At 73.5% G+C, this 57,671-nt stretch carries 38 protein-coding genes, 1 pseudogene and 1 riboswitch (1 of these 40 running past the window's edge); of the genes and pseudogenes, 32 read left to right on the top strand and 7 right to left on the bottom strand.

What is annotated here, in order from left to right:
- The 18 genes from ACH4ZX_RS17645 to ACH4ZX_RS17560 all read left to right on the top strand — a co-directional run.
- Positions 1–950 carry the 3' portion of an iron-containing alcohol dehydrogenase family protein gene (locus tag ACH4ZX_RS17645; RefSeq protein ID WP_398273044.1) on the top strand. 112 nt of this gene lie to the left of the window's left edge, so only the last 950 of its 1,062 coding nucleotides appear in the window; its start codon lies off the left edge, out of view; its stop codon occupies positions 948–950.
- Positions 928–1,707: a CDP-alcohol phosphatidyltransferase family protein gene (locus ACH4ZX_RS17640; RefSeq protein WP_398273042.1), complete on the top strand. Its 780-nt coding sequence runs from the start codon at positions 928–930 to the stop codon at positions 1,705–1,707. Before ACH4ZX_RS17645 ends, ACH4ZX_RS17640 begins: the two co-directional genes overlap by 23 nt.
- A gap of 5 nt (positions 1,708–1,712) precedes the next feature.
- Complete coding sequence (locus ACH4ZX_RS17635) at positions 1,713–2,585, top strand: glycosyltransferase family 2 protein (RefSeq protein ID WP_398273041.1); 873 nt, start codon at positions 1,713–1,715, stop codon at positions 2,583–2,585.
- A 100-nt stretch (positions 2,586–2,685) separates the two neighbouring features.
- A complete protein-coding gene (locus ACH4ZX_RS17630; RefSeq protein ID WP_351891935.1) occupies positions 2,686–3,615 on the top strand; it encodes an ABC transporter permease in 930 nt (309 codons plus the stop codon).
- Positions 3,608–4,423: an ABC transporter ATP-binding protein gene (locus ACH4ZX_RS17625; RefSeq protein WP_398273040.1), complete on the top strand. Its 816-nt coding sequence runs from the start codon at positions 3,608–3,610 to the stop codon at positions 4,421–4,423. The genes ACH4ZX_RS17630 and ACH4ZX_RS17625 overlap by 8 nt, the downstream gene beginning before the upstream one ends.
- A 387-nt stretch (positions 4,424–4,810) precedes the next feature.
- A complete protein-coding gene (gene hpnC, locus ACH4ZX_RS17620) occupies positions 4,811–5,713 on the top strand; it encodes a squalene synthase HpnC (protein ID WP_398273039.1) in 903 nt (300 codons plus the stop codon).
- Entirely contained in the window at positions 5,710–6,660 is a 951-nt protein-coding gene (gene hpnD / locus ACH4ZX_RS17615; RefSeq protein ID WP_398273038.1) for a presqualene diphosphate synthase HpnD, read from the top strand. The genes hpnC and hpnD overlap by 4 nt, the downstream gene beginning before the upstream one ends.
- A complete protein-coding gene (locus ACH4ZX_RS17610; RefSeq protein WP_398273037.1) occupies positions 6,660–6,800 on the top strand; it encodes a DUF6380 family protein in 141 nt (46 codons plus the stop codon). The genes hpnD and ACH4ZX_RS17610 overlap by 1 nt, the downstream gene beginning before the upstream one ends.
- Positions 6,797–8,224: a hydroxysqualene dehydroxylase HpnE gene (hpnE, locus tag ACH4ZX_RS17605; protein ID WP_398273035.1), complete on the top strand. Its 1,428-nt coding sequence runs from the start codon at positions 6,797–6,799 to the stop codon at positions 8,222–8,224. Before ACH4ZX_RS17610 ends, hpnE begins: the two co-directional genes overlap by 4 nt.
- Positions 8,225–8,292: 68 nt before the next feature.
- Complete coding sequence (locus ACH4ZX_RS17600) at positions 8,293–9,357, top strand: polyprenyl synthetase family protein (RefSeq protein WP_398273239.1); 1,065 nt, start codon at positions 8,293–8,295, stop codon at positions 9,355–9,357.
- Between the two features lie 113 nt (positions 9,358–9,470).
- On the top strand, positions 9,471–11,642 hold the full coding sequence (gene shc / locus ACH4ZX_RS17595; protein ID WP_398273033.1) for a squalene--hopene cyclase: 2,172 nt from the start codon (positions 9,471–9,473) through the stop codon (positions 11,640–11,642).
- Positions 11,642–12,334 (top strand): 1-hydroxy-2-methyl-2-butenyl 4-diphosphate reductase, encoded by a 693-nt coding sequence (locus tag ACH4ZX_RS17590; protein WP_398273032.1) that lies wholly within the window; start codon positions 11,642–11,644, stop codon positions 12,332–12,334. The genes shc and ACH4ZX_RS17590 overlap by 1 nt, the downstream gene beginning before the upstream one ends.
- 5 nt (positions 12,335–12,339) lie before the next feature.
- The gene (gene hpnH / locus ACH4ZX_RS17585) at positions 12,340–13,362 is read left to right on the top strand and encodes an adenosyl-hopene transferase HpnH (protein ID WP_351892045.1); all 1,023 of its coding nucleotides are present in this window, start codon (positions 12,340–12,342) and stop codon (positions 13,360–13,362) included.
- Positions 13,363–13,366: 4 nt separating this feature from the next.
- Positions 13,367–14,521, top strand: coding sequence for a flavodoxin-dependent (E)-4-hydroxy-3-methylbut-2-enyl-diphosphate synthase (gene ispG / locus ACH4ZX_RS17580; RefSeq protein ID WP_398273029.1), 1,155 nt, complete (start codon positions 13,367–13,369; stop codon positions 14,519–14,521).
- 26 nt (positions 14,522–14,547) lie between these two features.
- The gene (dxs, locus tag ACH4ZX_RS17575; protein WP_398273028.1) at positions 14,548–16,467 is read left to right on the top strand and encodes a 1-deoxy-D-xylulose-5-phosphate synthase; all 1,920 of its coding nucleotides are present in this window, start codon (positions 14,548–14,550) and stop codon (positions 16,465–16,467) included.
- Positions 16,464–17,849 carry an aspartate aminotransferase family protein gene (locus tag ACH4ZX_RS17570; protein WP_398273026.1) on the top strand — a complete coding sequence of 462 codons (1,386 nt, stop codon included), beginning with the start codon at positions 16,464–16,466 and terminating at the stop codon, positions 17,847–17,849. The genes dxs and ACH4ZX_RS17570 overlap by 4 nt, the downstream gene beginning before the upstream one ends.
- A 78-nt stretch (positions 17,850–17,927) precedes the next feature.
- Positions 17,928–18,557, top strand: a complete 630-nt coding sequence (locus ACH4ZX_RS17565) for a helix-turn-helix domain-containing protein (protein WP_398273024.1) — start codon at positions 17,928–17,930, stop codon at positions 18,555–18,557.
- Positions 18,554–18,673, top strand: coding sequence for a DUF6126 family protein (locus tag ACH4ZX_RS17560; RefSeq protein WP_360747454.1), 120 nt, complete (start codon positions 18,554–18,556; stop codon positions 18,671–18,673). The genes ACH4ZX_RS17565 and ACH4ZX_RS17560 overlap by 4 nt, the downstream gene beginning before the upstream one ends.
- A 43-nt stretch (positions 18,674–18,716) precedes the next feature.
- Here ACH4ZX_RS17560 and ACH4ZX_RS17555 read toward each other — a convergent pair whose 3' ends face one another.
- Positions 18,717–19,514 carry a tyrosine-protein phosphatase gene (locus ACH4ZX_RS17555; RefSeq protein WP_398273022.1) on the bottom strand — a complete coding sequence of 266 codons (798 nt, stop codon included), beginning with the start codon at positions 19,512–19,514 and terminating at the stop codon, positions 18,717–18,719.
- Positions 19,515–20,079: 565 nt separating this feature from the next.
- Positions 20,080–20,238: riboswitch (cyclic di-AMP (ydaO/yuaA leader) on the top strand.
- A gap of 4 nt (positions 20,239–20,242) precedes the next feature.
- On the opposite strand from ACH4ZX_RS17555, the gene ACH4ZX_RS17550 reads away from it, so the two are divergent.
- From ACH4ZX_RS17550 to ACH4ZX_RS17520, 7 genes and pseudogenes are all read left to right on the top strand, one after another.
- Positions 20,243–21,265 (top strand): peptidoglycan DD-metalloendopeptidase family protein, encoded by a 1,023-nt coding sequence (locus ACH4ZX_RS17550; protein ID WP_398273020.1) that lies wholly within the window; start codon positions 20,243–20,245, stop codon positions 21,263–21,265.
- Positions 21,266–21,487: 222 nt separating this feature from the next.
- Positions 21,488–22,273, top strand: coding sequence for an SGNH/GDSL hydrolase family protein (locus ACH4ZX_RS17545; protein ID WP_398273237.1), 786 nt, complete (start codon positions 21,488–21,490; stop codon positions 22,271–22,273).
- A 150-nt stretch (positions 22,274–22,423) separates the two neighbouring features.
- Complete coding sequence (locus ACH4ZX_RS17540; protein ID WP_398273018.1) at positions 22,424–23,317, top strand: PhzF family phenazine biosynthesis protein; 894 nt, start codon at positions 22,424–22,426, stop codon at positions 23,315–23,317.
- Between the two features lie 148 nt (positions 23,318–23,465).
- Positions 23,466–24,659 (top strand): MBL fold metallo-hydrolase, encoded by a 1,194-nt coding sequence (locus ACH4ZX_RS17535; protein WP_398273016.1) that lies wholly within the window; start codon positions 23,466–23,468, stop codon positions 24,657–24,659.
- 995 nt (positions 24,660–25,654) lie between these two features.
- Positions 25,655–25,903: pseudogene (locus ACH4ZX_RS17530) on the top strand (LysR family transcriptional regulator); the annotation flags it as partial.
- Positions 25,904–26,049: 146 nt separating this feature from the next.
- A complete protein-coding gene (locus tag ACH4ZX_RS17525; RefSeq protein ID WP_398273235.1) occupies positions 26,050–27,606 on the top strand; it encodes an ABC transporter substrate-binding protein in 1,557 nt (518 codons plus the stop codon).
- A 65-nt stretch (positions 27,607–27,671) separates the two neighbouring features.
- Complete coding sequence (locus tag ACH4ZX_RS17520; protein ID WP_398273015.1) at positions 27,672–27,806, top strand: hypothetical protein; 135 nt, start codon at positions 27,672–27,674, stop codon at positions 27,804–27,806.
- Here ACH4ZX_RS17520 and ACH4ZX_RS17515 read toward each other — a convergent pair.
- Positions 27,794–29,344, bottom strand: coding sequence for a N,N-dimethylformamidase beta subunit family domain-containing protein (locus ACH4ZX_RS17515; RefSeq protein WP_398273013.1), 1,551 nt, complete (start codon positions 29,342–29,344; stop codon positions 27,794–27,796). The two genes, ACH4ZX_RS17520 and ACH4ZX_RS17515, sit on opposite strands and share 13 nt — an antisense overlap.
- Positions 29,345–29,769: 425 nt before the next feature.
- Between ACH4ZX_RS17515 and ACH4ZX_RS17510 the strand changes: the two genes are divergently transcribed.
- The 4 genes from ACH4ZX_RS17510 (at position 29,770) to ACH4ZX_RS17495 (ending at position 46,286) form a co-directional block, all read left to right on the top strand.
- Entirely contained in the window at positions 29,770–36,024 is a 6,255-nt protein-coding gene (locus ACH4ZX_RS17510; RefSeq protein WP_398273011.1) for an amino acid adenylation domain-containing protein, read from the top strand.
- A 51-nt stretch (positions 36,025–36,075) separates the two neighbouring features.
- Positions 36,076–43,431 carry an amino acid adenylation domain-containing protein gene (locus ACH4ZX_RS17505; RefSeq protein WP_398273010.1) on the top strand — a complete coding sequence of 2,452 codons (7,356 nt, stop codon included), beginning with the start codon at positions 36,076–36,078 and terminating at the stop codon, positions 43,429–43,431.
- A 371-nt stretch (positions 43,432–43,802) separates the two neighbouring features.
- Positions 43,803–44,981, top strand: a complete 1,179-nt coding sequence (locus tag ACH4ZX_RS17500; protein WP_398273008.1) for a cytochrome P450 — start codon at positions 43,803–43,805, stop codon at positions 44,979–44,981.
- A gap of 54 nt (positions 44,982–45,035) precedes the next feature.
- On the top strand, positions 45,036–46,286 hold the full coding sequence (locus ACH4ZX_RS17495; protein ID WP_398273006.1) for an MFS transporter: 1,251 nt from the start codon (positions 45,036–45,038) through the stop codon (positions 46,284–46,286).
- A gap of 144 nt (positions 46,287–46,430) precedes the next feature.
- On the opposite strand, the gene ACH4ZX_RS17490 is transcribed toward ACH4ZX_RS17495, so the two are convergent.
- The 4 genes from ACH4ZX_RS17490 to ACH4ZX_RS17475 form a co-directional block, all read right to left on the bottom strand.
- Positions 46,431–47,264 carry an oxidoreductase gene (locus ACH4ZX_RS17490; protein WP_398273005.1) on the bottom strand — a complete coding sequence of 278 codons (834 nt, stop codon included), beginning with the start codon at positions 47,262–47,264 and terminating at the stop codon, positions 46,431–46,433.
- 303 nt (positions 47,265–47,567) lie between these two features.
- The gene (locus ACH4ZX_RS17485; protein ID WP_398273003.1) at positions 47,568–50,483 is read right to left on the bottom strand and encodes an AAA family ATPase; all 2,916 of its coding nucleotides are present in this window, start codon (positions 50,481–50,483) and stop codon (positions 47,568–47,570) included.
- Between the two features lie 204 nt (positions 50,484–50,687).
- Entirely contained in the window at positions 50,688–50,885 is a 198-nt protein-coding gene (locus ACH4ZX_RS17480; RefSeq protein ID WP_398273001.1) for a hypothetical protein, read from the bottom strand.
- Between the two features lie 117 nt (positions 50,886–51,002).
- The gene (locus ACH4ZX_RS17475) at positions 51,003–54,182 is read right to left on the bottom strand and encodes a type 2 lanthipeptide synthetase LanM family protein (protein ID WP_398272999.1); all 3,180 of its coding nucleotides are present in this window, start codon (positions 54,180–54,182) and stop codon (positions 51,003–51,005) included.
- 554 nt (positions 54,183–54,736) lie between these two features.
- On the opposite strand from ACH4ZX_RS17475, the gene ACH4ZX_RS17470 reads away from it, so the two are divergent.
- Positions 54,737–55,348: a LuxR C-terminal-related transcriptional regulator gene (locus ACH4ZX_RS17470; protein WP_398272997.1), complete on the top strand. Its 612-nt coding sequence runs from the start codon at positions 54,737–54,739 to the stop codon at positions 55,346–55,348.
- Complete coding sequence (locus ACH4ZX_RS17465; RefSeq protein ID WP_398272995.1) at positions 55,345–56,067, top strand: response regulator transcription factor; 723 nt, start codon at positions 55,345–55,347, stop codon at positions 56,065–56,067. The genes ACH4ZX_RS17470 and ACH4ZX_RS17465 overlap by 4 nt, the downstream gene beginning before the upstream one ends.
- A 164-nt stretch (positions 56,068–56,231) precedes the next feature.
- Here ACH4ZX_RS17465 and ACH4ZX_RS17460 read toward each other — a convergent pair whose 3' ends face one another.
- The gene (locus tag ACH4ZX_RS17460; protein ID WP_398272993.1) at positions 56,232–56,972 is read right to left on the bottom strand and encodes a Type 1 glutamine amidotransferase-like domain-containing protein; all 741 of its coding nucleotides are present in this window, start codon (positions 56,970–56,972) and stop codon (positions 56,232–56,234) included.
- 213 nt (positions 56,973–57,185) lie between these two features.
- Here ACH4ZX_RS17460 and ACH4ZX_RS17455 point away from each other — a divergent pair.
- Positions 57,186–57,671, top strand: a 486-nt coding sequence (locus ACH4ZX_RS17455; RefSeq protein ID WP_398273233.1) for a helix-turn-helix domain-containing protein, incomplete at its 3' end; no start/stop codon positions are given.

Here is a 57,671-nt window from a genome sequence, read left to right as displayed (position 1 = left end):
GGCTCGCCATCGCCGTCAGCGGCGGTTCGGGCGCCCGCCTGCGCGAGCGGGTCGCCCCCTCGCTGCCCGGCGCCACCTGGTACGAGGTCGGCGGCGGCACCCTCGACGACGCGGTCCGGCTGGCCGGCGACATAAAGGCCGGCCACTACGACGCGGTCGTCGGACTCGGCGGCGGCAAGATCATCGACTGCGCCAAGTTCGCCGCGGCGCGGGTCGGCCTGCCGCTGGTCGCCGTACCCACCAACCTCGCCCACGACGGCCTGTGCTCGCCGGTCGCCACGCTCGACAACGACGCCGGCCGCGGCTCCTACGGCGTGCCGAACCCGATCGGCGTGCTCATCGACCTGGACGTGATCCGCGAGGCCCCGGCCCGCTTCGTCCGGGCCGGCATCGGGGACGCGATCAGCAACATCAACGCCATCGCGGACTGGGAGCTCGCGGCCCGGGTCAAGGGCGAGCGCATCGACGGCCTCGCCGCCGCCATGGCCCGCCAGGCCGGGGAGGCGGTGCTCCGGCACCCGGGCGGCATCGGGGACGGCGACTTCCTCCAGGTGCTGGCCGAGGCGCTGGTCCTCACCGGCGTCTCGATGTCCGTCTCCGGCGACTCCCGCCCCGCCTCGGGCTCCTGCCACGAGATCAACCACGCCTTCGACCTGCTGTTCCCCAAGCGTGCGGCCAGCCACGGCGAGCAGTGCGGCCTCGGCGCCGCCTTCGCGATGTATCTGCGCGGCGCCCACGAGGAGGCGGCCTACATGGCGGAGGTGCTGCGCCGGCACGGGCTGCCGGTGCTGCCGGAGGAGATCGGCTTCACGGTGGAGGAGTTCGTCCGCGCCGTGGAGTTCGCCCCCGAGACCCGGCCCGGCCGCTACACGATCCTCGAACACCTCGACCTGAAAACCGACCAGATCAAGGACACCTACGCCGACTATGTCAAGGCCATCGGTAGCTGAACTCAGACCGGTCGTCCACCCCGCGGGGGTGAAGGACCGGCGCAGCGGTGAGCACTGGATGGGGCGCCTCTACATGCGCGAGGTGTCCCTACGGGTCGACCGCTACCTGGTCAACACCAGGGTCACGCCCAACCAGCTCACGTATCTGATGACCGTCTGCGGCGTCCTCGCGGCCCCGGCCCTGCTGGTGCCCGGGATACCCGGCGCCGTGCTCGGCGTCGTCATGGTGCAGCTGTACCTGCTGCTCGACTGCGTGGACGGCGAGGTCGCCCGCTGGAAGCAGCAGTTCTCCCTCGGCGGCGTCTACCTGGACCGGGTCGGCGCCTACCTCACCGACGCCGCGGTGCTCGTCGGGTTCGGGCTGCGCGCCGCCGACCTGTGGGGCGGCGGCCGGATCGACTGGCTGTGGGCCTTCCTCGGCACCCTGGCAGCGCTCGGCGCGATCCTGATCAAGGCCGAGACCGACCTGGTCGGCGTCGCCCGCCACCAGGGCGGGCTGCCGCCGGTGAAGGAGGCCGCCGCCGAGATGCGCTCCTCCGGCATGGCCCTGGCCCGCAGGGCCGCCGCCGCGCTGAAGTTCCACCGGCTGATCCTCGGCATCGAGGCGTCCCTGCTGATCCTGGTCCTGGCCGTCGCCGACCAGATGCGCGGCGACCTGTTCTGGTCCCGTCTCGGCGTCGCGGTGCTGGCCGGCATCGCGCTGCTGCAGACCCTGCTGCACCTGGTGTCCATCCTCGCCTCCAGCAGGCTCAGGTGAGCGGCATGAAGGTCGGCGCGGTCATCATCACCATGGGCAACCGCCCCGACGAACTGCGCTCCCTGCTCGACTCGATCGCCAAGCAGGAGGGCGACCCCGTCGAGGTCGTCGTGGTCGGCAACGGCTCGCCCGTGCCCGACGTCCCCGAGGGCGTCCGCACCATCGAGCTGCCCGAGAACCTCGGCATCCCCGGCGGCCGCAACGTCGGCATCGAGGCCTTCGGGCCCGGCGGCCGCGACGTCGACATCCTGCTCTTCCTCGACGACGACGGCCTGCTCGCCCACCACGACACGGCCGAGTTGTGCCGCCGGGCCTTCGCCGCCGACCCGAAGCTCGGCATCGTCAGCTTCCGCATCGCCGACCCCGACACCGGCGTCACCCAGCGCCGGCACGTCCCGCGCCTGCGCGCCTCCGACCCGATGCGCTCCTCCCGGGTCACCACCTTCCTCGGCGGCGCCAACGCCGTCCGCACGAAGGTCTTCGCCGATGTCGGCGGCCTGCCGGACGAATTCTTCTACGCCCACGAGGAAACCGATCTGGCATGGCGGGCCCTCGACGCGGGCTGGATGATCGACTACCGGTCCGACATGGTGCTGTACCACCCGACGACCGCGCCCTCGCGGCACGCGGTCTACCACCGCATGGTCGCCCGCAACCGCGTGTGGCTGGCCCGCCGCAACCTGCCCGCGCTCCTCGTCCCGGTCTACCTCGGGGTGTGGCTGCTGCTCACCCTCCTGCGCCGTCCCTCGCGGCCCGCGCTGAAGGCGTGGTTCGGCGGTTTCCGGGAGGGCTGGACCACCCCGTGCGGTCCCCGCCGGCCCATGAGGTGGCGTACGGTGTGGCGGCTGACCCGACTGGGCCGGCCTCCCGTGATCTGACAAGCTCGTTCCCGCGAGCGACCGGACCCCGACCGGGTCCACGGCTCGACCCCCTGCCCGCACAGGGCTGCGCAATCCCGGAGACGAAAGTTATTCACCAGTGAGTGAGACAACACACGACGCCCTGGTCGCGGTGAGCGCGCCCCCGTCGCCCGACGAGGGCCTCACGGCGGCCCAGCTCGCCGCCAAGTACGGGCTCACCGTGAGCGGCGCCCGGCCCTCCCTGGTCGAGTACGTCCGCCGGCTGTGGGACCGGCGCCACTTCATCCTCGCCTTCTCCCGGGCGAAGCTGACCGCCCAGTACAGCCAGGCGAAGCTCGGCCAGCTGTGGCAGGTGGCGACCCCGCTGCTGAACGCGGCCGTGTACTTCTTCATCTTCGGCATGATCCTCAAGGCCAACCGGGGCCTGCCGCGCGAGGTGTACATCCCCTTCCTGGTCACGGGCGTGTTCGTGTTCACCTTCACGCAGAGTTCCGTGATGGCGGGCGTGCGGGCGATCTCCGGCAACCTCGGGCTGGTCCGCGCGCTGCACTTCCCGCGCGCCTCCCTGCCGATCTCCTTCGCGCTGCAGCAGCTCCAGCAGCTGCTGTTCTCGATGATCGTGCTGTTCGCCGTCGCCGCCGCCTTCGGCAGCTACCCGGACCTGTCCTGGCTGCTGATCGTCCCGGCGCTCACCCTGCAGTTCCTGTTCAACACCGGCCTCGCGCTGATCTTCGCCCGGGCCGGCGCCAAGACCCCCGACCTGGCGCAGCTCATGCCGTTCGTGATGCGCACCTGGATGTACGCGTCCGGCGTCATGTTCTCCATCCCGATCATGCTGGCCGACAAGCCGCAGTGGGTGGCGAACGTCCTGCAGTGGAACCCGGCCGCGATCTACATGGACCTGATGCGTTTCGCCCTCATCGAGGGCTACGGCGCCGAGAACCTCCCCGACCACGTCTGGGCGGTCGCCGGCGGATGGGCCGCGCTGATCGCCGTCGGCGGCTTCGTGTACTTCTGGAAGGCGGAGGAGAGGTACGGCCGTGGCTGAGCCGAGGACCGAGCCGGAGCCGGAGCAGTCCGGCCGGGGCGAGCGGATTCCCACCGTCATCGCCGACGAGCTGCACATCGTCTACCGCGTCAACGGCGCCAAGTCCGGCAAGGGCAGCGCCACCGCCGCCCTCAGCCGGATCCTCAGGCGGGGCTCCGACGACGCGGCGCGCGGCGTGCGCAAGGTGCACGCGGTCAAGGGCGTCTCCTTCGTCGCCTACAAGGGTGAGGCGATCGGCCTGATCGGCTCCAACGGCTCCGGCAAGTCGACCCTGCTGCGCGCCATCGCCGGCCTGCTCCCGGCGGAGCAGGGCCGCGTCTACACCAACGGCCAGCCCTCCCTGCTCGGCGTCAACGCGGCGCTGATGAACGACCTGACCGGTGAGCGCAACGTCATCCTGGGCGGCCTCGCGATGGGCATGTCCCGCGAGGAGATCAAGGAGCGCTACCAGCAGATCGTCGACTTCTCCGGCATCAACGAGAAGGGCGACTTCATCACCCTGCCGATGCGCACCTACTCCTCCGGCATGGCGGCCCGGCTGCGCTTCTCCATCGCCGCCGCCAAGGACCACGACGTCCTGATGATCGACGAGGCCCTGGCCACCGGCGACCGCAAGTTCCAGAAGCGCTCCGAGCAGCGCATCCGCGAACTGCGCAAGGAAGCCGGCACGGTGTTCCTGGTCAGTCACAACAACAAGTCGATCCGCGACACCTGCGACCGCGTCCTGTGGCTGGAGCGCGGCGAGCTGCGCATGGACGGACCCACGGACGAGGTCCTCAAGGAGTACGAGAAGTTCACCGGCAAATAGGGCATCCGGGCCTCGCCCTGATGGCCCGGAACGCTTCCCCGGGCCCTGTCGCAACCTTGGCGGCGGGGCCCCGCGTCTGCAAAGGAAGCGTCAACTCGGCCCAGTCTTAGGAATCTTGACGCCAATCGGTGTGTTGTTGTGATGTGCAGGACACCCCAGGGATCACCGCTGCGCTGTACAACGTAAGCTGTAGCGGTCTTGAAAGGCGGCAAGTAGGGCGATAACGCGCCACACCCTCCACCGGGACGGCCGTACGGAGGGCCAGGCGGCGTGTCCGAAATAGTGCGTATCGGGTCGGCAGTGTAGAACGGGAGATGTGACGGCAATGGCTACGGAGACTCCCCCGCTGAACGCAGCGTGTGCCGTCCCCGTCCCGGGCAGCCGGCGGTGACGGGAACCGACACGTCGCACACCGGTGATCCGGAGCGCGGCACGCTCGACAAGGCCGCGGCCGAGAACTTCCCCGTGGCGCCGTTCTTCCTGCCCAGGGCCTGGCGCACCGACCTCATGGCCGTGTACGGCTTCGCCCGCCTCGTCGACGACATCGGCGACGGCGACCTCGCCCCCGGTGGCGCCGACGCCCGGCTGCTCGGCGTGGAGCCCGCGGACGCCGAGGACCGGCTGCTGCTCCTGGACGCCTTCGAGGCCGACCTGCGCCGCGTCTTCGACGGCACGCCCCGCCACCCCCTGCTGCGCCGCCTGCGGCCCACGGTGCGCCGCCACGCGCTGACCCCCGAGCCCTTCCTCGGCCTGATCGCCGCCAACCGCCAGGACCAGCTCGTCACCCGCTACGAGACCTACGCCGACCTCCTCGCCTACTGCGAACTGTCGGCCAACCCGGTCGGCCGCCTGGTCCTGTCCGTCACCGGCACTTCGACGCCCGAGCGCATCCGGCTGTCGGACGCGATCTGCACCGCACTGCAGATCGTCGAACACCTGCAGGACGTCGCCGAGGACCTCGGACGGGACCGCGTGTACCTGCCCGCCGAGGACATGAGACGTTTCCACGTCCAGGAGGCCGACCTCGCCACCCCCGTCGCGAGCGCATCGGTGCGCGCGCTGGTCGCATACGAAACGGAACGCGCCCTCTTTCTCCTGAATGAAGGCGCCCCTCTGGTGGGTAGCGTCCACGGCAGGTTGAAGTTGCTGCTCGCAGGGTTCGTGGCGGGAGGAAGGGCGGCGGTCCACGCGATCGCCGCCGCCGGATACGACGTACTTCCCGGCCCGCCCAAGCCCGGCAAGATCCGGTTGCTTCGTGAGGTGGGCGTGACTCTGCGAGGAGAGGGGTGATCCGGACCGTGGAGTTCGAACCACACGTGTCCGCACCGGTACTCGCCGCCTACCGCTACTGCGAGGCCGTCACCGGACAGCAGGCCCGCAACTTCGCCTACGGCATCAGACTGCTGCCGGCGCCCAAGCGCCGTGCCATGTCCGCGCTGTACGCGTTCTCGCGGCGCGTCGACGACATCGGCGACGGCGAACTGGCGGACGAGGTCAAGGTGGCGCGGCTGGAGGACACCCGGGCGACGCTGGCCCGGGTGCGCGGGGGCGGGGTCGCCGAGGACGACACCGACCCGGTCGCGGTCGCCCTCGCCCACGCCGCCGACGCCTTCCCGATCCCGCTCGGCGGCCTGGACGAACTGATCGACGGCGTCCTGATGGACGTACGCGGCGAGACCTACGAGACCTGGGACGACCTGAAGGTGTACTGCCGCTGCGTCGCGGGCGCCATCGGGCGCCTCTCGCTCGGCGTGTTCGGCACGGAACCCGAGGCGCGCGGCGCCGAGCGCGCGCCCGAGTACGCCGACACGCTCGGCCTCGCGCTCCAGCTCACCAACATCCTCAGGGACGTGCGCGAGGACGCCGAGGGCGGACGGACCTATCTGCCCGCCGACGACCTCGCGAAATTCGGGTGCGTGGCCGGCTTCGGCGGGCCGAAACCACCGGACGGCTCCGACTTCGCGGGCCTCGTGCACTTCGAAGTGCGACGGGCCCGCACGCTTTTCGCCGAGGGCTACCGTCTGCTGCCCATGCTCGACCGGCGCAGCGGCGCCTGCGTCGCCGCCATGGCCGGCATCTACCGCCGCCTGCTCGACCGGATCGAACGCGATCCCGGGGCCGTGCTGCGCGGCCGGGTCTCGCTGCCGGGGCGGGAGAAGGCGTACGTCGCCGTCCGGGGTCTGTCCGGCCTGGACACCCGGCAGGTGAGCCGGAGGACCGTCAGGAGGCGCGCCTGATGGAGAACCCGGTCCCAGGCGATTGCGCCGGCGAAAAACGGCAGGCAACCCTCCGGGAGGCGACCGCGTCCCTGACGGCGACGGTGTGCCGTGATCCGTTCGACCACCGCGGTGGCCGCCCAGGGGAGGACGCACGATGACCGACGGCACGCGGTCCGGTGAGCCGCTCGCGAACCCCGCCCGGCGCACCGGCGGGGACGCCGTCGTGGTCGGCGGCGGACTCGCCGGCGTCACCGCCGCCCTCGCGCTCGCCGACGCCGGAGTGCGCGTCACCCTGCTCGAGGGCCGGCCCCGGCTGGGCGGGCTCGCCTTCTCCTTCCAGCGCGGCGACCTCACCGTCGACAACGGACAGCACGTGTACCTGCGCTGCTGCACCGCCTACCGGTGGTTCCTCGACCGCATCGAGGCCACCGCGCTGGCGCCGCTGCAGAGCCGCCTCGACGTGCCGGTGGTCGACGTGGCCCGGCCCGAGGGGCGGCGGCTGGGCAGGCTGCGGCGCGACCCGCTGCCGGTCCCGCTGCACCTGGGGCGCAGCCTGGCGGCGTACCCGCACCTCTCGCTCGCCGAGCGGGCCGCGGTGGGCCGCGCCGCGCTCGCGCTCAAGCGGCTCGACCTCGCCGATCCGGCGCTGGACGACCAGGACTTCGGCAGCTGGCTGGCCGCACACGGCCAGTCCGCGCGCGCCGTCGAGGCGCTGTGGGACCTGGTCGGGGTCGCCACCCTCAACGCGGTCGCGGGCGACGCCTCGCTGGGGCTCGCCGCGATGGTCTTCAAGACCGGTCTGCTGTCCGACCCGGGCGCGGCCGACATCGGATGGGCGCGCGTCCCGCTGGGCGAACTGCACGACCGGCTGGCCCGCAAGGCGCTCGAGTCCGCGGGCGTGCGTACCGAGGTCCGTACCCGCGTCACCTCCGTCTCCCGCGACGACACCGGACGCTGGAGCGTCGAGGTGCCGGGCGAGACGCTCACGGCCGACGCCGTCGTGCTCGCCGTGGCCCAGCGCGAGGCCCACGACCTGCTGCCCGCCGGCGCCCTCGACGCCCCGGAACGGCTGCTGCGGATCGGCACGGCGCCCATCCTCAACGTCCACGTCGTCTACGACCGCAAGGTGCTCGCCCGGCCCTTCTTCGCGGCCCTCGGCACCCCGGTGCAGTGGGTCTTCGACCGCACCGACGCCGGCGGGCTGCGCACGGGGCAGTACCTCGCGCTGTCCCAGTCGGCCGCGCACGACGACATCGACGCGCCGGTCGCCGCGCTGCGCGAGCGCTACCTCCCCGAACTGCAACGGCTGCTGCCCGGCGCGCGCGGCGCCGAGGTGAGGGACTTCTTCGTGACCAGGGAGCGCACGGCGACGTTCGCCCCGACCCCCGGCGTCGGACGGCTCAGGCCCGGCGCCCGTACCAAGGCCCCCGGCCTCTACCTGGCCGGAGCGTGGACCGCCACAGGGTGGCCCGCGACCATGGAGAGTGCGGTCCGCAGCGGCGTGAACGCGGCGGACGCCGCGCTGAGCGCCCTGGGCCGGCCCCGCCCCCGTCACCTCTTCGACGTCGAGGAGGCGGCGTGACGCTCGATCAGCAGGCGGCAGGCCCCCGCACTCCCGGCACCGCAACAAGAGGAGAGACTGTGCCCACTGTGCCCCCGGCCTCGACGGCCGCTCGAGAGACCGCGGTGGACGTGACCGCGCTCCTGGAGCGCGGCCGGACCCTGGCCACACCGGTACTGCGGACGGCCGTCAACCGCCTGGCCCCTCCCATGGACACCGTTTCCGCCTACCACTTCGGCTGGATCGACGCCGAGGGCAATCCCGCGGACGGCGACGGCGGCAAGGCCGTCCGCCCCGCCCTCGCGGTGCTCTCGGCCGAGGTCACCGGGGCCGCCCCCGAGACCGGCGTCCCCGGCGCGGTCGCGGTCGAACTGGTCCACAACTTCTCGCTGCTGCACGACGACCTGATGGACGGCGACGAACAGCGCCGCCACCGCGACACCGTCTGGAAGGTGCACGGCCCCGCCCAGGCGATCCTCGTCGGCGACGCCCTGTTCGCCCTGGCCAACGAGATACTGCTGGAACTCGGCACGGTCGAGGCCGGCCGCGCCACCCGCCGCCTGACCTCCGCCACCCGCGCCCTGATCGACGGTCAGGCGCAGGACATCTCCTACGAGCACCGCGACCGCGTCAGCGTCGAGGAGTGCCTGGAGATGGAGGGCAACAAGACCGGCGCCCTGCTCGCCTGCGCCTCCTCGATCGGCGCCGTCCTCGGCGGCGCGGACGACCGCACCGCCGACACCCTGGAGAAGTACGGCTACCACCTGGGCCTGGCCTTCCAGGCCGTCGACGACCTGCTCGGCATCTGGGGCGACCCGGTCTCCACCGGCAAGCAGACCTGGAGCGACCTGCGCCAGCGCAAGAAGTCCCTGCCCGTCGTGGCCGCGCTCGCGGCCGGCGGCCCCGCCTCCGAGCGGCTCGGCGAGATCCTCGCCGCGGACGCCAAGAGCAGCGACTTCGCGAACTTCTCGGAGCAGGAGTTCGCGGCCCGCGCCGCCCTCATCGAGGAGGCCGGCGGCCGTGAGTGGACCGCCGAGGAGGCGCGCCGGCAGCACACCGTGGCGGTCGAGGCCCTCGACGCCATCGACATGCCCGACCGGGTACGGGCCGCCTTCACGGCGCTCGCCGACTTCGTCGTCGTACGGAAGAGATGATCATTATCGGTCGAATAACCCTCGCGTAGTCGCCGGCCGGTGCCGAGGTCGAGGCACCGTCCGACGGCGGACCCACAGCAGCACGACTCGCACGACTGCACGAAGGGGAAGCCATGACAGCGACGACCGACGGAAGCACCGGGGCGCTGCCGCCCCGCGCTGCCGCGGCCAGCGAAACCGACAGTACCGACCCCGTGGCGGCGGGGGTCCGAGACGCCGCCGTGCGCGCCGTGGGGCGCGCCACCGGCTTCCTGCTGTCGCGGCAGGACGCCCAGGGCTGGTGGAAGGGCGACCTCGAGACGAACGTCACGATGGACGCCGAGGACCTGCTCCTGCGCCAGTTCCTGGGCATCCGCGACGAGGCCACGACCCACGCCGCCGCGCTGTTCATCCGCGGCGAGCAGCGCGCGGACGGCACCTGGGCCACCTTCTACGGCGGACCCGGCGAACTCTCCGCCACCATCGAGGCGTACGTCGCCCTGCGGCTGGCCGGCGACGCGCCCGACGCGCCGCACATGGCGAAGGCCTCGGCGTGGATCCGCGAACAGGGCGGGATCGCCGCCGCGCGGGTCTTCACCCGGATCTGGCTCGCGCTGTTCGGCTGGTGGAAGTGGGAGGACCTGCCCGAACTCCCGCCCGAACTCCTCTACTTCCCGAAGTGGTTCCCGCTCAACATCTACAACTTCGGGTGCTGGGCGCGGCAGACCATCGTGCCGCTCACCGTCGTCTCCGCGAAGCGTCCGGTGCGTCCGGCGCCGTTCCCGCTGGACGAACTGCACACCGACCCCGACCACCCCAACCCGCCCAAGCCCCTTGCCCCGGTGACGAGTTGGGACGGTCTGTTCCAGCGGCTCGACAAGGTGGTGCGCGGCTACCGGCCGGTCGCGGTGCGCCGGCTGCGCAGGGCCGCCATGAACAGCGCCGCCCGCTGGATCATCGAGCGCCAGGAGAACGACGGCTGCTGGGGCGGCATCCAGCCGCCGGCCGTGTACTCGGTCATCGCCCTGTACCTGCTCGGCTACGACCTCGAGCACCCGGTGATGCGGGCCGGCCTGGAGTCCCTCGACCGGTACGCCGTCTGGCGTGAGGACGGCGCCCGGATGATCGAGGCCTGCCAGTCGCCGGTGTGGGACACCTGCCTGGCCACCATCGCGCTCGCCGACGCCGGAGTGCCCGCCGACCACCCGCAACTGGTCAAGGCCGCCGACTGGATGCTGGGCGAGCAGATCGTGCGGCCCGGCGACTGGTCCGTACGCAGGCCCCAACTGCCGCCCGGCGGATGGGCGTTCGAGTTCCACAACGACAACTACCCGGACATCGACGACACCGCCGAGGTGGTCCTCGCGCTGCGCCGGGTCCGGCACCACGACCCGGAGCGGGTCGAGAAGGCGATCGGGCGCGGGGTGCGCTGGAACCTCGGCATGCAGTCGAGGAACGGGGCGTGGGGCGCCTTCGACGTCGACAACACCAGCCGGTTCCCCAACCGGCTGCCGTTCTGCGACTTCGGCGAGGTCATCGACCCGCCGTCCGCCGACGTCACCGCGCACGTCGTCGAGATGCTCGCGGCCGAGGGTATGGCCCACGACCCGCGCACCCGGCGCGGCATCGAGTGGCTGCTCGCCGAACAGGAGCCGGAAGGCTCGTGGTTCGGACGCTGGGGCGTCAACTACCTCTACGGCACCGGGTCCGTGGTCCCCGCGCTCACGGCCGCCGGCCTGCCCGGCTCGCACCCGGCGATCCGGCGGGCGGTGGCCTGGCTGGAGTCGGTGCAGAACGACGACGGGGGCTGGGGCGAGGACCTGCGCTCCTACCGGGACGCCGGGGAGTGGAGCGGCCGCGGGGCCTCCACCGCCTCGCAGACGGCGTGGGCGCTGATGGCCCTGCTGGCGGCGGGGGAGCGGGACTCCCGGGCCGTCGAGCGCGGCGTGCGGTGGCTCGCGGCCACACAGCGCGAGGACGGTTCGTGGGACGAGCCGTACTTCACCGGCACCGGCTTCCCGTGGGACTTCTCCATCAACTACCACCTCTACCGGCAGGTCTTCCCGCTGACCGCGCTCGGCCGGTACGTCCACGGAGAGCCGTTCGCCGAGAAGGCCCTGGCCGGACAGTCGCCGACCGCGGAGCCCCTGGCCGCGGAGCCCCTGGCAGAGCGGCCACTGGCCGGGCAGCCACTGGCCGGGCAGCCACTGGCCGGGCAGCCACTGGCCGGGCAGCCACTGGCAGAGCGGCCCCTGGCCGAGAAGCTGCTCGCCGAGAAACCCCTCGCCGAGGCCGAGGGGGGCTGATGAGCGCCCGTCCCGCCCCGGCACCGCTGCTGATCGCGTGCGCGCTCGGCATCGAGCACCTCGCCCTGCGCACCGGCGACCGCGGAGCGCGGCGGGAGGGCCCGAGGCGTCCCGGAACCGAACCGGACGGGTACGGCGGCGCCGGCGGGCCGGTCACCGTGCTGCGTACCGGCATGGGCCCCAAGGCGGCCGAACGGTCGGTCGTCCGCGTGCTCGCCGACCCGGTGCTCGCCGACGCCGCCGTCCTGGCCACCGGCTTCTGCGCGGGTCTCGCCCCCGGCATGCACCCCGGCGACCTGGTCGTCGCCGAGGAGACCAGGGACCCGCGCGGCAACGTGCCGTGCGTCGGCACCGAGCTGCTGGTGAAGGAGCTGGTGCGGGCCGTGCCCGGCCGTACCGTCCACACCGGACCGCTCACCGGCTCCGACCACGTGGTCCGCGGCCCGGAGCGGTCGCAGCTGCTGGCGACCGGCGCGATCGCGGTCGACATGGAGTCGGCGGCCACGCTGCTGAGCGCGGTGCGCGTGGACGAGCGCCCGGTTGCGGCCGTGCGGGTGGTGGTGGACGCTCCAGAACATGAACTCGTCCGGATCGGCACGCTGCGCGGTGGAATATCGGCTTTCCGTGTGCTCCGTTCCGTTCTTCCGGCTTTCTTCGAATGGCACCGTTCCTTGCTGCTCCCCAGGAGGTGAGCCAGATGGCCATGCCGCTGCGTCAGTCCATCAAGGTCGCTACTTACTTGGCAGAACAAAAGCTCCGCAAGCGCGACAAGTTCCCGCTGATCGTCGAGCTGGAGCCGCTCTTCGCGTGCAACCTGAAGTGCGAGGGATGCGGCAAGATCCAGCATCCGGCCGGGGTGCTGAAGCAGCGCATGCCGGTCGCGCAGGCCGTGGGAGCGGTGCTGGAGTCCGGGGCGCCGATGGTGTCCATCGCGGGCGGTGAGCCCCTGATGCACCCTCACATCGACGAGATCGTGCGCCAGTTGGTGGCCAAGCGGAAGTACGTCTTCCTGTGCACCAACGCGATGCTGCTGCGCAAGAAGATGGACAAGTTCAAGCCCTCGCCCTACTTCGCGTTCGCGGTGCACATCGACGGGCTGCGCGAGCGGCACGACGAGTCCGTCGCCAAGGAGGGCGTGTTCGACGAGGCGGTGGAGGCCATCAAGGAGGCCAAGCGGCGCGGCTTCCGGGTGACCACCAACTCGACCTTCTTCAACACCGACACCCCGCAGACCATCATCGAGGTGCTCAACTTCCTCAACGACGACCTGAAGGTCGACGAGATGATGATCTCGCCCGCCTACGCCTACGAGAAGGCCCCGGACCAGGAGCACTTCCTGGGCGTGGAGCAGACCCGCGAGCTGTTCAGGAAGGCCTTCGCGGGCGGCAACCGGCTGCGCTGGCGGCTCAACCACTCGCCGCTGTTCCTGGACTTCCTCGAGGGCAAGGTCGACTTCCCGTGCACGGCCTGGGCGATCCCGAACTACTCGCTGTTCGGCTGGCAGCGCCCCTGCTACCTGATGAGCGACGGGTACGTGCCGACGTACCGCGAGCTCATCGAGGACACCGACTGGGACAAGTACGGCCGCGGCAAGGACCCGCGCTGCGCCAACTGCATGGCGCACTGCGGCTACGAGCCCACCGCCGTCCTCGCCACCATGGGGTCCCTGAAGGAGTCCTTGCGCGCGATGCGCGAGACCGTCTCCGGAAACCGGGAGTGACCCGATGACCGCCGTCTCCCTGGGCGTGCCCGAGGTGCCGGCCCGGCCGGTCGCCGAGCGGCGCGCCTCGCGGCGGATCCAGGTCGGGCCGGTGGCGGTCGGGGGCGGGGCCCCGGTGTCGGTGCAGTCGATGACGACGACGCGTACCTCCGACATCGGTGCCACGCTGCAGCAGATCGCGGAGCTGACGGCGTCGGGGTGCCAGATCGTGCGGGTGGCGTGTCCGACGCAGGACGACGCGGACGCGCTGGCGACGATCGCGCGGAAGTCGCAGATCCCGGTGATCGCGGACATCCACTTCCAGCCGAAGTACGTGTTCGCGGCGATCGAGGCGGGCTGTGCGGCGGTGCGGGTGAACCCGGGCAACATCAAGCAGTTCGACGACAAGGTCAGGGAGATCGCGAAGGCGGCGAAGGACCACGGCACGCCGATCCGGATCGGGGTGAACGCGGGTTCGCTGGACCGGCGGCTGCTGCGGAAGTACGGGAAGGCGACGCCGGAGGCGCTGGTGGAGAGCGCGCTGTGGGAGGCGTCGCTGTTCGAGGAGCACGACTTCCGGGACATCAAGATCTCCGTGAAGCACAACGACCCGGTGGTGATGATCGAGGCCTACCGGCAGCTCGCCGCGCGGTGCGACTACCCGCTGCACCTCGGCGTGACGGAGGCGGGCCCGGCGTTCCAGGGCACGATCAAGTCGGCGGTGGCGTTCGGGGCGCTGCTGTCGCAGGGGATCGGGGACACGATCCGGGTGTCGCTGAGCGCGCCGCCGGTGGAGGAGATCAAGGTCGGCATCCAGATCCTGGAGTCGCTGAACCTGCGGCAGCGTGGTCTGGAGATCGTCTCCTGCCCGTCCTGCGGGCGGGCGCAGGTGGATGTGTACAAGCTGGCCGAGGAGGTCACGGCGGGGCTGACCGGTATGGAGGTCCCGCTGCGGGTGGCGGTCATGGGCTGTGTGGTCAACGGTCCCGGTGAGGCGCGGGAGGCCGATCTGGGTGTCGCCTCCGGCAACGGCAAGGGGCAGATCTTCGTCAAGGGCGAGGTCATCAAGACGGTCCCCGAGTCGAAGATCGTCGAGACCCTGATCGAAGAGGCCATGAAGCTGGCGGAGCAGATGGAGCAGGACGGCGCGTCGGGGGAGCCGGCCGTCACCGTGAGTTGAACAGCAGGACCGAAGGGGGCCCGAGCGTGACGATTCTGGAGACCATCCGGGGACCACGCGACCTGAAAGCGCTGGCCGAGGCGGAGCTTCGCGAACTGTCCGAAGAAATCAGGGAGTTCCTGGTGCACGCGGTGGCCAGGACCGGCGGTCACCTCGGGCCCAACCTGGGGGTGGTGGAACTGTCCATCGCGCTCCACCGGGTCTTCGAGTCGCCGGTCGACCGCATCCTGTGGGACACCGGCCACCAGAGCTACGTGCACAAGCTGGTGACGGGGCGTCAGGACTTCTCCAAGCTGCGCGGCAAGGGCGGCCTGTCCGGCTACCCCTCGCGCGAGGAGTCCGAGCACGACGTCATCGAGAACAGCCACGCCTCCACCGCGCTCGGCTGGGCCGACGGGCTCGCCAAGGCACGCCAGGTGCAGGGGGAGAAGGGGCACGTCGTCGCGGTCATCGGCGACGGCGCGCTGACCGGCGGCATGGCCTGGGAGGCGCTGAACAACATCGCGGCCGCCAAGGACCGGCCGCTGATCATCGTCGTCAACGACAACGAGCGCTCCTACGCGCCGACCATCGGCGGGCTCGCCAACCACCTGGCCACCCTGCGCACCACCGACGGCTACGAGAAGGTCCTCGCCTGGGGCAAGGAGGTCCTGCTGCGCACCCCGCTCGTCGGCAACACCGTCTACGAGTCGCTGCACGGCGCGAAGAAGGGCTTCAAGGACGCCTTCGCCCCACAGGGCATGTTCGAGGACCTGGGCCTGAAGTACGTCGGCCCGATCGACGGACACGACATCGGGGCGGTGGAGTCGGCGCTGCGGCGCGCGAAGCGCTTCCACGGGCCGGTCCTCGTCCACTGCCTCACGGAGAAGGGCCGCGGCTACGAGCCCGCCCTCGCGCACGAGGAGGACCGCTTCCACACCGTCGGCGTGATGGACCCGCTCACCTGCGAACCGCTCACGCCCGCCGACGGCCCGTCCTGGACCTCGGTGTTCGGCGACGAGATCGTCCGGATCGGCGAGGAGCGCGAGGACGTCGTCGCGATCACGGCGGCCATGCTGCACCCGGTGGGTCTCGGCAAGTTCGCTGCCCGCTTCCCCGGCCGGGTGTGGGACGTCGGCATCGCCGAGCAGCACGCGGCCGTCTCCGCGGCCGGACTGGCGACCGGCGGGCTGCACCCGGTGGTCGCCGTCTACGCCACCTTCCTCAACCGCGCCTTCGACCAGCTCCTGATGGACGTGGCGCTGCACCGCTGCGGGGTCACCTTCGTGCTGGACAGGGCCGGTGTCACGGGCGTCGACGGCGCCTCCCACAACGGCATGTGGGACATGTCCGTCCTCCAGGTGGTGCCGGGCCTGCGGATCGCCGCCCCGCGCGACGCCGACCAGCTGCGCGCCCAGCTGCGCGAGGCGGTCGCCGTCGACGACGCGCCGACCCTGGTCCGCTTCCCCAAGGAGTCGGTGGGACCGCGGATCCCCGCGGTCGACCGGGTGGGCGGCATGGACGTGCTGCACCGCGCGGACCGGCCCGAGGTGCTGCTGGTCGCCGTCGGCGTCATGGCGCCGGTCTGCCTGCAGGCCGCCGAGCTGCTCCAGGCGCGCGGCATCGGGTGCACGGTGGTGGACCCCCGGTGGGTCAAGCCGGTCGATCCGGCGCTGCCGGGGCTCGCCGCCGCACACCGCCTGGTGGCCGTGGTGGAGGACAACAGCCGCGCGGCCGGCGTCGGGTCCGCGGTGGCGCTGGCGCTCGGCGACGCCGAAGTCGACGTACCGGTGCGGCGGTTCGGGATTCCGGAGCAGTTCCTCGCGCATGCCAAGCGCGCCGAGGTGCTCGCCGACATCGGGCTCACGCCGGTGGAGGTGGCCGGGCGGATCAGCGCGAGCCTGGCCGTCAAGGAGGCCGCCGCCGACCCGGCGGGGGCCGCCCCAGTCAAGGAGAGGGCTGAATGAGCAAGGAGTTCGACCTCGGCGCGCTCCTGGCCGAGCGCGGAGCCGAGCGCTACGAGCTGCACACCAGGTACCTCAACCACCAGCTCCCGCGCATGCTGCACACCATCGGCTTCGACAAGGTCTACGAGCGCGGCGAGGGCGCGTACTTCTGGGACGCGGACGGCAACGAATACCTGGACATGCTCGCCGGGTTCGGGGTGATGGGCCTGGGCCGCCATCATCCGGTGGTCCGCAAGGCGCTGCACGACGTCCTCGACGCCTCGCTCGCCGACCTCACCCGCTTCGACTGCCAGCCGCTGCCCGGGCTGCTGGCCGAGAAGCTCCTCGCGCACAGCCCGCACCTGGACCGGGTGTTCTTCGGCAACAGCGGCACGGAGGCGGTCGAGGGCGCGCTGAAGTTCGCCCGCTACGCCACCGGCAGGCCCAGGGTGCTGTACTGCGAGCACGCCTTCCACGGGCTGACGACGGGCTCGCTGTCGGTCAACGGCGAGTCCGGCTTCCGGGACGGCTTCGCCCCGCTGCTGCCCGACACCGCCGTACCCCTCGGCGACCTCGACGCCCTGGCGCGGGAGCTGAGGAAGGGCGACGTCGCCGCCCTGATCGTGGAGCCGATCCAGGGCAAGGGCGTGTACGAGTCCCCGCCCGGCTACCTGCGGGCCGCGCAGGAACTGCTGCACCGGCACAAGGCGCTGCTCATCGCCGACGAGGTGCAGACCGGCCTCGGCCGCACCGGCGACTTCTACGCCTACCAGCACGAGGAGGGCGTCGAGCCGGACCTGGTGTGCGTGGCCAAGGCGCTGTCGGGTGGATACGTGCCCGTCGGGGCGACGCTCGGCAAGGACTGGATCTTCAAGAAGGTCTACTCGTCGATGGACCGCGTCCTCGTCCACTCGGCGAGCTTCGGGTCCAACGCCCAGGCCATGGCGGCCGGGCTCGCCGTGCTGTCGGTCATGGAGAACGAGCAGATCGTCGCCAACGCCCGCGCGACCGGCGAACTGCTCAGGTCCCGCCTCGCGGCGCTGACCGACAGCTACGAGCTGCTCGCCGACGTCCGCGGCCGCGGGCTGATGATCGGCATCGAGTTCGGCCGGCCCAGGTCGCTGAAGCTGCGCAGCCGGTGGACCATGCTGCAGGCCGCCCGCAAGGGACTGTTCGCGCAGATGGTCGTCGTTCCGCTGCTGCAGCGTCACCGCATCCTCACCCAGGTCTCCGGCGACCACCTGGAGGTCATCAAGCTGATCCCGCCGCTCACCATCGGCGAGCGGGAGGTGGACCGGTTCGTGGCCGCCTTCACGGAGGTGATGGACGAGGCGCACAATGGAGGCGGGCTGATGTGGGACTTCGGCAGGACGCTGATCAAACAGGCCGTCGCCAACCGCTAGCCCGAACCCCCGCCGAAGGTTCTTTGCCTCTGAGGCAAGAAATTTGCCCCAGAGGTAAAGCTGCGGCTCAATGGGGGTATGAGCTCCCCGGAAGCCGAGTTCGAGCAGCCGGCGGGACCCGTGGCAGATCTGCCCGCCGTCGCGCCGCAGCTCCGCGCACTGCGCCGCCGCGCCTCCCTCACCCTGGAGGCCGCGGCCCGCGCGGCCGGACTGTCCCCGGCCCACCTCTCCCGGCTGGAGACCGGGCAGCGGCAACCCTCGCTGCCGGTGCTCCTCGGGCTCGCCCGCATCTACGGTACGACGGTCTCCGAACTGCTCGGCGAGACGGTCGCCGACCGTAACGCCGTGGTGCGCGCCGTCGACATGGAGCCCACCGCCGCGGGCGGCTGGACCTACTGGCAGGCCGGCGCCTCCGGCCGGGGCATGCAGGCCCTGCGGGTCCACGCGCCGTACGGCACCCAGGGCGACATCGTGCGCGTACACCCCGGGGAGGAGTGGCTGTACGTCCTCACGGGGCGGCTGTGGCTGCGCCTCGGGGACGCCACCCACCGGCTCGGTCCCGGCGACAGCGCGCACTTCGACTCGCTGACGCCGCACCGCATCGCGGCGCTGGACCCCGAAGGGGTCGAGCTGCTGTTCGTCCACACCCTGTTGCAGAGTCCCACGGCCGCGCTGTGCCTGGGCTCGACCACCGGAGACATGCCATGAGCAATTACGAGGACAAGTTCCCGCGCTCCCTGTGGATCCGCCTCATCATCTACATCGCGGCGGGCCACCTCTTCGCGGGCTTCATCTACCTGCTGTTCTCGGTGGGCGCCAAGTAGCCTGCCGCGTCCTGACCGGCGGCCCGCCGCGTCCTGGGCGGCGTCAGGCGAGCAGGCGCTCGCGCAGCCGCTCCCGGACCGCCGGAGTGACGCCGAGCCCCTGCTCCAGGTAGGGATCGACGCCGCCCCACGTCTCCTCGATGGTCTCGAAGGCCGCCGCCAGGTACTCCTCGCGCGCCTCGAACAGCGGGCTGAGCAGCTCCATGACCTCGGGGGAGTAGGCCGAGGCCGAGTTTCCGCCGCGCTGCACCCGGTAGCGGCGGTGCTTGGCGTTCGACTCCAGGTAGTCGGCGAAGATCGCGTCCCGCTCCACGCCCACGGCGAGCAGGGTCACGGCGACGGACAGGCCCGCGCGGTCCTTGCCCGCGGCGCAGTGCATCAGCGCGGGCACGCTGTCCTCGGCCAGCGCGTGCAGCACGCGCGTGTGCTCGCCGGTGCGCTCCTTGATGATCAGGCGGTACGAGCCGATCATGCGGCCGGCCGCCTTGCCGTCCCCGAGTATCTCGCGCAGCTGGTCGAGGTCTCCGTCCCGGACCATCTTCCAGAACTCGGCGCCGTCCGCCGGGTCGCTCAGCGGCAGGTTCACATTCCGCACGCCCGGCAGTTCGACGTCCGGGCCCTCCAGCCTCTGGTCCGCCGCGTTGCGGAAGTCGAAGACGGTGTGCAGTCCCAGCGAGGCGAGGAAGGCGGCGTCCTCCGCGGTGGCGTGCGCGAGGTGGCCGCTGCGGAACAGCACTCCGTGGCGCACCCGTCGTCCGTCCACCGTCGGCAGGCCCCCCACGTCGCGGAAGTTGCGGACTCCTGCCAGCTCGGGCTCGGTCGACGGGATCTGCTGCGTCACGGGGGCTCCTCCCAGCCGTCCCCGTCGGCGCTGCTCGTCGACGGGCACCTCCTTGACGATACGACACGCACACCCCGGCTCAGCAGGGGTGTGCGGACTGCCCCCGGGGAGCCCGTGGCGATTCCGTGGCGAGCCGGTGGCGAGCATGTGGCGAGTTGGTGGCGAACCGGTGGCGAGCCGGTACGAATGCCGCGAAACGGTTCATGCGCCCCGAAGGTGCTTCTCTGGTGCATCGCCCTTGTCTGAGTCTTCTGTCCGAATTGGCGCTTTGGATGGATTTCATTCCAACTCGCTCCAGAATAAGGAATGCTGGCGCGAGGTCGCGTGAGCATCGTCATACCGGTCACCGTGAGTCGCCCGTCATGTTCACGTAATGCGTATTGTTTTTCAGGGAATTTGGCCGCTGAAGCCGCCTCGGAATCAACGGAGGGTGACCGGGAATTCCGGTAAGGGATCAAGGGGAACGTGCGCCTCCCGCAACCTCTTGCTTGTCCCTTCGCGTCGTGGTCGCTTACGTTCGCCAGGCAATCCGGGCGGACGCCGAATCCTGCCGCCGCCCGGAATCCCGCACCACTCACCCGTGCACGGCAGGAGCGGGGGACCCACAGGTAGAACCGCCTGTCCGGTCTCCGGAACAGGCTTGGGGTCAAGTCGCGCCCACCGCGCGGCCGGACATCTCCAGTCCGCACCCGACAGCTCACCTCGCAGGCGCCGGAGAGGAATTCGTCATGCCCGCGAAGGGTAAGCACCGCCGCCCCAAGTCCCAGCGCTTCACCCGCTCCATCGCCGTCGCCGGAACCGGCGGCGCCGCGCTCGCCCTCCCCCTGCTGGGGGCCACCGGCGCCCACGCCGACACCGCGCAGTCCACCGCGCAGCCGGTTTCGCAGAAGACCGTGCAGTCCCTTTCCGGCGCCGAGAAGGCGGCGGCCGAGGGGAAGAAGGCCGCGAAGGAGAAGGCCGCGAACAACGCGGGCGTGCGGACCTATTCGGTGCGCAAGGGTGACTGGCTCTCGAAGATCGCCGAGGAGCAGAGCGTCCGCGGCGGCTGGAAGAAGCTGTATGCGGACAACCGCGAGGCCGTCGGCGACGACCCGTCGCTGATCCACCCCGGCCTCAAGCTCGTCATCGGCAAGAAGGCCACGAGCGGCGCCACCAAGTCGTCGTCGTCTTCGCCGTCTTCGTCGCTTTCGCCCTCTTCGTCGCCTTCCTCTTCGTCGCCTTCCTCTTCGGCTCCCGCGCCTTCCGCCGACTCTCCGTCCTCCTCCGCCGACTCGTCCTCCTCCTCGTCCTCCTCGCAGCCGACGACGGTCACCCAGGCCGCCGAGTCCACCGGCACCTCCAGCGGTTACACCCTCCCGGTGTCCGGGGCCGGCGTCGGCACCGGATACCGCGTCGCGGGCAGCATGTGGTCCAGCGGCTACCACACCGGCGTCGACTTCGTCGTGCCGACCGGCACCTCGCTGAAGGCCGTGGGCGCCGGCACGGTCGTCTCCGCGGGCTGGGGCGGCGCCTACGGCAACCAGGTCGTCATCCAGCTGAGCGACGGCTACTACGCCCAGTACGCCCACCTCTCGCAGCTCTCCGTCTCGGCCGGCCAGACCGTCACCGCCGGCCAGCAGATCGGCCTCTCCGGCGCGACCGGCAACGTGACCGGCCCGCACCTGCACTTCGAGATCCGCACCACGCCGAACTACGGCTCCGACGTGGACCCGGTCGGCTACCTCCGCTCCAAGGGCGTCGCCGTCGGCTGACGGCCCCCGGCCGCCCGGCATGCCGCCGAGGACCGGACCCCGATCCCCGGGTCCGGTTCTCGGCCGTCGCCGTGCACGGGGCGGCGTATTCCGGGTTTGGCGAACAATTTAGGCGTGGCTTATCTCACCGTTCGTCAAGCCCTCCCTACGGTCGCGTAGGTCACATTGGACGGTGAATCATGACCTGCTGTGGCAGACGATTCGAAGAGTGACAGCAGATCAGTGATCGGGTCGTACGTCGCGGTGGGGGACAGCTTCACCGAGGGCGTCGGCGACCCGGGTCCCGACGGGGCGTTCGTCGGCTGGGCGGACCGGTTCGCGGTGCTCCTCGCCGACCGGCGGCCCGAGGGCGACTTCACGTACACGAACCTCGCCGTGCGCGGCAGGCTGCTCGACCAGATCGTGGCCGAGCAGGTCCCGCAGGCCGTCGGGCTCGCTCCGGACCTGGTGTCCTTCTGCGCGGGCGGCAACGACATCCTCCGGCCCGGCACCGACCCCGACGAGGTCGCCGAGCGCTTCGAGCGGGCGGTCGCACGGCTCACCGAGGCCGCCGGCACCGTCATGGTGACGACGGGCTTCGACACCCGTGGCGTGCCGGTGCTCAAGCGCCTGCGCGGCAAGATCGCCACCTACAACGGCCATGTGCGGGCCATCGCCGACCGCTACGGCTGTCCCGTGCTGGACCTGTGGTCCCTGAAGTCCATCCAGGACCGCCGGGCCTGGGACCACGACCGGCTCCACCTGTCGCCCGAGGGGCACACGCGCGTGGCGCTGCGCGCCGGCCAGGTCCTCGGCCTGGAGGTGCCGGCCGACCCCGAGCAGGCCTGGCCGCCGCTCCCGCCGCGCGGCACCCTCGAGATCCGGCGGGACGACGTGCAGTGGGCGCGCGAGTACCTGGTGCCCTGGATCGGCCGGCGCCTGCGGGGTGAGTCGTCCGGCGACCACGTCCAGGCGAAGGGGATGCTGTCCCCGTACGACATCAAACTGCGGATCGAGTCGGTCGCCTGACCCGGCGCTCCCGCGCCTTCCGTGCACGCGCCGCCGGACGGTGACTCCGTACCCGTACTCCGTACCCGTACTCCGTACCCCGTCTCCCGTACTCCGTATTCGTACGGTCGGCCGGGAACAGCCGGCCGGCGGACGGTGTTCTGACCGTACATGACGACGAGCGACGCCACCGCGACGGGTGTGCTGCACTACACCGCCTTCTCCGACGACCCCGCCGGGGGCAACCCGGCCGGGGTCGTCCTCGACGCGAGCGGTCTCGGCGACGCCGCCATGCTCGCCGTCGCCGCCGAGGTCGGCTACTCGGAGACCGCGTTCCTGACCCCCGGTCCGCAGCGGCCCGGCACCGACCCCGGACGGGTCTTCACCGTGCGGTACTTCAGCCCCAAGGCGGAGGTGCCGTTCTGCGGGCACGCCACCGTCGCGGCCGCCGTCGCCCTCGCCGAGCGGACCGGGCCCGGCGAACTGTTGTTCGTGACGCAGGCCGGCGACGTCCCGGTGTCGGTGGCGGCCGGGCCGTCCGGCGCCCTGCGCGCGACCCTGACCAGCGTCGAGCCGTACGTCGCCGACGTGGCCGCCGACGACGTCGTCGAGGCCCTGGCCGCCCTCGACTGGCCCGCCGCCGACCTGGACCCGGCGCTGCCGCCGCGCATCGCCTTCGCGGGCGCCCGGCACCTGGTGCTGGCGGCGGCCGGCCGCGCCCGACTGGCCGCCCTGGACTACGACTTCGAGCGCCTCACCGCCCTGATGGACCGTCTGGACCTGACGACCCTGCAACTGGTCTGGCGGGAGCGGGAGGACGTCTTCCACGTCCGCGACCCCTTCCCCGTCGGCGGTGTGGTGGAGGACCCCGCCACCGGTGCGGCCGCCGCCGCGCTGGGCGCCTACCTGCGCACCCTCGGCGCGGTCGCCCCCGACGCCCGCCTCACCCTCCATCAGGGCCACGACCTGGGACGACCGTCCACGCTCACGGTCGACCTGCGGGACGGGGACCCGCGCGTCCGGGTGAGCGGGACGGCAGTGCCCATCCCGGGCGCGCGGCCCTGAAGACGGCATCGCCGGCGGCGGCCGGTCCGTACCGGCCGCCGCCGCATCTTTGGTCTTTCCTTGGAAAGCCCCCGCCGGGCCCGGCGAACCGGGCGTTGTCAGCGGGGCCGACCATAATGGAAGGCCTCCGATCCGACCTGGAGGTCCCGTGTCCGGTTCCCGTCCCCTGAGCTCCGGGCTCCGCGCGCTGCGGCCCGCGGCCTTCGGCGCGGACCCGAGCGGTGAGCGCCTCGCGCGCATCCGCAGATCACCGCACTTCAAGGACGGCGTCTTCCAGAACCCCGGGGGCGTCGCGCGTACCCGGCCCTCCGGTTCGACGCTCGACTTCGCGAAGGTCTTCTTCGACAAGGACGAGCGGCCCCGCCGCGCTCCCCGGGGCACCGTCCCGGTGCACCCCACCACCCTCGCCGACATCGCCGCGCCGCCTGCCACCGGACTCAGGGTGACCTGGATGGGCCACTCCGGCGTGCTCGCCGAGATCGACGGCCGGCGGGTGCTGTTCGACCCGGTGTGGGGTGCGCGCTGCTCCCCGTTCTCCTTCGTCGGTCCCCGGCGGCTGCACCCGGTGCCGTTGCCGCTGGCCGCCCTCGGCCCGGTCGACGTCGTCGTCATCTCGCACGACCACTACGACCACCTGGACATGCCCACGATCAAGGCGCTGGCGGGCACGGACACCCTGTTCGCCGTGCCGCTCGGCGTCGGCGCCCACCTCGAGCACTGGGGCGTGTCCGCGACCCGGCTGCGCGAGCTGGACTGGCACGAGGAGACGAGGGTGGGCGGGCTCACGCTCACCGCCACCCCGGCCCGCCACTTCTGCGGCCGCGGCCTGCGCAACACCCAGCACACCCTGTGGGCGTCCTGGGCCGTCGCCGGCGAGGAGCACCGGATCTACCACAGCGGCGACACCGGCTACTTCGAGGGCTTCAAGGACATCGGCGCCGCGCACGGCCCGTTCGACGTCACGATGATCCAGGTCGGCGCGTACAGCGAGTTCTGGCCGGACATCCACATGACGCCCGAGGAGGGCATGCGGGCCCACCTCGACCTCCAGGGCGGCGCCCCGCACGGGGTGCTGCTGCCGATCCACTGGGGCACCTTCAACCTCGCCCCGCACGCCTGGGCCGAGCCCGGGGAGTGGACGCTGGCGGCGGCCGAGGAGGCCGGCCAGGCGGTGGCGTTCCCGCGGCCGGGTGAGCCGTTCGAGCCGAGGGGGAAGCTGCCGGTGGAGGCGTGGTGGCGGGCGGTGTCCGGTCCGATCGCCCGTCCGTGGCACCGTCCCCGGAGCGCTCAGGGTGCGGCCGAGACGAGCAGGGTTGATCTCGACCTTGCGGGTGAGCGGTGACGTCGGTCGGGGACGAGCGCAACCGGGCTCAGCGCCGAGACACCTCTGTCACCGGTGTACCCCTGCGGCGCGCCAGGAGAGCCGATCACCTTCTACGACGGCCCGGTGGCCGGACCGGCCGGGACTGAGGCGCCCGGCGTCGTCCGGTACGACTGCTCCCCGAAGCCCGGGTCTCATGGAGGCCGCGTACCGAAGACCATGACCTCACCTCTGCAGACAAGACTGAGCTGAGTCTGCTTGACCTCGGCTTCGAACTTCCGGTATCCGCCAGGGACGCTGTGAGCGGCCGGTCCAACGGCACTTCCTGGGCAGACCCCGCCGCTCCGCTCGACCGTGTCGTCGCCCATTGGTTCAACCCGCCCCGATGGCACGGAAGCGCCCGCCCGGCAGCCCGTGCCGCCGACGGAGCCGCCGCTACCGGCGCCCGCCTGGCGCAGCGTGTACGAGGTGGACAACGCCTGGTTGAGAGCCTCCTGCCGACCACTACGGCCTCGCTCGGGCTGAACACGCCGGTCCACACGAGGCAGACCTCGGCGAGGACAACAGCGGGTGCCGCCCATCGGGCCCGGTCGCCACGATCCTCCGCAACGCCGGCCGCCTTTCTGCCGTAAGTATCGTCGCACCGGAAATTGTCCCCGCTCGCCTTCCACGGCTAAACGTCGTGAAAGCGCAACAGTCGCTGCTTTCTTTCGCAGGTGCTTGCTGAGAAATGGCCTTCCGGGTGAGTCGCACTCAGTGTTTCAGCCATACCTCTTCCGCCATGATCCAGTGCCCCGGTCTCGGGGTTGACCCCCAGATCGGCGGTGACCTGTCCGATCGTCGCCTCGGGTTGCAGGGATCAAAGCCCGTGGGCACCGCCATGACAATAGTCCCGGTCATAACAGAACCATCAGGCCCGGCATAAGACTTCACGCAAGAAGCGCGACCGAGCCCCACAGGAATCGGCGCACACGCATAATTCGCTTGCCGTTTCCGCCACACAGCGAGGTGTACTGATGGATCTGGAGCTGCGCCGCCTGCGCGTGCTGTGCGCAATCGCGGACTCCGGGAGCGTAGGGCGCGCAGCGGCCGCGCTCGGGCTCACACAGCCCGCGGTGAGTTCACCACTGCGCCGCATCGAGCGACTGCTCGATGAAGGACTCTTCATGCGCAGCGGCACCGGCGTAGAGCTGACCGCCTTCGGTGCGCAAGTCGTCGGTCGGGCCCGCGACGTCCCGGTCCGCGCCGATGCTCTTGGGCGACGCCATGCGGTCCGTGTCCACCGAAACCTATTGGCACGAGCTCCGCACCTGCAGAAATGGGCCGCATTCAGGCTTGGTGAAACCGTGAGGCCGATCCGGTGAGCTCCCGTTCCGATCGTGAAATTGAGACCCGGAGAGGACAAAAACCGATGAGAACGGCCCGTATACGCATCCTTGCCGGCTTGCTCGCACTCACCGGAGTCGCGGCAACGGGCTGGCTGCTGCTGCCGTCGGACGAGCAACCGGGAAAAGCAATCAAGGTCGGCACGACGGACGCCGCTACGTCCCTCGACCCAGCCGGCGGCTACGACGCCGGCTCCCTGGCCCTGTACAGCAACGTGTTTCAGACGCTGCTGACCCTCGAGACCGGCGGCGCCGAGCCCGTACCGGACGCAGCCAAGAGTTGCGCCTTCGTCGCCGCAGACCTGCGCACCTACCGCTGCGAACTGCGCGACGGGATCACCTTCCCCAGTGGACGCGCCATGACGGCCAAGGACGTGAAGTTCTCCTTCGAACGCGTCAAGAAGATCAACTCCGATGTCGGCCCGTCGGCCCTGCTCGACACCCTCACCTCGGTAGAGGCCGAAGGACGCATCGTCACCTTCCACCTGTCCTCCCCGGACACCACGTTCCCCTTCAAGGTGGCCACCGGGGCGGGCTCGATCGTCGACTCGACCAAATACCCGGACGACGCCCTGCGCACCGGTGACGAGATCGACGGCACGGGCCCGTACACCCTGAGCTCCCACGTCAAGGGCGAAAAGGTGGTGCTGTCGCCCAACGCCCACTACAAGGGCGCCGCGAAGGAGTCCGGCCGGCCCGTCGAGCTGCGCTACTACAGCACTCCCGGCGCCCTCGACAGCGCCTGGAAGAGCCGCAAGATCGACGTCGCCACCCGGCAACTGCCCCCCAAAGCCCTCGCCGACCTGGACCCCAGCGACCCCGGACAACACGTATCGGAAGCCACCAGCTCCGAAACCCGCAACCTCTATCTCAACGTCCGAGAAGGGAAACCGCTGCACGACCTCAGGGTCCGGCAAGCCTTGGCCTGGCTGATCGACCGTCCCCGACTCGCGGTCACCCTCTACGGGGGCACCGTCGACCCGCTCTACTCACTCATCCCTGCGGGCATCATCGGCCACGCCACCTCCTTCTTCGACCACTACCCCAGACCGGACATCGGCAAGGCGCGTCAACTGCTCACCGAGGCCGGTGTGACCCTGCCGGTGCACTTCACCTACAGCTATGCCGAGGGCCGCGGTGCCGCCGCCGAAGAGGCCGCGGAAATCAAACGGCAGCTCGAGACCGGCGGCCTGTTCAGAGTCAGACTCAAGGGTTACGACTGGACCGAGTTCCAGAAGCGCTGGGCGGGCGGCACGCTCGACGCTTACGCGGTCGGCTGGGTCGCCGACTACCCCGACCCGGACACCTTCGGCAGCCAGCTCGTCGGCACAGGCGGCACGATGAACACCGGTTACAGCAGCACGACCGTGGACCGGATGATCGCCGCGAGCCAACGCTACGCCGACCGGGCAAAGGCCGACGACACCCTGACAAAGCTGCAAGAGGCCGTCGCTCGCGATGTCCCTGTCATCCCCCTGTGGCAGGCAAAGGAGTACGTCGTCACCAGTGAAGACGTCGGCGGCGGCGAGTACTTGTCGGACGGCACGGGCGCATTCCGCCTGTGGCGCCTGACCTGGCTCTGACCTCACAACAACCTGCATGCTCCCCTTCAGGAAGTGGCCGGACATCGCCGGACCTCGATCCGCTGATGCAGTCTCCGGGCCGCGACCTCGAACACTGGCGCACCGAGCGCGGCTTCACCGCGCTCGCGCTCGCCGAGCGTGCCGGTGTCAGCCGCGGGTCGCTCATCCCGAAACCGTCCACGGGCGGTCAGCTTCCGTAGACGCGGCTCACGTTGTCGCGCGGGGCGGGCCGGGAACCGCGGGCCGGTCCCGCGGCGAAGCCGTTCAGCAGGTTCTCCGTGACCTTGGTGACGAACTTTCTGGTGCGGGTGTCCATCGAGTGGTCGCGGCCGCCCTCGGCGGTCCCGGCCATCAGACCCTCCACCCAGCGCATCGTTCCCGTCGCGAAGACACCCGCGCCGCTGGGCACCGTGTAGTACGCCGAGTCCGCATGGCTGGGGCGGCCTTTGCACACCAGCGGGGAGTGGGCCACGATCTCGATCGGCTCCGGGGTCGGGAAGCCCTGGGCGACCCGGTCGTACTCGACCCCGACCAGGTGCGCGAAGCTGTCGCCCTGCCGCACCCCGGTGCCCCGGAAGACCCAGTGCCCGGCGTTCTCCACCCGGTAGGGGGCATCGGTGGGGAAGCCCTCGTAGATCACGCCGGTCAGCGAGGACTCCGGGTCGGCGCCGGGCCCGACGCGGAAGTCGGTGGTGGCCATCGTCGGGTGCCGCTCGAGGTACGGGTCTTGGCGGTAGTCGGTCTTGTGGCAGACCACCGTGCGGACGCCGTCACGCGGGCCGGGCTCCAGACGGACCCGCCGGAAGCAGGTGTTGGCGCCGAGGAAGGCCAGGTTGGTGCCCGCGTCACGGGCCGCCGTGACGTACCGGCGCTGCTCCGGCGTCCAGTACTCGTCGTGGCCGAGTGCCACCACCGTGGTCGCACCGCGCAGCACCCCGGGGTCGAGGTGGACGTCGACGCCGGTGGTGTACGCCAGGGGTATGCCCAGCCGCTCGGCCAGGACCACCGCCGCCCGCTCGTAGACCAGGAACTTCTCCGCGCCGGTCCCGTCGTACGGCCGGTCGAAGCTGACCGCCAGTGACCGGGAGGCGTACGAGCCGTCCTCGCCCGCGTAGAGGCTGTGACCGCCCCACCGGTTGTACGCCTGCCACGTCGCCGGGGCGTGCATGAGCAGGGTCCGGCCCACGGCCGTGGCGGAGCGGACGATCAGCGGGACGTAGCGCTGGTGGCCGTCGTCGGCGTCCAGCCGCAGCAGGTAGGCGCCTTCCGGCCAGCCTTCGGCCCTGACCGTCAGGCTGCGCTCCCAGCCGGCCCGCACGGTCCGGGTGTCCCGGCTCACCGTGCTGCCGCTCTGGACCCGCCCGGGGGTCCGGCCGGACCGCCAGACCAGCCCGGCCTGCGCACCGCCGTACCAGCCCACCCGGAACGCCGAGACGCGGAAATTCCGTGCGGTGGTCGACACGTACAACCCGAACTCCTCACCGGGCCGGACGCTGATCCTGTCCGCGTAGCCCTGGACCGCGTCAGCCGGACCGGCCGACGCGATCTGCCAGTCCGGCTCCGCCGCGACGCTTCGCCGCACCGCACCGGGCCGGTGGGCACGCGGCGCGGCACGGTCGCAGCCGCTCAGTACGGCGGCCGTCATCCCGGCGGCGCCCGCCGCCGCGGCTCCGAGCAAGCGCCGCCGGCGAAGACCGCCGGGATCCTGACGGGCCCCGCCCTCCGGATTGTCAGTCATCGCACCGATCCCGTCCGTTCCGTGCGCTTTTGCCCTGCCGCGACAGCCCGATCCTGTGTCAGCGCACACCACCGGGCAAACCCGGTCCGAGCCGTCCCGGCTGCGCGGCAGGCGCGGACCGGCTGGCCGGAGCCGGGGACGGGCCTTCCGGTTCACCCCTTCGGCCGCTGCCCGGCCGGCGCAGGCAGGACCGGAGCGGTGCCGTGCCGGTCCTCGGTGCGCGCCGCAGCCCGCGCGGTGGGCCGGCCGCGCCGCCGGCGTACGGGTCCCGGGCACCGTCCGGCCGGAACGGCAGGCCGGTCTGCCGGTGGTGCTGCGTCTTCTTCCCTATGGGCCGCGCCGGGCCGGCGGCAGTCTGCTGCCACGACTCGGCTGGGAGGCTCACAGTGACAACAGGCCCGGCCCCCAAGGGGGCACCGAACTACGTGGACACCCGCACGGCATCCTTCGCCCAGCGCCGGCTGTGGTTCCTGGACCAGCTGGCGGGCTCCTCCACCGGATCGATGCTCCCGCTGGTGCTGCGGCTGCGCGGCCCCCTGGACGCGGGCCGGCTGGAGCGGTCGCTGTCCGGGATCGTGGACCGGCACGAGGTGCTGCGCACCCGTTTCACCGCCGTCGACGGCGAGCCGGTGCCGGTGGTCGACCCGCCGGCGGGCGTGATCCTCGAACACACCGAGGCGACCGGCCCGGCCGAACTCTTCGACCGCTGCCTCGGCCGCCCCGTGGACCTGTCCGCGCAGGCCCCGATCCGGGCGACGCTGGCCCGGGTGGCGCCCGAGGAGCACCTGCTGCTCGTCGAGGTGCACCACATCGCCGTGGACGGCTGGTCGTGGGGCGTCCTGCTGGACGAACTCGCCGCCGGCTACCGCGGCGAACCGGTCGCCCCGCCCGCGCTGCGGTACGCCGACCTCGCCCGCGCACAGGCCGAACGCCTCTCCGGCGAGCGCCTGGAGCGCCTGCTCGCGCACTGGCGGGACCGGCTCGCCGGACTCGGCCCGCTCGACCTGCCCACCGACCGGCCACGCCCCCGCGTCTGGGACGGCTCCGGCGACGTCGTCCGCTTCGACCTGCCCGCCGACCTGGTCGCCGCCGTCGACGCCCTGGCCCGGTCCCGGCGCGCCACCCGCTACATGCTGCTGCTCACCGCCTACCAGGCCCTCCTCGGCCACTGGTCGGGCCGTACCGACGTCGCCGTGTGCAGCACCCTCGCCGACCGCGCCCAGCGCGGCGCCGACACGCTGATCGGCCCGCTCGTCAACACCGTCGTCCTGCGCACCGACCTGTCCGGCAGGCCCGGCTTCGCCGCGCTGCTCGACCGGGTGCGCGCCCGGGTCCCGGCCGACCTCGCGCACGCCGAGGCGCCCTTCGACCTCGTCGTCGGCGCGCTCGGCGGCTCCCGCGACCTGTCCCGGCACCCGCTCGCCCAGGCGTCGTTCACCCTGCTCAACAACCCGATCCGGCCGATACGGATACCCGGCCTGGAGGTGACCCTCGTCGAGCCGCCGCTCGCCGAGACCCCGCTGGACGTCTTCCTGGACCTGACCCTGCGCACGGACGGCAGCATCGCCGCCGTCCTGCAGTACGCCACCGCGCTGTTCGACGCCGCCACGATGCGCGCCTTCGCCCGCGCCTACCCGGCACTGCTGCGGGCCGTCCTGGCCGACCCCCAGGCACCCGTGCAGGACCTGGTCCGCGCCCTGCCCACCGGACCCGGGGCGCCGGCCCGTCCCCGCCCCGAGTGGCACCGGGCCGCCGACCGGCCGTCCGGGCCGCCGGCGCCGGTCGCCTTCTCCGGGCGGCCCGACGCGACCGCCCTGCGCTGCGGCGCCGACAGCGTCACCTACGCCGGACTGGACGCGATGACCGGCGGACTCGCCGTCGCGCTGCGCGCGGCCGGAGTCACCGCGGGCACCCCCGTGGGCGTGCTGCTGCGGCGCGGACCGTGGTCGGTCGCCGCCATCGAGGGCATCTGGCGGGCGGGCGGGGCATACGTCCCCCTCGACCCCGAACTCCCCGCCGAAAGGCTGGAGTTCATGGCACGGGAGGCCCGGCTCGGCTGTGTGGTCACCGACCCGGCGACGGCCGGCACCGCCGCCGGACTCGCCCCCGCCACGGTCGACGTCACCGCCGTCGTGCCGGCCGCGGACGGCCCCCGCCACCGGCCCGATCCCCGCGAACTCGCCCACGTCATCTTCACCTCCGGATCCACCGGACGGCCCAAGGCGGTCGGCGTGGAGCACGCGGCGCTCGCCTCCCACGTCGCCGCCGCCCGGCGACGCCTCGGCATCACCGCCGCCGACCGGGTGCTGGCCTTCGCCTCCTTCTCCTTCGACGCCTCCCTCGACCAGGTGCTGCCCGCCCTCACCACCGGCGCCACCGTCGTCATGCGCCCCGACGAACCCTGGCTGCCCACCCAGGTCCCCGAGGTCGTCCGCCGGCACGAGGTGACCGTCGTCAACGTGCCGCCCACGTACTGGTCGGAGCTGACGCTCTCCCTGGACCGCCGACAGGCCGCGGACCTCGCCTCCCTGCGACTGCTCGTCCTCGGCGGCGAGGCCGTCCCGGCCGACACCCTCGCCGCCTGGCGCGCCGCCGTCCCCTGGGTCCGCGTGTGCAACGCCTACGGCCCGACCGAGACCACCGTCACCGCCACCACGTACGACGCCGACGAACCCCCCGAGGACAGCGTGCCCATCGGCAGACCCCTCGGCGACCGTCGCGTGTACGTGGTCGACGCCGACGGTGAACCGGTGCCGGTCGGCGTCTGCGGCGAACTCCTCATCGGCGGCACGGAAGTCGCCCGCGGCTATCTGAACCGGCCCGCGCTGACCGCCGAACGCTTCCTGCCCGACCCCTACGGGCCGCCCGGCGCCCGCCTGTACCGCACCGGCGACCTGGTGCGCTGGCGGGCCGGCGGAGACCTGGAGTTCGTGGGCCGCACCGACGACCAGGTCAAGATTCGCGGCTTCCGCATCGAACTCGGCGAGATCGAGACCGTGCTGCGCGCCTGCCCGCTCGTGGGCGCCGCCGCCGCCCGCCCCGACCGCGCCACCGGACGCAGCCTGACCGGCTACGTCGTACCGGCGCCGGACGCGCCGCGAGTGCCGGACCGGGCGGAGCTGCGCGCCTGGTGCGAGCGCCGGCTGCCGCACTACGCCATCCCCTCCGACTTCGTCGTCCTGGACGCGCTGCCGGTCGGCGTCTCCGGCAAGCTCGACCGCAACGCCCTGCCCGACCCGGTCCGCACCCGCGACGCCGACGACCCCGGGCTCACCGCGCCGCGCGACGAGACGGAGCGGATCGTCGCCGAGGTGTGGGCCGACGTCCTGGGCCTGGACCGGATCGGCATCGACGACAGCTTCTTCGACCTCGGCGGGCACTCGCTGCTCGCCACCATGGCGGTCTCCCGGATCGCCCAGAAGCTGGGCCGCGACATCGAACTGCGCACCGTCTTCGAGAACCCGACCGTCCGCGGCTTCGCCCCCCGGGTGAGCGCCGCGCGCGCCTCCGGCGCGGCCGAGCTGGTACCCGTCGACCGCGACCGGCCGCTGCCGCTGTCCTTCGCCCAGGAACGCCTGTGGTTCCTGGACCGCACCTCCGACCGCGGCGACTCCTACCTGCTGTGGTACTGCTGGCGGGTGCGCGGCGGCCTGGACCGCGCCGCCTGGCAGCAGGCCCTCGACGACCTGGTGGCCCGCCACGAGGTGCTGCGCACGGCGCTGGTCGAGTCCGACGGGCGTCCCGTGCAGCAGGTGTGCGACCCGGTGGGCGTCCCGCTCCAGTGGGAGCCGGCCCCGGCGGGCCCGGACGAGCCCTCCCGCCTGGAGGCGGTGCGCCGGGCCGCCGCGGCGCTCGCCACCCGCCGCTTCGACCTCGCCCGGCCGCCCCTGCTGCGGGCCGGTGTGTGGGAACTGGCCGACGACGACCACGTCGTCCTGCTCGCCCTGCACCACGCCGTCACCGACGGCTGGTCCAAGGGCGTCCTGCTGGACGAACTCGCCCGGCACTACGCGGCCCGCCGCACCGGCCGCGGCGCACAGCTGCCGCCGCTGCCCGTCCAGTACGCCGACTTCGCCGCCTGGCAGCGCGAGCGCGCCGACAGCGGCGGCCTGGAACCCCAACTGGCCTACTGGGAAAGCACACTGGACGGCGCACCCGCCCTCGAGCTGCCCACCGACCGGCCCCGCCCGGCGGTGTTCACCGGCCGGGGCGGCGCCGTCGAGGTCGATCTGCCCGCCCACCTGGTGGAGCGCGTGGACGCGCTCGCCCGCGCCCGCGGCGCCAGCCGCTTCATGGTGCTGCTGGCCGTCGCCCAGGCGGTGCTCGCCCGCTGGACCGGGCAGGCGGACGTATCCGTCGGCACGCCCGTCGCCGGCCGCGGCCGGCTCGAACTGGAGCCGCTCGTCGGCTTCTTCGTCAACACCGTCGTGCTGCGCACGGACCTGTCCGGGCGGCCGACGTTCGCCGGCCTGGTGGACCGGGTGCGGGAGACCGTCCTGGGCGCCTTCGACCACCAGGAGGTGCCCTTCGAACGGGTGGTGGAACGGCTGCGCCCGGAACGCGACCTGTCCCGCAACCCCCTGTTCCAGGTCATGGTGGACGTCCAGGACGCCTCCACGGGCGGCTCCGGCCTGCCGGGAATCGACGCCACCGACTTCACGCTGCCCTGGGGCTCGGCCAAGTTCGACCTGACCGCGACCTTCGTGGTCCGCCCGGACCGGTTCGCGCTCAACGTCGAGTACGCCGCCGACCTGTTCGACCCGGCCACCGCCACCCGGTTCGCCCACCACGTCGGTCGGCTGCTGGAGGCCTTCCTCGCCGATCCCGCGATCCGCGTCGACGAGGCACCGCTGCTCGCGGCCGCCGAGCGCGACCGGCTGGTGGCCGCGGCCGGGGCGGATGCCGCGCCCGCACCCCGGTTCCGGGTCGCGGGCCGGGCGGACACCACCGCCGTCGTCTGCGAGGACACCACCCTCGACCACGCGCGCCTGGACGCCCTGACCGGCGGGCTCGCCGCGGCGCTCGCCGGCGCGGGCGTGGCCGCGGGCGACGCCGTGGGGGTGTGCGTGGGCCGGGGCGTGTGGTCGGTGGCCGCGATGCTCGCCGTGTGGCGGGCGGGCGGCGTGTACGTGCCGCTCGATCCCCGGCTGCCCGAGGAGCGGCTGCGCCACATGCTCCGGGAGGCCGGCGTACGGCACGTGGTGTCCGACGCCCGCACCCGGGACACCGTGACGGCGCTCGGGGCGACGGCGGTCGACGTCCGCGACGTCCGGCCGGACCCCGACGGGCCGCGACACGATCCCGACCCCGGCTCCCTCGCCTACGTCATCTTCACCTCCGGCTCCACCGGGCTGCCCAAGGCCGTCGGCGTGGAACACCACGCGCTGGACGCCCATGTGGCCGCCGCCCGCGAGAGGTTCGCGCTCACCGCGCGGGACCGGGTGCTCACCTTCGCCTCGACCTCGTTCGACGCCTCCCTGGAGCAGATCCTCCCGGCGCTGAGCACCGGGGCGACGGTGATCGTCCGCCCGGACGAGATATGGACCCCCGAGCAGCTCGCCGCCCGCGTCGCGCGGGAGCGGGTGACCGTCATGGAACTCACCCCGTCCTACTGGGCGGAACTGGTCGCCCGCCTGGACACCCTGGCGCCCCGCCTCACCTCGCTGCGGCTGCTGGTCACCGGAGGGGAGGCGCTGCCCGCCGACCCGCTGGAGCGCTGGTTCGCCCACCTGCCCTCGGTCCCGGTGCTCAACACCTACGGGCCCACCGAGGCGGTGATCTCCGCGACCGCGCACACCGTCGACGCACCGCCGCCCGGCCGGGTGCCCATCGGCTGCGCCCTCGGCAGCCGCCGCACCTACGTGGTGGACCCCCTCGGCGAGCCCGTCCCGGACGGCGTTCCCGGCGAACTCCTAGTCGGCGGGCCGGAGTTGGCGCGGGGGTACCTGGGGCGGCCCGCGCTGACCGCCGAGCGGTTCGTGCCCGACCCGTTCGGCCGGCCCGGCGGGCGCCTGTACCGCACCGGCGACGTCGTACGCCGACGGCCCTCGGGGGAGCTGGAGTTCCTCGGCCGCAACGACGACCAGGTCAAGATCCGGGGATTCCGCGTCGAACCCGCGGAGGCCGAGGCGGCGCTGCGCCGGCACCCCGGAGTCACCGGCGCGGCGGTCGTCGTCCGCACCCTGCACGGCGAGGCCGCCCTGGTGGGGTACGCCGCGGGCAGCGGACTGTCGGAGGAGTCCCTGGCCACGCACTGCCGGGCCCATCTGCCGCACTACCTGGTCCCGTCCGCGTTCGTGCTGCTCGACGCCCTGCCGCTGACCGTGCAGGGCAAGCTGGACACCGCGGCCCTGCCCGAGCCCGCCGCCCGCGCACCGCACGCCTTCGTGGCGCCGCGCACCCCCGCCGAGACGGTCGTCGCACAGGTGTGGTGCGAGGTGCTCGACCTGCCCCGGGTCGGCGTCCACGACGACTTCTTCGCCCTGGGCGGCCACTCCCTGCGGGCGGTCGCGGTCGCCTCCCGGCTGCGCACCGCCTTCGACTGCCCGCTGGCCGTCCGCGACCTCTTCGAGCACCCCACCGTGGAGCGGCTGGCCGCCGAAGTGGAGCGCCGGCTGCTGGAGCTGATCTCCACGATGAGCGACGACGAGATCGACCTCTCGCTCACCGCCGACTTCTGAGGGCGCCACCGCCCCGGCCCATAACCCCAGTTCTGAGATCGGAGTGCCCTCATGACCACATCCGACGTGCGACCCGGCCCCCTGTCCCCGGCGAACGCCCCGTCTCCGGCGAACGCCCTGTCCTCGGCGAACGCCCTGTCCCCGGCCGCCCGACGGCTGCTGGAGCAGCGGCTGCGCGGCCACGGCGCCGTACGGGACGACGGGCCCCGCCGGGTCCGCCCCCGCCCGGACCGGATCCCGCTGTCCGCTGCCCAGCAGCGCCTGTACTTCCTCGACCGGCTCGACCCCGGTGCCCACACCTACCTGCTGCCCGCCGCCTGGCGGTTCACCGGCCCGCTGGACGTCCCGGCCCTGCGCGCCGCCGTCGCCGACCTGGTCGCCCGGCACGAGCAGCTGCGGGTCGTCTTCCCCGAGCACGAGGGCATCCCGTACCAGCGCGTCCTGCCCGCCGGCCAGGCGGACCTGGACGTGGTGGAGGCGACCGGGCCGGCCGGCGACGTCCGCGAACGGCGCCTCGCCGCCGCCGTGCACGCCGCCGCCACGCGCCGCTTCGACCTGGCCCGCGAACCCGCCTTCCGGGCCACCCTGGTCCGCGCCGCCGACGACGACCACGTCCTGGTCCTCGCCATGCACCACATCGTGTCCGACGGCTGGTCCCTCGGCCTGATCGTCCGCGACCTCACCGAGCTGTACCGGGCCCGCACCGGGGGCCGCAGCGCGCGGCTGCCCGAACTGCCCCTCGACTACACCGACTACGCCCTCTGGCAGCGGGAGAGCGACCAGTCCGCGGCGCTGGAGCACTGGCGCACCCGGCTGGCCGGCCTCACCCCGCTGGACCTGCCCACGGACCACCCCCGCCCCGACACCCCCGGCAGCCTCGGCGCCACCCACACCCTCACGCTGTCCCCCGAGCTGACCGAAGCGCTCGACGCCCTCGGCCGGCAGGCCGGCACCACGCCGTACATGACGGTGCTGGCCGCCTTCCAGGCCGCGCTGGCCTTCCACAGCGGACAGCGCGACATCGCCGTCGGCACCGTGGTCGCCAACCGGGAGCGGGCCGAGACCGAGCAGCTCGTCGGATTCTTCGTCAACACCCTCGTGCTGCGCGGCGACTTCTCCGACGACCCGACCCCGGCCACGCTGCTCGCGCGCACCCGGGAGCGGGTCCTGGAGGCGTTCTCGCACCAGTCGCTGCCGTTCGAGCAGGTCGTCGACGCGCTCAGCCCGGACCGCGACCTCGCCCGCAACCCGCTCGTCCAGGTCCTCTACACGCACACCGACGCCACCGGCGCGGACCTCGCCCTGGGCGAGGCGGACGGGACGCCGTACCGGATCGACCTCACCACCGCCAAGTTCGACCTCACCCTGGACCTGCGGGACGGCGGCGGGCGCACCGACCTCGTCTTCGTGTACCGGCCCGAGCTGTTCGAGGAGTCCTCCGTCGCCGCCCTGGCCCGGCACACCGCCGCCCTGCTGGAGGCGTTCCGCGCCACCCCCGACCTGCCGCTCAGCGCCGTCGACCCCCTCACCCCGGCCGAACGCGCCCACCTGCTCGGCCCCGACGGGCCCGCGAACACCGGCCACTCCCTCGCGCCCGCCCCGCGCACCGCCCCGGACCGGCTCGCCGAGCACGTCCGCCGCACCCCGCACGCGGCCGCCGTCAGCGGATCGGGACGCACCCTGACGTACGCCGGGCTCGACGCCGCCGCGAGCGGTCTGGCGCGCCGGCTGCGCGCCGCCGGGGTGACCCCCGGCTCCCTCGTCGGCGTCTGCCTCGACCGCACCCCCGACCTGGCCGTGGCGCTGCTCGCGGTGTGGCGGGCCGGCGCCGCCTACCTGCCGCTCGACCCCTCCCACCCGCCGGCCCGCCGCGCCTTCACCGTCACCGACTCCGGCATCGACCTGGTCGTCACCGACACCGCCACCCGCCCCGCCGTGGAGGACCTGCCCGTCCGGCTCGTCGTCCTCGACGCCGAGCCGGCCGACGCGCCGGAGGACGCGACGGACGTGCCGGAGGACGCGACGGACGTGCCGGACCCGGGCGACGACATGCTGCCGCGGCCCGACGACCTCGCCTACGTCATCTACACCTCCGGCTCCACCGGCCGCCCCAAGGGCGTCGAACTCACCCACGCCAACCTGGCCTGGCTGCTCGACGCCGCCGACCGGCACTTCGAGTTCGGGCCCGCCGACGTGTGGACGCTGATGCACTCACCCGCCTTCGACTTCTCCGTGTGGGAACTGTGGGCGCCGCTCACCAGCGGCGGACGCGTCGTCGTCCTCACCGGCGACGAGGTGCGCGACCCGGCCGCCGTGCACCGGGTGCTGCGCGAGGAGCGGGTCACCGTCCTCAACCAGACCCCGGCCGCCTTCAAGGGCCTGCGCGCCCATCTCGCCGACGCCGGCGCCGGCTTTTGCGACCTCGCGCTGCGCACGGTGGTCTTCGGCGGCGACGCCTTCGACGTCCGCGACTACCGCGACTGGTTCACCGCCCCCGGGCCCCGGCCCGCCCTGGTGAACATGTACGGCATCACCGAGACCACCGTGCACGTCACCATCCGCACCATCACCGAGGAGGACGTCGACGGGACGGTCCGCTCACCCATCGGCCGTCCGCTCGCCGGACAGCACGGCTACGTCCTCGACCCCTGGGGCCGGCTCGTGCCGCACGGCAGCGTGGGCGAGCTGTACGTCGCCGGCGGCGGCGTGGCCCGCGGCTACCGCAACCGCCCCGAACTGACCGCCGAACGCTTCCTGGACGACCCCTTCGGCCCGCCCGGCGCCCGCATGTACCGCACCGGCGACCTGGTCCGGGTGCTGCCCGATGGCCAGCTGGCCTATGTCGGCCGCGCCGACCACCAGGTGAAGATCCGCGGCTACCGCATCGAACCCGGCGAGATCGAGACCGCCCTGCGCGCCCTGCCCGGCGTCGCCGACGTGGCCGTGGTGGCCCGCCGCGACGGCGGCACCGCCCGCCTGGTCGCCCACGTCGTCACCCCCGAGGGCCGCCCGCTCGACCCGCCCGCCCTGCGCGCGGGCCTCAGGCTGACCCTGCCCGACTACATGGTCCCGGCCCTGTTCGTCCGCCACGAGCGGCTGCCGCTGACCGCCAACGGCAAGGTGGACCGGGCCGCGCTCACCGCCGTCGCACCCGCCGCCACGCAGCGGCGCACGCACGTCCCGCCCGAGGGCCCGGTGGAGCAGGCCCTGGCCGGGGTGTGGGGCCAGGTGCTCGGGGCCGAACACGTCAGCCGCACCGACAACTTCTTCGACCTCGGCGGCGACTCCATCCTGGCCCTGCGCCTGGTCGGCCTCGGCCGCCTGGCCGGGCTCGGCTTCACCGTCGCCGACGTGTTCCGCGCCCGCACCCTGGCCGACCTGGCCGCACTCGTCACCGACGCGGCCGACGCCCCGGAACCGGTCGCGCCGTTCTCCCAGCTCGACCCCGCCGACGCCGGCCGGCTGCCCGACGGGCTCGCGGACGCCTACCCGCTCACCATGCTCCAGGCGGGCATGCTGCACGAGATGCTCGCCGACCCCCGCCGCGGCGCCTACCACAACGTCACCGACCTGAAGATCACCGTGCCCGAGGGCTTCGACCTCGACGCCTTCCAGGCCGCCGTGGACGCGGTGGTCGCCGGACACCCCATCCTGCGCACCTCGGTCGACCTCGTCACCTACCGCGAACCCCTCCAGCTCGTCCACCGCACCGCCCACCTGCCCGTCGGCTACACCGACCTGCGCGGACTGGACCGCGACGAACAGCGGGCACGGCTGCGCCGGTTCGTCGACGAGGAGTTCGAGCGCCGCTTCGACCTCGCCGCCGCGCCCCTGGTCCGCATCCACCTGCACCACATCACCGACCACGACCTGCGGCTCGTCCTCACCGACTGCCACGTCGTCCTGGACGGCTGGAGCCTGACCTCCCTGGTCGCCGACCTGCTCGCGCTGCACCGCGAGGCCGTCGCCCACCGCACCGCCCCCCGGCCGCCCGAGGCCCCGGCCTTCGCCGAGTACGTCGCCCTGGAACGCGCGGCCCTCGGCAGCGAGGAGTCCCTGGACTACTGGCGCGAACGGCTCGCCGAGCTGCGCCCGGTGACCTTCCGCCGGCGTCCCGCGGGCGAGTCCGACGGACGGCCGCCCGTGCACGAGGTCCGCCGCTCCTACGCCCACCTCGCCGAGGGCATCGGCGCGCTGGCCAGGAAGGCCGGCGTGCCCCGCCGTACCGTGCTGATCACGGCCTTCCACCACACCATGAGCCTGTTCGCCGACCGCGACGACAGCGTGTCCGGCCACAGCATCGGCCTGGTCACCAACGGCCGGCCCGAGGTGCCCGGCGCCGACCGGATGCGCGGACTGTTCCTCAACACCGTGCCGTTCGGCGTGTCCCGCCCACGCACCGACTGGCTCGCCTACCTGCGGGACGTCTTCGCCGCCGAGCAGGAGATGCTCCCGCACCGCAGGGTGCCGCTCGTCCGCATTGCACAACTGCGGCCCACCGAGCCGAGTCTGACCGACGCGGTCTTCAACTACGTCAACTTCCACCGGCTTTCGCACGACTCCTGGGACGACTCCCTGGAGATCGCCCGCACCATGTTCCCGCTGCTGGTGAACGCGAGCGTCAACGCCTTCACCCTGGACGCCGATCCCGCGTTCGTCGCACCCGCCACCGCCGAGCAACTGGCCGACGTGTACTGCGCCCAGCTGGCGGCCATGGTGGCCGAGCCGCACGCCCGGGTCACCCGGCCCGCGCTCACCGGCGCGGCCCGTGCCACCGCCCTCGACGTGTGGGCGCGCGGACCGGAACTCCCCGCCTCCCCGCTGCTGTTCCACCAGCACGTCGCCGGCCACGCCGCCCGGACCCCGCACGCGGTCGCCGTCGAGCACCTGGGGCAGCCGCTGACCTACGGCGAACTCCACGAGCAGGCGGAGCAGTTGGCGCACCGGCTGCGGCAGCTCGGGGTGGGCCCGGAGACGGTGGTCGGCATCTGCGTCGAACGCGGCCCCGACCTGGTGCGCGCCGCTCTCGGCGTGCTCCGCTCGGGTGGCGCCTTCCTGCCGCTGGACCCGCAACACCCCACCGAGCGGCTGGCGTTCATGGCCGAGGACAGCGGAATGCGGGTGCTGCTGACCCAGCGGGCGCTGGACGGGACCGTGCCCTTCGGCGGACCCGTGATCCACCTGGACGCCCCGGCGGAGCCGGTGGACCAAATCCCCGGCGCCTTCGGTGCGGAGCCGGACGCCTCCGGCGCGGAGCCGGACGCCGACACCCTCGCCTACATCATCTACACCTCCGGCTCCACCGGCACCCCCAAGGGCGTGGCGATACCGCACCGGGGCCTGTCCAACATGATCGAGGGCCAGCGCGACCTGGTGCGCCCCACCCCCGAAGACCGGGTGCTGCAGTTCGCCTCCTTCGGCTTCGACGCCTCGATCCTGGAACTGACCTGGTCCCTCGCCAACGGCGGCCGGCTGGTCACCGCGCCCAAGGAGGACCTGCGCCCCGGCCCCGACCTGGCCCGCACCCTGCGCGAGGCGCACGTCAGCTGCGCCATGCTGCCGCCCAGCGCCCTCGCCGTGCTCGGCGACGACGGCTTCCCCGGCCTCCGGGTGCTCCAGGTGGCCGGTGAGGCGTGCCCGGCCGAACTGGCCGACGTATGGGCCCGCGGCCGGCGCTTCCACAACGTCTACGGCCTGACCGAGACCTCCGTGTGGTCCGTCGCCGCCGAACTCAGCCCCGGCCAGGGCACCCCGCCCATCGGCACGCCCATCCGCAACACCCGCATCCACGTCCTGGACGACGACCTCCAGCCGGTCCCGGTCGGCGTACCCGGTGAGATCTACCTCGGTGGGCAGGCCGTGGGCCGCGGCTACCTCGGCCGGCCCGCGCTCACCGCCGCCACCTACGTCCCCGACCCCTACGGCGCGCCCGGCGAACGGCTGTGCCGCACCGGCGACCTCGGCACCCACCGGCCCGACGGCTCGGTGGAGTGGCTCGGGCGCCGCGACTCGCAGGTGAAGCTGCGCGGCTTCCGTATCGAACTCGGCGAGATCGAGCACGCGCTGCGGCAGCTGCCGGAGGTCCGCCAGGCCGTCGTCCTGCACCGCACCGACCTGCCCGGCGAACCCGCCCTGGTCGCCTACCTCGTCGTACACGGCCCGGAGCGGCCCGCCCCCGAGGAACTGCGCCGCGCGCTGCGCTCCTCGCTGCCCGGCTACATGCTGCCCGCCCGGTTCGTCGTCCTCGACGAGATGCCGGTCAACCGCAGCGGCAAGATCGACAAACGGGCCCTGCCGCTGCCGCCGGCCGAGCTCGACCGGCGCGACGCCGAGTACGTGGCCCCGGCCACCCCGGCGGAGAAGATCCTCGCCGAGATCTGGCGCGAGGTGCTCGGACTGTCCCGCATCGGCGTCCACGACGACTTCTTCCGCATCGGCGGCAGCTCGCTGTCCACCGTCCGGGTCTCCCTGATGGCCGCCGGGCGCGGGCTCGCGGTCTCCGTCGGCGACCTGATCGAGCACCCGACCATCGCCCAGCTCGCCGCGCACGCCACCCGGACCGCGGGGGAGGGGCTGCCCGCCGCCGTCACCTCCGAGGTGCGGCTGCGCCCCGGCACGGGCGAGCCCCTGTGGTGCGTGCACCCCACCGGCGGCAGCGCCGCCTGGTTCGTGCCGCTCGCCCGCGCCCTGCCGCCCGGCAGGCCCGTGCACGCCTTCCAGGCGCGCGGGCTGCTCGGCGGGATCGACCCGAGCACGGTGAGCGGCATCGCCGCCAACTACGTCGCCGAGATCACCGACCGGGAGGGCACGGGCCCGCACGCCCTGCTCGGCTGGTCCATGGGCGCCAACATCGCCCTGGAGATGGCCACCCAGCTGCACCGCGCCGGTCACGAGACCGCGCCGCTGGTCCTGATCGAGCCGTACCTGCCCAACAGCGCCGCCCGCGCCCGGCTGAACGGCGTCACCCAGGACCTGCGCACCGCCCAGCGCCTGCGCGACAGGCTGCGCGGGATGCCGCCGTCCCCGCAGCGCGACCGAGCCACGGCGGAACTGACCGCCACCCTGCTCGGCGCCGGCATGAGCCCCGCCGAGGCGGCCCTGGTCGAGGGCGCGCCGATCGAGGTGTGGCACTCGCTGCTGGCCGCGCTCGCCGCCTACGAGGTCCGCCCCTACCCCGGCCACATCCACCTCGTGGTCGGCAGCGAGGCCGCCGGACTGCCGCGCGGCCGCACGATGCCCGGTCTGGACGTCGACTACGACACCTACGTCGAACGCTGGCGCGAGACGGCCGGCGGCGGGCTCACCCTGCACATCAGCGACGGCGACCACATGTCGATGATGGCCGAGCCGAGGGTGGCCGGCATCGCCGCACTGGTCGCCGCCCTCGAGACGGAGACCACCCGATGACCCCCCTGGCCCCCACCCGCACGCCCACCCCGGCCCCAGCTTCGGGCTCCGTCCCGGGCCCGGCCTCGGGCTCCGTCCCGGGCCCGGCCTCGGCCCCGGCCCCGGGCTCGGTCCCGGGCTCGGTCCCGGTCCAGGGCTCGGCTCCCGCCTCGGCCCCGGGCTCGGTCCCGGTCCAGGGCTCGGCTCCCGCCTCGGCCCCGGCCCCGGCCCCGGCCTCGGCCCCGGCCTCGGGCTCGGCCTCGGGCTCGGTCCCGGTCCCGGGCCCGGCCTCGGGCTCGGCCCCGGCTCCGGCCTCGGGCCCGGCTCCGGGCTCGGCCCCGGCCTCGACCGCAGCCCCCGTCTTCGCGGAGCGGTACCTGCTCTCGCCGGACATGGTCGCCGATCCCTACGGGCACCTCGATGCCCTGCGTGAGCACGCGCCGGTGCACTGGAGCCCGATGCACCACGCATGGCTCGTCAGCGGCTACGACCAGGTGATGCGCTGCCTTCGCGACCCCGCCGTCTCCGCCGATCGCGTACGGCCCCTGATGGACGCCGTCCCGCAGGGCGCCCGCGAGGACGCCGAACGGGCCTTCGGGATCCTGTCCCGCTGGATGGTGTTCAACGACCCGCCGCAGCACCGCAGACTGCGCCAGGTCTTCCAGGAGGCGTTTGCGGCGCGGGCGGTGGCCCGCTACCGCACCTTCACCGAGAAGGCCACCCGCGCCGTCCTGGCCCGCAAGGCGGTCCCCGGCCGCGACGGCGACCTCATGGCCGACGTGGCGAAGCCGCTGCCCGCGCTGGTCTTCGCCCGCTGGCTCGGCATCCCGCGCACCGACGCCCCCTCCTTCTGGTACTGGAACGCCCGCGTCGCCGACCTCGTCCTCGGCACCGCGCAGGAGGAGAGCGAGTTCCGGGCCTCCCTGCAGGCGCTCGTGAGCCTGGAGGACTACCTCGCCGCCCTCGTCGCCCGGCGCCGCGCCGAACCCGCCGACGACCTGATCAGCCAGGTGCTGCGGGAGGGCCGGGTGGGCGAGTCGGTCACCGAGGAGGAGTTCGTCGGCATGCTCACCCAGATGGCGTTCGCCGGCGGGGAGACCACCAGCAACCTGATCGCGAACACCGTCCTGGCCCTGCACACCCGCCCGGGCGCCCTCGCGGCCGTCCGCGAGGACCCCCGGCTGGCGCAGGGCGCCGTGGAGGAGACACTGCGGCTGGACGGGCCGTCGAAGATGTCGATCCGCACCGCCGCCCGCGACTTCGAGCTCGACGGCCGCACGCTGCGCGCCGGTGACCGGATCTTCCTGGTCACGGCCGCCGCCAACCGCGACCCGGCGCGCTTCCCCGACCCCGGCCGGTTCGACGTCCGGCGCAGCGGCGCCACCCACCTCGGCTTCGGCTTCGGCGCCCACTTCTGCATCGGCGCCGCACTGGCCCGGCTGGTCGCCGTGGCCGCCGTCGAAACCCTGGTCCGCGACCACCCGGACCTCACCCTGGACGACCCCGCCCGGCTCACCTGGCAGCCCTCCCTCCTCAACCGCAGTCTCACCGCCCTGCCCGTCCGCTACTGACCGGCCCCCGGACGCGTCCGCACGACGACGCGACGACACGACGAAAGGCACACCATGGCCACCACCCTCGCCGGAGCCGGTCCGCGGCTGTGGGCACCCGCCCGGCACCGGCCCTTCCAACTCCTCTGGCTGGGACAGTCGTTGTCCCTGCTCGGCGACGGCTTCAGCGTCGTCGCCTTCTCCTGGATCACCCTCGGCCTGACCGGATCGACCCTCACCCTCGGCTACGTCCTGGCCTTCCAGGCCGTACCGCGGGCCCTGCTCACCCTGGTCGGCGGCAGCCTCGGCGACTCGCTGTCCACCCGCACCCTGATGATCGCCTCCAGCTGGACCCGGGCCGGGCTGATGACCGGGGTCGGCGTGGCCGGCCTGACCGGGCAGCTGACGGTGTGGATGCTGTGCGCGGCGGCCGCCGCGTTCGGCGTCGTCGACGCCTTCTTCCAGCCGGCCCGTGTGTCCATCCTGCCCTCAGTGGTGGACGAGAGCCTGCTGACCCCGGCCAACGCGCTGCTGGGCGCCGGGTCGAGGACCGCGGCCGTCGTCGGACCGGCCGTCGGCGGCCTGGTCATCGCCATGACCCAGGCACCGGTGGCGTTCCTCGTCGACGCCGTCTGCTTCGCCCTGTGCGGCTGGTGCGTGGCGGGCATCCGCACCCGGCCCCGGCCGGACCGCGGTGAGAAGGCCGCCGCGCCGCAACCGCAGGCGTCCCTGGCCGCCCGGATCCGCGAGGGCGTGACCTTCACCCTGCGCGACCCCCGGCTCCGCACCGTCGTCGCCCTCGACACCGCCGTCAACTTCTGTTACGCCGGGCCCTTCACGGTCGGTTTCGCCACCCTCGCCGACCAGGTGCTGCGCGGCGGCTCCACCACGCTGGGCGTGCTGAACGGCTCCCTCGCCGGCGGGGCCATGCTCGGCACGCTGGCGGGCGGCGCCCTCGGCGGGCGGCCCCGGGTCGGCCTGCTGGTGGCCGCCCTGGCCGGCTGGCTGGCCGCCGGCATGGCCGTGCTCGGCCTGGTCCACAGCACCCCGGCCGTGGTGGCGACGGTGCTCGCCATGGGCTTCGCCATCGGGTTCCAGGGCGTGTTCGGGCTCAGCTGGATCCAGCGGAACATCCCCCAGGACGTGCTCAGCCGGGTCGTGTCGGTCGACATGGTCCTCGGCTACGCCGCCGCCCCGCTGTCCCTGATCGTGTGCGGCGCGCTGGCCCGCGTCGGCGCCTTCGCCCTGTTCGGGGCGGTGGCCGCGGTCCTCGCCCTCACCGGCCTCGCGGTCCTCGCCTCCCGCCCGGTGCGCGAGATGCGCTGACGCTCCGCTGGTTGTGCCGTGTTGTCGTCTGTCGGCTGCGGCGCCGTCGTGGCTGGTCGCGCAGTTCCCCGCGCCCCTTCGGGGCGCTGCCCGACCGCCGCCGTGCGAGCCCCGGCACGGAGCTCGCACGGCGGCCGGCCGGAGTCAGCCGTCGAAGTCGGTGGAGCGGGCGAGCTTCTCCCAGGTGCCGAGTTCGGTACGGGCACGGTCGAGGTGGCCGGTGATCGCGTCGGCGGCGTCGTTGCCGAGCGGCAGACGCAGCGGCGGTTCGTCGGCCTCCAGAGCGGTGAGCACGGCGGCCGCGGCCTTGGCCGGGTCCCCGGGTTCCCGGCCGCTTCCGCCCGGCAGCGCGGAGAGGAGGGGGCCCACGGTGTCCTGGTAGGCGTCCATGGCCGCGGGGGGCCGCAGCGCCGCGGCGTCGGCGAAGCCGGTACGGAACGCGCCGGGCTCGACGATCAGCACCCGGATGCCGTGCGGGGCGACCTCCGCGGCCAGGGCCTCGGAGAGCCCCTCCAGGGCGAACTTGCCGGCGCAGTAGGCGCCGACCCCGGCGAAGGCGAGCCGTCCGCCCATGCTGCTGAGCTGCACGATGGCGCCCGAGCCCTGGCGGCGCATGTGCGGCAGCGCGGCCCGGGTGAGCGCGGCCGGGCCGAAGAAGTGCAGGTCCATCAGTTCCCGCAGTTCCGCGTCGGTGGTCTCCTCGACCGCCCCGACCATGCCCCGTCCGGCGTTGTTGACCAGGACGTCGATCCGGCCGTGCCGGGCTGCCACGCCGTCGACCGCGGCCTGGGCGGCTGCGATGTCGGTGACGTCCAGGGGCAGCGCCTCGACCTGGCCCGGGTGCGCGGCGACCAGGTCGTCGAGCAGCGCGGTGCGGCGGGCGGCGGCGACCACGATGTCACCCGCGGCCACCGCCGCCTCGGTTATCGCCCGGCCGAACCCGCTGCTCGCCCCGGTGACCAGCCATACCTTGTCCATGTTGTTCTCCTTGCTGCCGGGCGCTCCGCCGTCCCCGGCGGTCTGTCGTGAACTACCTTGCAGGGCAAACCAGTTGCCCGCACAAGATTCGCTCTGAAAGCCGGTGATCAGGTATGTTCACGGACAGGACCGGCGCGAAGCGGCCTGAGCACGGCCGGCGCGGCGCCGCTGCCGCATGTCCGGCGCGGGCAGAGCGCCCCGAAGGGGCGCGGGGAACCGCGCGACCGGCCACGGTGGTGCGGCAGTCGACCGATGGCACGCCGCGGCACGCCGCGGCACGGCATGGCACTGCCGGCGGAGCCCTCAGGTGTCGCGCAGGGCGGCCGAGCGGGCGCACAGGTCCGTGCGGTTGGCGGCGCCCGTCTTCGTGATCAGGCTCGCGATGTGCTTCTCCGCCGTGCGCGGTGAGATGAACAGCCGGTCGGCGATGTCCTTGTTGGTCAGCCGCTCCGCGAGCAGCCGGAACACCTCGAACTCCCGCACGGTGACGCCCTGGGCGCGCAGCTGGTCGGGGATGCCGCTGGTGCCGGTGCGGTGCTGGTGCACGGAGGCGCCGAGCCGCCGCAGCCCGGCCCGGCAGGCGCCCGTGACGGCCTGCACGTCCCGGTCGTGGAAGTAGTGCTCCGCCCGCCGCAGCCAGCCCACCGGATCGCCCCAGCCGTCCTGGTGCGCCGCGTCCGCGATCAGCCGCAGCCCGAGGTGCCGGGCCAGCGGATACGGCTCGGCCACCGCCAGCGCGGACTCCACCGTCGCCGCCGCCCGCTCGCCCGCGCCCTCGCGGCCCAGCAGGACGGCGTCGGCGAGCAGCACGAACTGGCGGTTCCAGCGCATCCGGGCGACCGCGGTGTCGGTGATCTCCTCGTGCCGGGCCCGGTCCGCGTCCCCGGCGAGCACGTCCAGCAGCAGTCCCAGGCCGTGGGTGCCGCTGAGGTGGTAGGTGGAGGGGTTGCCCGCCTCGATCTCCAGCACCTGCCGGATTTCCTCGCGGGCGAGTTCGCGGTCCTCCTCCAGCAGCGCGCAGAAGACGCGGGCCAGACCGCGGCTGAGCGGTTCCTCCTGCGAACCGGCGCCGTCCCACTCCGCGAACGCCGCCAGCGCCCGCTCCATCGCGGCCCGGTCGCCGTGGTGGGCCTCCAGGACGGCCTGCGCCATCAGGACGTACCGCACGGCGGGCGCGAGGCGCAGCCGCCGTACGACGGCCAGGCACTCGGCGGCGGCGGACCGGGCGGTGCCGTAGTCGCCGCGCAGCACCGCGTCGAGGACGAGGATGCCGTCCACCGTGTGGACGATGTTCACCGAGCCGAGCCGCAGCGCCTCCTCCCGGGCCGCCAGCAGCCCCGAGGCGTCGCCGTCGGCGAGCCAGGCGTTGCCGCCGAGCCGGGTGGCCGCGTACATGCGCTGCAGCGGCAGGCGATGGCGTTCCGCCGTGGCCAGGGCCTGCTCGAGCATCGCCTCCGACTCCTCCGGGTCCCGCTTGCGGGCCACGGTCGCGAGGAGTTCCAGCGCCTGGCAGGCGACGACGGGCAGCCCGTACCGTTCGGCGGTGTCGGCGGCGGACCGGGCGAGTTTCTCGGCGTGCTGGGTGCGGTCGGGGCCGGGCGTGTCGAGGGCCAGGTAGGCGGCCGTGACGTCGACGGCCGCGGTGGCCGGCTCGTCCGGGGCGGCCGCCAGCACCTCGCGTGCGCGGGCTGTCTGCCGGTTGCCGTCGCTCCACCGGCCCGCGGTGTGGGCGACCTTGGCCAGCCGGGTGTGCAGCGTGGCCAGGCGGACGGGGCTCAGCCCGGAGCCGTCCAGCGCGTGCAGGTCCTCGGCCAGGTCGAAGGCGCGGGCGAAGTCGCCGGCCTCGGCCAGGGCCGGCAGCAGGTTCTCCAGCACCGCGGCCCGCGCCTGCGGGTCGCCCGCGTCGGCCAGCAGACTCTCGGCCCGGCCGAGCAGGGTCACGGCGGAGCCGAGCGCCCCCGCCGCCAGCGCCCGCCCGCCGGCGTCCGCGAACAGCAGGCCGGCCTGCACCTTGTCGCCGGCCTCGCCGCGCAGCCCGGCGGCCAGCGTGCACCAGTCGCCGGTCAGACCGGGGTGCAGCTCCTCGATCGCCTCCGCGCCCCGCCGGGCCAGCTCGGCGCGCCGGGTCGGGGTCATCTGCGTGAAGAGGGCCTCCACGGTGAGCGAATGCCGGAAGGAGTACCAGTCGGGGGCCGGCTCGTCGGGAACCACCAGCCGCGCCGCCACACCGGCGTGCAGATGGCTGAGCAGGGCCCGGTCGTCGACGCCGGTCATGCGCTGCAGGACCGTGAGCGGGAAGCGCCGGCCGAGCACGGCGGCGGCCGACAGCAGGGTCAGGCCCTGCGCGCCCAGCCGGTCGATACGGCGCAGTATTCCGCGCGCCAGCGTGGACGAAACGTCACTGCGCAGGTCGCCGACGGCCCGCCAGCCCTCCGGGCCCTGCACCAGCGTGCCGGCCCCGATCATCGACTGCAGCAGTTCCTCGATCAGGTACGGGCTTCCCGAACTGTCCTCCCACAGCCGCTCCAGCACCGCCGCGGGCACCTCGTCCGGGCCGTCGGCACCGAGCTGGGCCGCGATCATCTCGTACGCCTGGGGGCGGGTCAGCGGCGGCAGTTCCACCAGGGTGGCGGCGCCGCGCCGGCGGGCGGACTGCGCGAGGTCGAGGGCGTCGCTGAAGTCCGTCCGGACCGTGGCCAGCAGCAGTACGGGCGTGTACTCGAGGTTGTCCACCAGGTATTCGAGGACGCCGAGCGTTTCCGGGTCGGCGTCGTGCAGGTCCTCAAGCAGCAGCAACTGGCCCTGCCCGCGCCCGGCGGCGATGAGCAGACGCAGCACCGCCTCGCCCAGGATCACCATGGAACTGCTGTCCCGTTCCCCGGTGTTCCACTCGGGGATCAGCCGCCCCAGAACCGGGCGGTAGGGGCCGAGGGCGAGGTCGTCCATGGGTTCGCCGCCGCGGAACAGCGACATCAGGGCTTCGGTCAGCGGCCGGAACGGTACGGCCGGACCCGTGGTGCTGCTGCGGCCCCGCAGCACCCGCATCCCGGCGCCCAGCGCCTCCCCGACGGCCTCCGCGGCGACCCGCGACTTGCCGACGCCCGCTTCTCCCATCAGGAAGACGACACCGCCGCGGCCCTGTCGCGCATCGGCCAGGGCACGTTCGAGCAGGGCCAGTTGGGAGCCCCGTCCGACCAGGGAAGGCGCATGGGAACGCATGAGCGCAGATAGTAATCGGAACACCGGGTCCCGCGGCAGATCGCAAGGCACCCGAACGGTCCGCTGCTGCCGCCGCTTCAGCCGATCGCCGCCACCGCCGCTGTAGCCAGTCGCCGCCACCGCCGCTTCAGCCCCGTGCCGACACGGCGGCGCGGGCCCGCCCGGCGGGCCCGCGCCATCATGCGTGTCAGGACTGACGGTGTGTCACTGCGGTGCGGAGACCGAGGTGTCGAGCGTGCTGAGGGTGATGACGATGCCGCTGGTGAGCACCAAGCCGGCCAGGACACGGGCGCGGGCGCAGGCGCGGTTGCGGCCCTTGAGCGTGATCCCGCCCGCGGCGTCCTGCTCGTCGGCGGCGGTCTCGGTGACGTCGGCGGCGGTGGAGGCGAGGTGCTTGTCCATGGCGGTGAGATCCCCTTCTGGCGTTCGTGCGGTCGAGCACGGTGGGAGGTGACGGAGGTGCCGTGGTGCCGTGGTGCCGTGGTGCCGTGGTGCGGAGGAGCGGAGGAGCGTGAGCGGTCAGTGACCCGGCTGTCCCAGGAGCAGGACGGACGGGACGGTTTCGGGGTGGGCGAGGCGGAGCAGTCCGTAGCCGATGCCGGACAGTCCGGTCAGCAGCCCGGGGGAGGGAACGTGGTCGGGGGTGGCGCAGCGGTGGCTCTGCGCCTCGACGAGCGCGAGCACCTGTCCGGTACGCCGGCTCAGCGTCGCGGCGGCGGTCGCGTCGCCGCGCCGGGCGAGCACGGCCAGGGCCTCCAGCGTGCCGAGGGTGCCCTGCCCGAGGCTCAGACCGGGGCCGACCTCGACGTCCGCCAGTCCGGCCGCGAGTCCGGCCGGCAGCGCGCCGGCCACGGGCAGTGCGGCGGCGGCCGCCACACCGGCGGACCCGGAGGTCCAGGAGGGGTCCGCGTGCGCGGCCGGCACGTCCCGGACCGCGGCGCGCAGCAGGGCGTCGGCGGCGCCCGCGTGCGCGGCGGCGCGCTCCGGGCGACGGCCGGCGTAGCGCCGCAGCGCCCAGCCGATCCCGGCCGCCCCGTGGGCGAAACCCGGGCCGCGGGCCGGGCCCGCGCTCGCGCGGGCGGCACTCGTGCCGGCGGCACTCGCGCCGCGATCCGAGCCCCCGGTTTCGCCGCCGGTCCGGTCCGGTCCGCAGGCCGTCACCAGCAGCAGGTCCGCCACGGTGTCCGCCAGCCGCAGGGCCTCGGGCGACCCCGTCGCTTCGTGTACGGCGACGGCGGCTGCCAGTGCCCCGGCCGTGCCGGCGGCCAGCCCCGGCTCGGCGCAGGCGGCGACCGCGTGCCCGAGCGCGGTGAGCGCGTCGGGCAGGCACCCCGTCAGGTCCTCTCCGAGCAGCGCCGACAGCCTCGGCAGCGCGTAGACGATGCCGGCCAGCCCGTCGTAGGCGCCGGGTCCGGCCGCCGCGCTCAGCTCGGGGTCGGCGGCCAGCGCCTTCATCAGGGCGGGCAGCGGCAGGACCGCCTCCCGCGCCAGCGTGGCGTACCGTCCGGCCCCGGTCAGCGCGTCCGTCTGGGCGAGGAACAACGCCACGCCGCAGTAGCCCTGCCCCAGCCCGGCACCCATCGGCAGCACGGCCCAGTGCGGTCCCGAGACCTGCTCCAGGCCCAGCCAGTTGGTGCGGCCGCCGCCGTGTATCGCGCGGGCGGCGATCTCGTCGGCGATCCCGCACACGGCGGCCAGCAGCCGCGAGGTGTCGGGCACGACCTCCGGGACCTGGGCGATGGCGAGTTCGGACCGCCGCGCCAGGGGTGAACCGGCACCCCGCGCGGCCAGCGTGGCCGAGATGATCCACTCCTGGTCGTGGCAGTCGACCTCGTCCATCCGGGCGAGCTTCGCGCCGACCGCGGCCAGGCTCGCCACGGGCAGCACCTCCGGCAGCCAGGTGCGGTCGGCCGTCCGGACCCCGGTACCGGACGGCCGGTGCACGAACAGCGGTACGTCGCCGCGCCACAGGTCGGCGGTCTCCTGCTCGACGAGCCGCCGGCGTGCCTCGTCGTGCTCGGACTCGGTCCACAGCACCGCGAACACGCCCTCCCGGGCGAGCGCGTCCCCGAGCAGGGACGGGTGCGTGGACTCCTCCAGCAGCGTGGCGTACAGGCGGGTGGAGCGGACGATCAGCCGGGCCGGGCTGTCGGCGTGCATGGCCAACAGCCCCTCCGGAGCCAGCAGTTCGCGACCGTGCGCGGCGAGGGCCGCGTAGCCGGTGCGGAATCCCTCCAGCAGCGCCGCCCGGTGGTCGGCCGCCTCCAGGGGCGCCCCGTCGGGCAGCGGCTGGTTCTGCGCGGCGGGGCTGGGCAGCGGTGCCCGTACGGCCCGCATCGTGTCCCTGCCGCTGTCCTCCCAGCGCAGGCCCTCGCTCGGGAAGGTGCCGTCGGTGGACCGGCCGAGCGCGGAGATGTCCAGCGCGCCGTGCTCGCCGATCAGCAGGTGGGGCAGCAGGCAGGTGCGGTGCACGGAGGCGTGCAGGGCGTCCGCGGCCGGGTCGGCGCCGGCCGTCATGGCCTGCGGCAGCCCGGTGTGCAGCAGGGTCTCGGCGTCCACCAGGACCGGCTGGTCGCCGCAGGCGATGACGTTCTCGTAGTGCATGTCGGCGCCGTCCACCGCGTACAGCAGGGCCAGCAGCGCACCTTGGCGCCGGTAGAAGGCGTTGGTCTCGGCCATCGACCGGCACCAGCGGTGCTCCACGAACTCCAGCCAGCCGTACGCCGGCCGGCGCACACTGCGCGGCGTGCGCAGCGCCAGGCCGGGCACCTTGGCGTTGAGCCAGGCCACCAGGTCGTCGAGCAGCGCGTGCTGGCCGAGCGGGCGGGGCTTGTAGACGACCCGGTCCCCGCCGGCGAAGCGCAGGATCGCGACCGCCCGGTTGCCCTGGTGGGCGTCACCGAGACCGAGGTCGACCCCGGCCAGCGCACCGGGCTCGCGCCCGCCGAGCAGGCCGGCGACCAGGTCGTCCCGGTCGGCCCCGAACCGCGTCAGCAGCTCCGCCGCCGCGTCCGCCGCGTCCAGCGCGGTCTGCCCGAGCATCCGGGCCAGCACCGGGTAGGCGGCGACGAGCGCGGAAAGCCCCTGCCGGGTACCGGTCGCGGTGACGAACGAGGCGAACCGCTCGCTCGGGTCCGCTCCGGCGAGCCGCCCGGCACGCCGGGCGAGGGAGAGTTCGTGGACCAGGGTACGGGCGGCCTGCCGGACCAGCTGCTCGGTCAGCCGCCGCTCGAACGCCGCCTGCCACACCGCCTGTTCGGCGACGGGAAGGCCCGGCAGGAGACCGGCGAGGCGGTCCGCGGCCGGGGTGACGAACGGCCGTACGACGGTGGCGAAGACCTCGGGACCCACACCGTCCGCGGCCGGCTCGACCTCGGCCGGGCTCTCCGGGGCGGCGTCCAGGGCCGCTTCGGCGTACCCGGCCCAGCGGGGCTTGGCCGCGCGGGCGGCGAGCAGCTCGGCGGGTTCCGCCGCGAGAGCCGCCGCGGTCGCCGCCTCCACCCGGAGGTGGGCCAGCCGCAGCGCGAAGCCCTCGCTGTCCCCGGCGGCCCAGGGAGCGCGCCCGGCGGCGGAGCCGGCGGGCGCCGCCGGGAGGCCGGGGGCGGCGAGCCGTTCCGCGAGGGACAGCGCCGGGGCCCACCAGGCGAGCGGCAGGCCGGCGCTCCGGGGAGTCGGGAGGCTGGTGGCGGTCTCAGTCACGTCACCGAAGGTGGCAGACGCCCTACGACCCCCACATGGGGAAGTGACCCCCATATTCCCTGCCGGCCCGCCCCACCGGGTGGGGAACGGCCGCCGCGGCGACACCGCGCGGTGCGGACAACCGCAGGCCGCACCGGGGAGAACCGCAGGCCGCACCGGGAAGAACCGCACGTCAGCGCCCCTGCCCGGCGTCCTGGGCAGGGGCGGGCCGACCACCGTACGGCCGCCCTGCCCAGGGGCGCCGCGTACGGGTGTGCGCCACCCGCTCCGGGCGGCCCGACCCCCATCCCCGCCCGCCGCGCCCGCCTCGTACGGGTGTCCGCCGCGCCGCCCACCGCCGGACCGGGCCCGAGCAGGCCCGAACAGGCCCGGACGGGCCCGCCGCGCGCGGGGCGACCGGAGCCGGGCCGCCCGCCCGGTGGGAGGGGGACGGAAAAGGTGGGGACCGACTACCGATGCTCCCGCGGCCCCGCCGGGCGCACGGTGTCGTGCAGAACCCCCCAGACCGCCCGCCGTGCTCACCACCGGGCGGACGACCTTCCAAGGAGCAGCAGATGGGAGCACCTGTACCCGTCGGTGTGGTCGCCCTCGACCCGGTGCTGGAAGCCGGCACCCGCAGTACCCTCCTCGCCTGCCCGGAACTGACCCTCTGCGAGCCCGGCGACGCCCGGGTCGCCGTACTGACCGTGGACCGGCTCGGACCGGCCGAACTCGACATGGTGCGCGTCACCCGCGCCCACCCGCAGCGCCCCGCCGTCGTCCTGGTGGCCGGCGCCCTCGCCTCCGGCGACGCCCTGCACGCCCTCGCCGCCGGCGCCCGCGGCCTGCTGCTGCGCCGCGAGGCCGACGCCTCCCGCCTCGGCCACGCGGTGCTGGCCGCCGCCGAGGACGACTGCACCCTCCCGACGGACCTGCTGGAACAGGTCCTGGACCGCCCGGCCGACGCCCGGCACGGCAGCGGCGGCTGGGCCGGCGGCACCCTGTCGGACCGGGAGCGGTCGGTGCTGCGCCTGGTCGCCGACGGGCACGAGACGGCGGAGATCGCCCAGCGCCTCGCCTACTCGCCGCGCACCGTCACGACCGTCGTGCACGACATCACCCAGCGCTTCCGGCTGCGCAACCGCGCGCACGCGGTCGCCTACGCGCTCCGGGCGGGTCTGCTGTGACGGCCACCCTGGCGCCCGCGGCGCCGCTCGCCCCCTCCGCGCCCCTGGAACCCGCGCCCGTCGGGCCCCTCGCGTCCGTCGCACCCGCCGGTCCGCCCGCCGTGCGCGTCGCGTCCGGCGGGGCCGCCGTGGCCCCAGCTCCGGCGGCCCTGCGCGTGCTGCCCGCACGCGGCGCGGACCGGGTCCGCGCGCTCGCCCGCCGCGCGGGCCTGAGCTGCGTCGACGGGCACCCGGAGGCGGGGACCGTCACCGTGGTCGTCGCGCAGGACGCCGAAGAGGCCCTGCGCGGCCCGTGGACCGCAGGACCGCTGCTGCTGGTGTGCGACACCGTCAGCCGTACCGGCCTGCTGCGGGCGCTGCGCGCGGGCGCGGTGGTGCTGCGGAGCGAGGACCTCACGCCGGAGACCCTGACGGCGGCCGTCCGGCGCGCCGGACACCCGCACCCGTGCATCCCGTACCCGGAACTGTCCCACCTGCTGAACGGCGGCCCGCCGCCCGGCCGGCCGGACCGGAGCGGCAGCAGGCCACCGACCCTGACGGCACGTCAGACCTCCGTGCTGCGCCTCATGGCCGAGGGGCACGCCAACGCGGACATCGCGCGGCTGCTGGACTGCTCCGAACACACCGTGAAGAACGTCATCTACGAGATCATGGCGCGCCTCCAGGCCCGCAACCGGGCGCACGCGGTCGCCCACGCGGTCCGCCACGGGCTGGTCTGACCGGCCGCCGGACGACCGCCGCCGGACGACCGCCGCCGGACGCCGGCCGTCGGACGCCGGCCGGCAGCTGCCGGACGACGCAGACGCGGGCGCGGGGGACGGGAGACACGGCCGGCGAGCACGCCGCACCCGTCGCCCCGCGCGGCCCGTCGCGGTCGACCGTGTCAGAACCGGGGCGTGGGCAGCAGCCGCGGTTCGATCCGCTCCTCCACGGCCCCGTCGCCCCCGCGGCTGACCAAGTAGGCTCCCTTGCCCGGCAGTTCCGTCACGGCCTCGACCAACTCGGTGCCCCGGTAGACCAGGCCCACCCCGTCGTCGGTGCAGTGGGCCGTGCGGAAGGCGCCCTCGGCGACCAGCCGGTGGATCAGCGGGCGCCGGCCCGGGTCGGAGTCGTAGTGCACGCCGTTGCCGTACGGCAGCAGGCCCAACCCGTCGCTGAACGGCCGCAGTCCGGGCCCGAAGGAGTCGGTCGCGCCGCCCTCGAACCAGCAGAGCGAACCCGCGCTGACCCCGGCGAGCACCACGCCCGCCCGCCACGCGCGCCGCATGATCGCGTCCAGGCCGTGCACCCGCCACACGGCGAGCAGGTTGGCCACCGAACCGCCCATCACCCAGGCGACGTCGTGATCCAGGACCGTGCCCTCGACGTCCTCGACGTTCGGCATGGGGAACAGGTACAGGGGGGTGAGGTCGAAGCCCGCCACCCGGGCGGCCTCCGCCACCCGCGCCGTCACGTGCTCGGCGTCACCGGTCGCCGTGCCGACGTACAGGACGCGCGGACGCCTGCCGTGCACGCCGGAGAGATCGACCGCGTGGTGGACCAGGGCATCGAAGAGCAGCCGGGTCCGCGTGCCGACGCGGTGCCCTCCGGAGGTGGCGAGGATGGTCGGTACGGCAGCGGTCACGCGCGCGATCGTAGCGCGCCCGCCTCCGCCCCCGGGGGGAATCCGGAGAGGCGGGGCGCGCCGGCGTACGCCCCTGGGCCCACAGAGACGGGCCCACAGAGACGGGCCCACAGAGACGGGCCCACAGAGACGGGCACACAGAGGGTGGATTCAACTGGTCGTCGCAACACCTTGATCTCGGAGGTGTGCGACGTGGCCACGGCGCACTGGAGTTTGAAGACCAGCGATGTTCCTGAGGGGCGGCGTCGGCAGTGGCGCGCTGACCGTGCGTTGCGGCCGGCGATGCGCTCGCCGGGGCGGCCTGATCCGTCTCGGGTCGTGCAGCGCCAGTTCTGGCGACTGATCGCCACGGGGATCACGACGGCCGAGGCGTCGCTGGCGGTCGGCGTGTCGTGGCCGGTGGGTGCGAGGTGGTTTCGTCACGCTGGCGGCATGCCTCCGATCTCGTTGGCCGAGCCCTCGGGCCGGTACCTCACGTTCGAGGAGCGCGAGGAGATCGCGATTCTCAGGGCGATGAGCAAGGGTGTGCGCGAGATCGCCCGTGCCCTGGGGCGTGACCCCGGGACGATCTCTCGCGAACTGCGCCGCAACGCCGCCACGCGCAGCGGCAAGCAGGAGTACCGCGCGACGGTCGCCCAGTGGAAGGCTCAGCAGGCGGCCAAGCGCCCGAAGAGCGCGAAGCTCCTGGGCAACGACCGG

This window comes from Streptomyces sp. NPDC020490, from assembly GCF_044335305.1.
GTDB lineage: Bacteria > Actinomycetota > Actinomycetes > Streptomycetales > Streptomycetaceae > Streptomyces.
This window is presented reverse-complemented; position numbering and strand designations above follow the sequence as displayed.

Excerpts from the sequence above, each read along its gene's own strand:
- ACH4ZX_RS17635 (WP_398273041.1), top strand. The coding sequence starts at position 1,713 with ATGAAGGTCGGCGCGGTCATCATCACCATGGGCAACCGCCCCGACGAA.
- ACH4ZX_RS17480 (WP_398273001.1), bottom strand. The coding sequence starts at position 50,885 with ATGGACAAGCACCTCGCCTCCACCGCCGCCGACGTCACCGAGACCGCC.
- ACH4ZX_RS17570 (WP_398273026.1), top strand. The coding sequence starts at position 16,464 with ATGAGCAAGGAGTTCGACCTCGGCGCGCTCCTGGCCGAGCGCGGAGCC.
- hpnE (WP_398273035.1), top strand. The coding sequence starts at position 6,797 with ATGACCGACGGCACGCGGTCCGGTGAGCCGCTCGCGAACCCCGCCCGG.
- ACH4ZX_RS17560 (WP_360747454.1), top strand. The coding sequence starts at position 18,554 with ATGAGCAATTACGAGGACAAGTTCCCGCGCTCCCTGTGGATCCGCCTC.
- ACH4ZX_RS17565 (WP_398273024.1), top strand. The coding sequence starts at position 17,928 with ATGAGCTCCCCGGAAGCCGAGTTCGAGCAGCCGGCGGGACCCGTGGCA.
- ACH4ZX_RS17540 (WP_398273018.1), top strand. The coding sequence starts at position 22,424 with ATGACGACGAGCGACGCCACCGCGACGGGTGTGCTGCACTACACCGCC.
- ACH4ZX_RS17610 (WP_398273037.1), top strand. The coding sequence starts at position 6,660 with ATGGAGAACCCGGTCCCAGGCGATTGCGCCGGCGAAAAACGGCAGGCA.
- ACH4ZX_RS17500 (WP_398273008.1), top strand. The coding sequence starts at position 43,803 with ATGGTCGCCGATCCCTACGGGCACCTCGATGCCCTGCGTGAGCACGCG.
- hpnH (WP_351892045.1), top strand. The coding sequence starts at position 12,340 with ATGGCCATGCCGCTGCGTCAGTCCATCAAGGTCGCTACTTACTTGGCA.
- ACH4ZX_RS17515 (WP_398273013.1), bottom strand. The coding sequence starts at position 29,344 with ATGACTGACAATCCGGAGGGCGGGGCCCGTCAGGATCCCGGCGGTCTT.
- ACH4ZX_RS17590 (WP_398273032.1), top strand. The coding sequence starts at position 11,642 with ATGAGCGCCCGTCCCGCCCCGGCACCGCTGCTGATCGCGTGCGCGCTC.
- ACH4ZX_RS17550 (WP_398273020.1), top strand. The coding sequence starts at position 20,243 with ATGCCCGCGAAGGGTAAGCACCGCCGCCCCAAGTCCCAGCGCTTCACC.
- ACH4ZX_RS17520 (WP_398273015.1), top strand. The coding sequence starts at position 27,672 with ATGCAGTCTCCGGGCCGCGACCTCGAACACTGGCGCACCGAGCGCGGC.
- ACH4ZX_RS17470 (WP_398272997.1), top strand. The coding sequence starts at position 54,737 with ATGGGAGCACCTGTACCCGTCGGTGTGGTCGCCCTCGACCCGGTGCTG.
- shc (WP_398273033.1), top strand. The coding sequence starts at position 9,471 with ATGACAGCGACGACCGACGGAAGCACCGGGGCGCTGCCGCCCCGCGCT.
- ACH4ZX_RS17640 (WP_398273042.1), top strand. The coding sequence starts at position 928 with ATGTCAAGGCCATCGGTAGCTGAACTCAGACCGGTCGTCCACCCCGCG.
- ispG (WP_398273029.1), top strand. The coding sequence starts at position 13,367 with ATGACCGCCGTCTCCCTGGGCGTGCCCGAGGTGCCGGCCCGGCCGGTC.
- ACH4ZX_RS17495 (WP_398273006.1), top strand. The coding sequence starts at position 45,036 with ATGGCCACCACCCTCGCCGGAGCCGGTCCGCGGCTGTGGGCACCCGCC.
- ACH4ZX_RS17485 (WP_398273003.1), bottom strand. The coding sequence starts at position 50,483 with ATGCGTTCCCATGCGCCTTCCCTGGTCGGACGGGGCTCCCAACTGGCC.
- ACH4ZX_RS17505 (WP_398273010.1), top strand. The coding sequence starts at position 36,076 with ATGACCACATCCGACGTGCGACCCGGCCCCCTGTCCCCGGCGAACGCC.
- ACH4ZX_RS17525 (WP_398273235.1), top strand. The coding sequence starts at position 26,050 with ATGAGAACGGCCCGTATACGCATCCTTGCCGGCTTGCTCGCACTCACC.
- ACH4ZX_RS17490 (WP_398273005.1), bottom strand. The coding sequence starts at position 47,264 with ATGGACAAGGTATGGCTGGTCACCGGGGCGAGCAGCGGGTTCGGCCGG.